The 47836-nt window shown below is 62.3% G+C and carries 43 protein-coding genes and 1 tRNA gene (1 of these 44 only partly in view); 21 read left to right on the forward strand and 23 right to left on the reverse strand.

Translation table 11 applies throughout. The features are described 5' to 3' along the window. Both Q7P63_06380 and nadA read right to left on the reverse strand, forming a co-directional pair. Window positions 1–584, reverse strand: the beginning of a protein-coding gene (locus Q7P63_06380) for an MFS transporter (GenBank protein ID MDP0499712.1). Its footprint begins 640 nt before the window's first position; the window shows 584 of its 1224 coding nt (coding positions 1–584); its start codon is at window positions 582–584; its stop codon lies off the left edge, out of view. After that, a complete protein-coding gene (gene nadA / locus Q7P63_06385) occupies window positions 584–1591 on the reverse strand; it encodes a quinolinate synthase NadA (GenBank protein ID MDP0499713.1) in 1008 nt (335 codons plus the stop codon). The genes Q7P63_06380 and nadA overlap by 1 nt, the downstream gene beginning before the upstream one ends. Window positions 1592–1823: 232 nt before the next feature. Here nadA and Q7P63_06390 point away from each other — a divergent pair, with 232 nt between their 5' ends. From Q7P63_06390 to Q7P63_06400, 3 genes are read left to right on the forward strand one after another with little or no spacing between them, the layout of a single operon-like run. Continuing rightward, complete coding sequence (locus Q7P63_06390) at window positions 1824–2507, forward strand: tail fiber protein (protein MDP0499714.1); 684 nt, start codon at window positions 1824–1826, stop codon at window positions 2505–2507. A 47-nt stretch (window positions 2508–2554) separates the two neighbouring features. After that, complete coding sequence (locus Q7P63_06395) at window positions 2555–3268, forward strand: tail fiber protein (GenBank protein MDP0499715.1); 714 nt, start codon at window positions 2555–2557, stop codon at window positions 3266–3268. Between the two features lie 54 nt (window positions 3269–3322). Continuing rightward, complete coding sequence (locus Q7P63_06400; protein MDP0499716.1) at window positions 3323–4012, forward strand: tail fiber protein; 690 nt, start codon at window positions 3323–3325, stop codon at window positions 4010–4012. Here the strand turns inward: Q7P63_06400 and Q7P63_06405 are convergent, their stop codons facing one another. Continuing rightward, a complete protein-coding gene (locus tag Q7P63_06405) occupies window positions 4013–4957 on the reverse strand; it encodes a class I SAM-dependent methyltransferase (GenBank protein MDP0499717.1) in 945 nt (314 codons plus the stop codon). Window positions 4958–5096: 139 nt separating this feature from the next. Here Q7P63_06405 and Q7P63_06410 point away from each other — a divergent pair, with 139 nt between their 5' ends. Both Q7P63_06410 and Q7P63_06415 read left to right on the forward strand, forming a co-directional pair. Next, window positions 5097–5696 carry a PEP-CTERM sorting domain-containing protein gene (locus Q7P63_06410; GenBank protein MDP0499718.1) on the forward strand — a complete coding sequence of 200 codons (600 nt, stop codon included), beginning with the start codon at window positions 5097–5099 and terminating at the stop codon, window positions 5694–5696. Between the two features lie 239 nt (window positions 5697–5935). Then, window positions 5936–6541 (forward strand): hypothetical protein, encoded by a 606-nt coding sequence (locus tag Q7P63_06415; protein ID MDP0499719.1) that lies wholly within the window; start codon window positions 5936–5938, stop codon window positions 6539–6541. A 64-nt stretch (window positions 6542–6605) separates the two neighbouring features. On the opposite strand, the gene Q7P63_06420 is transcribed toward Q7P63_06415, so the two are convergent. From Q7P63_06420 to Q7P63_06435, 4 genes are all read right to left on the reverse strand, one after another. Continuing rightward, window positions 6606–7550 (reverse strand): prepilin peptidase, encoded by a 945-nt coding sequence (locus Q7P63_06420; protein MDP0499720.1) that lies wholly within the window; start codon window positions 7548–7550, stop codon window positions 6606–6608. Window positions 7551–7556: 6 nt separating this feature from the next. Next, window positions 7557–8498, reverse strand: coding sequence for a shikimate dehydrogenase (locus Q7P63_06425; GenBank protein MDP0499721.1), 942 nt, complete (start codon window positions 8496–8498; stop codon window positions 7557–7559). Next, complete coding sequence (locus tag Q7P63_06430) at window positions 8485–9354, reverse strand: transglutaminase-like domain-containing protein (protein ID MDP0499722.1); 870 nt, start codon at window positions 9352–9354, stop codon at window positions 8485–8487. Before Q7P63_06430 ends, Q7P63_06425 begins: the two co-directional genes overlap by 14 nt. A gap of 383 nt (window positions 9355–9737) precedes the next feature. Further along, window positions 9738–10451: a YggS family pyridoxal phosphate-dependent enzyme gene (locus Q7P63_06435; protein MDP0499723.1), complete on the reverse strand. Its 714-nt coding sequence runs from the start codon at window positions 10449–10451 to the stop codon at window positions 9738–9740. 61 nt (window positions 10452–10512) lie between these two features. On the opposite strand from Q7P63_06435, the gene Q7P63_06440 reads away from it, so the two are divergent. Then, window positions 10513–11472: a LysR family transcriptional regulator gene (locus Q7P63_06440; protein ID MDP0499724.1), complete on the forward strand. Its 960-nt coding sequence runs from the start codon at window positions 10513–10515 to the stop codon at window positions 11470–11472. Between the two features lie 82 nt (window positions 11473–11554). Next, entirely contained in the window at window positions 11555–11941 is a 387-nt protein-coding gene (locus Q7P63_06445) for a DUF3568 family protein (protein MDP0499725.1), read from the forward strand. Window positions 11942–12391: 450 nt separating this feature from the next. Here the strand turns inward: Q7P63_06445 and Q7P63_06450 are convergent, their stop codons facing one another. From Q7P63_06450 to Q7P63_06460, 3 genes are all read right to left on the reverse strand, one after another. After that, entirely contained in the window at window positions 12392–12667 is a 276-nt protein-coding gene (locus Q7P63_06450; GenBank protein MDP0499726.1) for an HU family DNA-binding protein, read from the reverse strand. A gap of 112 nt (window positions 12668–12779) precedes the next feature. Then, the gene (locus Q7P63_06455) at window positions 12780–13022 is read right to left on the reverse strand and encodes a hypothetical protein (GenBank protein MDP0499727.1); all 243 of its coding nucleotides are present in this window, start codon (window positions 13020–13022) and stop codon (window positions 12780–12782) included. Next, entirely contained in the window at window positions 13019–13921 is a 903-nt protein-coding gene (locus Q7P63_06460) for a hypothetical protein (protein MDP0499728.1), read from the reverse strand. The genes Q7P63_06455 and Q7P63_06460 overlap by 4 nt, the downstream gene beginning before the upstream one ends. A gap of 116 nt (window positions 13922–14037) precedes the next feature. Between Q7P63_06460 and Q7P63_06465 the strand changes: the two genes are divergently transcribed. The 3 genes from Q7P63_06465 (at window position 14038) to Q7P63_06475 (ending at window position 16774) form a co-directional block, all read left to right on the forward strand. After that, window positions 14038–15108 (forward strand): 3-deoxy-7-phosphoheptulonate synthase, encoded by a 1071-nt coding sequence (locus Q7P63_06465; protein ID MDP0499729.1) that lies wholly within the window; start codon window positions 14038–14040, stop codon window positions 15106–15108. Between the two features lie 205 nt (window positions 15109–15313). Beyond that, window positions 15314–16300 carry a malate dehydrogenase gene (locus Q7P63_06470; GenBank protein ID MDP0499730.1) on the forward strand — a complete coding sequence of 329 codons (987 nt, stop codon included), beginning with the start codon at window positions 15314–15316 and terminating at the stop codon, window positions 16298–16300. 255 nt (window positions 16301–16555) lie between these two features. Then, on the forward strand, window positions 16556–16774 hold the full coding sequence (locus tag Q7P63_06475; protein ID MDP0499731.1) for a hypothetical protein: 219 nt from the start codon (window positions 16556–16558) through the stop codon (window positions 16772–16774). 137 nt (window positions 16775–16911) lie between these two features. Here the strand turns inward: Q7P63_06475 and rsfS are convergent, their stop codons facing one another. The 4 genes from rsfS to Q7P63_06495 form a co-directional block, all read right to left on the reverse strand. Then, window positions 16912–17301 (reverse strand): ribosome silencing factor, encoded by a 390-nt coding sequence (rsfS, locus tag Q7P63_06480; GenBank protein MDP0499732.1) that lies wholly within the window; start codon window positions 17299–17301, stop codon window positions 16912–16914. Further along, window positions 17288–17905 (reverse strand): nicotinate-nucleotide adenylyltransferase, encoded by a 618-nt coding sequence (gene nadD / locus Q7P63_06485; GenBank protein ID MDP0499733.1) that lies wholly within the window; start codon window positions 17903–17905, stop codon window positions 17288–17290. The genes rsfS and nadD overlap by 14 nt, the downstream gene beginning before the upstream one ends. A 17-nt stretch (window positions 17906–17922) precedes the next feature. Further along, window positions 17923–18195: a translation initiation factor IF-1 gene (gene infA / locus Q7P63_06490; protein MDP0499734.1), complete on the reverse strand. Its 273-nt coding sequence runs from the start codon at window positions 18193–18195 to the stop codon at window positions 17923–17925. Window positions 18196–18301: 106 nt separating this feature from the next. After that, a complete protein-coding gene (locus tag Q7P63_06495) occupies window positions 18302–19291 on the reverse strand; it encodes an LLM class flavin-dependent oxidoreductase (GenBank protein MDP0499735.1) in 990 nt (329 codons plus the stop codon). Between the two features lie 148 nt (window positions 19292–19439). Between Q7P63_06495 and bla the strand changes: the two genes are divergently transcribed. From bla to Q7P63_06530, 7 genes are all read left to right on the forward strand, one after another. Continuing rightward, window positions 19440–20336, forward strand: coding sequence for a class A beta-lactamase (gene bla / locus Q7P63_06500; protein MDP0499736.1), 897 nt, complete (start codon window positions 19440–19442; stop codon window positions 20334–20336). A 28-nt stretch (window positions 20337–20364) separates the two neighbouring features. Next, entirely contained in the window at window positions 20365–20934 is a 570-nt protein-coding gene (locus Q7P63_06505; protein MDP0499737.1) for a nucleoside deaminase, read from the forward strand. Between the two features lie 30 nt (window positions 20935–20964). Next, a complete protein-coding gene (locus Q7P63_06510) occupies window positions 20965–21417 on the forward strand; it encodes a low molecular weight phosphatase family protein (protein MDP0499738.1) in 453 nt (150 codons plus the stop codon). 108 nt (window positions 21418–21525) lie between these two features. Beyond that, window positions 21526–22155, forward strand: a complete 630-nt coding sequence (locus tag Q7P63_06515) for a superoxide dismutase (GenBank protein ID MDP0499739.1) — start codon at window positions 21526–21528, stop codon at window positions 22153–22155. 176 nt (window positions 22156–22331) lie between these two features. After that, complete coding sequence (locus tag Q7P63_06520; GenBank protein MDP0499740.1) at window positions 22332–24974, forward strand: ATP-binding protein; 2643 nt, start codon at window positions 22332–22334, stop codon at window positions 24972–24974. 57 nt (window positions 24975–25031) lie between these two features. Next, window positions 25032–26468 (forward strand): signal recognition particle protein, encoded by a 1437-nt coding sequence (gene ffh, locus Q7P63_06525; protein MDP0499741.1) that lies wholly within the window; start codon window positions 25032–25034, stop codon window positions 26466–26468. 201 nt (window positions 26469–26669) lie between these two features. After that, window positions 26670–27119, forward strand: coding sequence for an RNA-binding protein (locus tag Q7P63_06530; protein ID MDP0499742.1), 450 nt, complete (start codon window positions 26670–26672; stop codon window positions 27117–27119). A 76-nt stretch (window positions 27120–27195) separates the two neighbouring features. On the opposite strand, the gene Q7P63_06535 is transcribed toward Q7P63_06530, so the two are convergent. After that, window positions 27196–28008: a PhzF family phenazine biosynthesis protein gene (locus tag Q7P63_06535; GenBank protein ID MDP0499743.1), complete on the reverse strand. Its 813-nt coding sequence runs from the start codon at window positions 28006–28008 to the stop codon at window positions 27196–27198. A gap of 9 nt (window positions 28009–28017) precedes the next feature. Then, window positions 28018–28731, reverse strand: coding sequence for a methyltransferase (locus Q7P63_06540; protein ID MDP0499744.1), 714 nt, complete (start codon window positions 28729–28731; stop codon window positions 28018–28020). Between the two features lie 305 nt (window positions 28732–29036). On the opposite strand from Q7P63_06540, the gene Q7P63_06545 reads away from it, so the two are divergent. Then, window positions 29037–29112: transfer RNA gene (locus Q7P63_06545), tRNA-Thr, on the forward strand. Between the two features lie 37 nt (window positions 29113–29149). Next, a complete protein-coding gene (locus Q7P63_06550; GenBank protein MDP0499745.1) occupies window positions 29150–29536 on the forward strand; it encodes an Hpt domain-containing protein in 387 nt (128 codons plus the stop codon). An 18-nt stretch (window positions 29537–29554) separates the two neighbouring features. On the opposite strand, the gene Q7P63_06555 is transcribed toward Q7P63_06550, so the two are convergent. Further along, a complete protein-coding gene (locus tag Q7P63_06555) occupies window positions 29555–30817 on the reverse strand; it encodes a Glu/Leu/Phe/Val dehydrogenase (GenBank protein ID MDP0499746.1) in 1263 nt (420 codons plus the stop codon). A 79-nt stretch (window positions 30818–30896) separates the two neighbouring features. Next, on the reverse strand, window positions 30897–31235 hold the full coding sequence (locus Q7P63_06560) for a hypothetical protein (GenBank protein MDP0499747.1): 339 nt from the start codon (window positions 31233–31235) through the stop codon (window positions 30897–30899). Window positions 31236–31392: 157 nt separating this feature from the next. Here Q7P63_06560 and Q7P63_06565 point away from each other — a divergent pair, with 157 nt between their 5' ends. Together Q7P63_06565 and Q7P63_06570 are read left to right on the forward strand one after the other, a co-directional pair. Further along, window positions 31393–32991, forward strand: coding sequence for an alpha-amylase family glycosyl hydrolase (locus Q7P63_06565; GenBank protein MDP0499748.1), 1599 nt, complete (start codon window positions 31393–31395; stop codon window positions 32989–32991). A 48-nt stretch (window positions 32992–33039) separates the two neighbouring features. Next, window positions 33040–34389, forward strand: coding sequence for a PQQ-dependent sugar dehydrogenase (locus tag Q7P63_06570; GenBank protein ID MDP0499749.1), 1350 nt, complete (start codon window positions 33040–33042; stop codon window positions 34387–34389). Window positions 34390–34471: 82 nt separating this feature from the next. Here the strand turns inward: Q7P63_06570 and Q7P63_06575 are convergent, their stop codons facing one another. The 5 genes from Q7P63_06575 to Q7P63_06595 all read right to left on the reverse strand — a co-directional run bounded on the left by Q7P63_06575 (window position 34472) and on the right by Q7P63_06595 (window position 47320). Continuing rightward, complete coding sequence (locus Q7P63_06575) at window positions 34472–36979, reverse strand: ATP-dependent Clp protease ATP-binding subunit (GenBank protein ID MDP0499750.1); 2508 nt, start codon at window positions 36977–36979, stop codon at window positions 34472–34474. Window positions 36980–37000: 21 nt separating this feature from the next. Then, the gene (locus tag Q7P63_06580) at window positions 37001–38092 is read right to left on the reverse strand and encodes a protein arginine kinase (GenBank protein ID MDP0499751.1); all 1092 of its coding nucleotides are present in this window, start codon (window positions 38090–38092) and stop codon (window positions 37001–37003) included. 8 nt (window positions 38093–38100) lie between these two features. Then, window positions 38101–38610 carry a UvrB/UvrC motif-containing protein gene (locus tag Q7P63_06585; GenBank protein MDP0499752.1) on the reverse strand — a complete coding sequence of 170 codons (510 nt, stop codon included), beginning with the start codon at window positions 38608–38610 and terminating at the stop codon, window positions 38101–38103. Window positions 38611–38939: 329 nt separating this feature from the next. Beyond that, window positions 38940–46199, reverse strand: a complete 7260-nt coding sequence (locus Q7P63_06590; GenBank protein ID MDP0499753.1) for a GH92 family glycosyl hydrolase — start codon at window positions 46197–46199, stop codon at window positions 38940–38942. Between the two features lie 404 nt (window positions 46200–46603). Continuing rightward, on the reverse strand, window positions 46604–47320 hold the full coding sequence (locus tag Q7P63_06595; protein ID MDP0499754.1) for a PEP-CTERM sorting domain-containing protein: 717 nt from the start codon (window positions 47318–47320) through the stop codon (window positions 46604–46606). Window positions 47321–47836: the final 516 nt, after the last annotated feature.

The raw sequence follows: 47836 nt of genomic DNA on the forward strand, positions 1-47836 counted from the left end.
AAGGCAAAGGCGCCCGCCCAGGCGACAGCGGCCGAAATCAGCAATACGATGCGATAGTAGTCGAGGTTGGCATCGAGCAGCCAGCCGAAGATAGTGGCGGCCCCCACGCCGGAGAGCGCAAGCATGAGGTTGCTCATCGCGAGGCGCTTGCCCCGCTGGCTGGCCGGGTAATTATCCGACAGCAGCTGCGTGATCAGCGGCACGTTTTGCGCCATGAGGAACTGCGCGCACAGCACCACGATCACATACGTCTGGATCGTCGGCATCATGGCCGAGAGCGCCAAAGCCGCGCCCGTCAACAGCCAGCAAAGCGCCGCGAGCGAAGAGGGCCGCAGCGGCAGGCGCCCGAGCAGGGGCATGATAAAAGGCCCGAACAGCAGCCCGAGCCCCCACCCCGCCGCCACAAAGGGCTTGAGCATTTCGCTGGCGTGAAAGACGCGGATGGCGATGACGAGCGCAAAGGCTTGCTGCACGCTTTCGAGCACGCCTTGGCTCGCCCCGCGCAACATGTCCCAGCGAAACGTCTGCCGGACGATCTCGGGCGCCGGCTCGACCGGCGGCCCCAGCGTCGCCGTCTTGCTCACTAACGCTTACTCCACTCGAGCATGCGCCGGATGGGCAGCTCGGCCCGTTGGCGCACGCTTTCTTCCATCTCGATGCGCGGCTCGAGGTTGAGCAGCGCATCGCGGACTTTTTCGAGCGTGTTCATCTTCATGTAGCGGCAGTTATTGCAAGCACAGGTATCGGTGGGCCCGGCGATGAAGGTCTTGTGCGGGATCTCGCGCTGCAGGCGGTGGATCATGCCCGACTCCGTCACCACGATGATGCGTTCGGCCGGGGTCGCCTTGCAAAACTGGACCATCTTTTCGGTCGAGCACACCTCGTCGGCCAGGTCACGCACGGCTTGGGTGCACTCCGGGTGGGCCACGACGGGGGCGTCGGGGAACTGGCTGCGCACCTTTTCGATCGCGCGAGTGGTAAAGAGCACGTGGGCGTAGCACGAGCCTGGCCACAGGCGCATCTGGCGGCCCGTTTGACGCGAGACCCAGGCGCCGAGGTTCTGGTCGGGCACAAAGAGGATCTCCCGGTCGGCGGGGATTTGCTCGACGATCTTGACCGCGTTGCCGCTGGTGACGATGACGTCGGCGAGGGCCTTCACGGCCGCCGAGCAGTTGATGTAGGCGACGGTGTAGAGGCCTGGGTTGGCGTCCTGATAAGCCTTCAGCTTTTCAGGCGGGCACGAATCGCTCAGCGAGCAACCGGCCTCGGCGTCGGGCAGGATCACGGTGCGCTGTGGGTTCACGATCTTGGCCGTTTCGGCCATGAAGTGGACGCCACAGAAGAGGATCACGTCGGCATCGGCGTTGGCGGCTTCATAAGCCAGCCCGAGCGAGTCGCCCAGGTAGTCGGCAATCCGCTGGATCGGCTCGATCTGGTAATTGTGGGCCAGAATGACCGCGTTGCGCTGACGCTTGAGCTCCAGAATCTCCTCCTGCAGCGGCGACAAGGGCGCCGGCTCCGTAATCGGAGGATAGATCTGCGGCTCATAATTGAGGGTGCCAAGGGCCATGATCCAGACAAGGTAGTCCACCCCCTTACGCGGTGCAAGCCCAGAGAAAAGCCCAAGCACCCGACCTTGGCGAAAAGTTGCGGCTCCCACACGCCATGAGCATTTGCTTGTACTAGATCAAGTTATGATCGCCGTTTAACAGCTGAAAGTGATGTTTAACATAACCGCGTTTAAATTGAATTGCAACGCATACTGCATTCCGATCAGAATCAAGGTCCAAACCTACCCCTTAACCCACAACTCCTCCTTATCTATGGGACCTAATTGTTACATCGGGCAAATCGGCCTCTATGCCGGAGTGCAGTATATTCCAGATGGCTGGATGCCGTGCAACGGACAAGTGCTGCAAATAGCGCAATACCAAGCCCTTTTCGCAGTCATAGGCTTTACCTATGGCCCTCCCGGCTCCACGCAATTCTACCTGCCAGATCTGCGCGGGCGCGCACCCTACCATTTTGTCCCCCGCCCGGGATCTTACCTCAACTTCAATCAGGGTATGACTGTGGGGGTGGAAAGCGTGATGCTGAACATAACGCAACTGCCGCGCCACACCCACGCAGCGGTGGTCAACACGAGCGCATTGACGGCGCAAACCGGGCAGATCTCCGCCAGCGCCACCACTACGAGCAAGCTGTTCGTAAGCGATCAGGATGCCACCCACACGACTGCAGCGGCAGGCGACAGCCTGGGCACCACCGTGGTCAATGGGACTCGTTGCCAGACTTACAACACCAATGCACCCAACGTGGAGCTCAACAGTGCTTCCGTGACCTCGACCACTAACGTCTACCTGCACGACGTGGACGTCCTGGGAACGGTAGCGGTCCAGAATGGAAATGCCGGGGGCAACCCAGTTGCGCCGCACAGCAACATGCAGCCTTCGCTCCCGCTCGTCTTCGCGATCTGCTACGACGGCATATACCCCGCGCGCCCTTAGCCGCCCATCCAGACACAACCACTCTTTTACCTCAAAACTTTTTCATTATGGGACCTGATAGCTATATCGGCAATATTGCCATTTTCGGAGGCCCTTACAACCCCGCCAACTGGGCAACATGCGACGGTACGTTACTGAGCATCGCAGGCAACGAAGCCCTCTACTCGATCATCGGCACCATGTATGGCGGCGATGGACGCACCAACTTTGCGTTACCCGATCTACGCGGGCGAGTCCCCCTGCATCGCGATTCTCGCCCCGGTACCTTTTACAGCTTTCTACAGTCGATGATGGGAGGACAGGAGATCGTCTCTCTAACGATCCCCCAGATGCCCGCCCACACCCACGCCGTCACCTCAACCGTAAGCCCTCTGGTAGCTCAGAGCAGTCTGGCGCTGGTGGGAACCTCCACCACCAGCGTGCTGAACGTGAGCGACCAGAATGCCACTCAGCCTACGGCCACCGCCGGCAGCAGCCTTGGCACCACCGTGTTGCCGGGCTCGCGCTCCAATACGCCCTGCAATACCTACAACAATCTGACGCCCAACGTAGAGCTCAACAGCGCCAGCATTACATCCACCACCAGCGTCACCCTGAAGAACGTCGGGGTCACCGGCACGGTCAACATCGTCAATTCGCTGGCGGGCGGTGATCCGAACCTGCCGGAAGGGCAATCCAGCCCCCACGCCAATATTCAGCCCTGCATGGCGCTCCGGTTCCTCATCTGCACAAATGGGCTTTACCCGGTGCGGCCCTCGTAATCCGCACATATCTACTCAAGAAAATCAGCCTTTTCACTTTTTCTATTTTTCCCTATGGACGACGAAAATTACATTGGCAGCGTAGAGATTTTTGCCGGCAACTACGCTCCTTCCGGTTGGATGTTCTGCGATGGCACTGCGCTGCTGGTCAGCCAATACCAAGCTCTTTTCAGCCTGATCGGCACGACCTACGGCGGCAACGGCCAGCCCTATTTCAACCTCCCGGACCTCCGCGCCAACATCCCCATCCATACAGGGCAAATGCCCGGCTCCGCCATCTACCACCAAATTGGGCAGGCGGTGGGCTCACAGACGGTAGCGATCCAGTCAAACCAGATGCCCATCCACACCCATGCGGCGGTAGTGGCCAGCATGGCGCTCAAGGCCAGCACCTCCCTCGCCTTGAACAGCGCAAGCACCACGAGCAGCCTGCACGTGAGTGATCAAAACGCCACCCAACCTGCGGCAACGGCCGGAGCCAGCCTCGGCACCACCGTCATGAGCGGCGGCCGCACCACCACGGTCTGCGACACCTACAATACCAATGCGCCCAATGTCGCGCTGAACGCGGCTTCTGTCACCTCGCAGACCTCTCTCCCACTACCGGATGTGGGCGTGACCGGAAACCTCGGCATCACGAATGCCGCGACGGGAGGAGGACCCATCGGGCATGACAACATGCAGCCCTTTCTGGCGCTCAACTTCATCATCTGCGTCAACGGCCTCTATCCGCCACGGCCTTGATCAATCTTCCCGCACTCGCCACCCCGGTAGGCGGCCGGTGATATAGTCGAGGTATAGCCGACTGGGAAAGCGGCGGAAATTGGAAAAAACGCACAGGGGATTCGTGATCAGCGACTCCCCTTCTTTCAGTTCCTCTTCACCATAGGCCTTCACCGTGGTGAAGAGGAGCAGCTCTTGCCCGGGGTGATAGCGTCGCTCGACCTCCACCGCTGTCGTGGCAGGGATGTCCTGTGCCATCGAGAGCACGCCCAGTGGCGCGCCACATGGGTGCTCTGGTCCGGCATGGGGATAGCGGTCAGGCCATTCCGGCTCTTTTCCCTGGCTGGAAATTGCCCAGCTCAGCCGGATTTCCTCCGGGATAAAAATACCCCTCGGGGCAAGGAACTGCCGAGCGTGCCGAGTCAACGCCACTTGCGGCTCCCGCGTGAGCGCGCGGGCCATGACTTCGCAGACAATCAGGTCGTAGCCAGCCTCCGGAGCAAATTCCAGCAGGCTGCCTTCGTGCAGCCTCAAGCGGCCTGGCGGAAAATCGAGCGTATCCAGCCACCGCGCCAGCGTCCGGGCCGATTGGGGGTTGATCTCCACCAGGTCGACCTGCTCGAAGGGCAGAGGCCCCCACAGCGCCAGCAACGGCGTCAAAAGCGTTCCGTAGGGACCGGGGCCGACGTAAAGCACACGCAGGCGAGCCTTTCGCGTCAACGCATCGCGAATGGCCGCATGGATGCCGCGGATAAACTTGCGGGTGCGGTGCACGTCGTCGATACAAGCGGCGGCTCCGCTCGGCGAGAGCGCAATGCCCTCCCGGGTTGTAATCTCGGTCGTATCCGGCGGCATTCCTGCCTCACCCGCGAAGTGCGCACGAAGGGCTTCAGCAAATGCAAACGCGTCCAGCCGGTCTTCGAGCATACCTTGGGTAACGTCTTGCAACGATCGCGTAGCCAACATGGTCAGGAGTATGCCAGCAGCCTACGGAGACGCGAGCTCTTTGGCTCATCCACAAATCCATTGACTCTCGAACGTTTTCGCTAGTATAAAGGCCGTGACTTACGTGTCTTGAGTCACCCTCTCCAACCTTCCCTTACCTATGAAGCGTCTCGTCCTTGCCTCGCTGGCCACCTGCGCCGCTATCTCTGCCCAGGCCGCCGTCCTGCTGGAGATCGACATCAGCAATCCCGCCGCCGTTCGCTTTACTGCCACCGGCAACCTTGCTGCCGCCGACTCTGTTTACCCCGCCAGTATCAACGGGGGGATTACGATCGAGAATTTCTTCACCAGCTCGGTCACGATCAATCAGGATTCTCCCGTCGGCGGCACGCTGACGCCCTTCCTCAACGGCAACGCCCTCTACGATCTCTTCGGCTCCTATGAATACGCCGAAAACGTCGAGTTCGGCACCGGCAACGACTTGAGCGTCTATTCTTCCGAGAGTTCCGAAAGCCAGATCTTCAGCACCGAGAGCATCGCCTTCGCGGGCGAAGCAGTCTTCGACTTCTCGGCCTTCATCGAGCTGCTGCCTGCCATCGGCACCACCGGCAACATCTTCCCGGGCTACACCTTCGACGCAGAGCCCGCCGTGGGCCAATGGACCGTGGTAGGCGCCGCCATTCCCGAGCCTTCCACCTACGCAATGGGCGCTGGGCTGCTTGCCTTGGGTGCGGTTGCGTTGCGCCGTCGCAAGGCTTAAGCTCCCCCTCCTCTTCTCTTTCTGGCGCAAGGGCTTGGCTCTCGCGCCTTTTTTGTCGTGTACCCAGCCGGTGTTCCCGAAATGACGAGCGCTTAGGGTGCTCATGCCCCATGCGGCAGCCTTATCGCCCAGCATTTGCGTAGCCTATAACCGACCGGCGAATCGTTTGACCAAACGTCCGTCTTGTCGCATTGTCATGCGGTCAGCCTGAAACCTCACTCACTACAATCGACATGCTTATGGACTCACGTCTCGCCTTCACCTCCCTCGCCCTTTGCGGAGCCGCCGCCGCCGCGCATGCTGCGGTGCTGCTGGAGATCGACATCAGCAACCCGGCCGCCGTCACCTTTACGGCCAACAACAACCTCGCCGCCGCCGATTCGATCTACGATGCCGATATCTCGGGTGGCATCACGATCGAGAACTTCTTCACCAGTTCGGTCACAATCGCCGAAGATACGCCGGTGGGGGGCAATATGACCCCGTTCCTCAATGCCAACGCACTTTACGATCTCTTCGGCTCCTATGAGTATGCCGAGGATGTCGAGTTCGGCGTAGGCAACGACTTGAGCGTCTACTCTTCCGCGACCGGCGAATCGCAGATTTTCAGCGACGAGAGCCCCGCCTTTTCCGGCGTAGCGGTGTTCGATTTCTCGGCCTTCGCAGAGCTGCTGCCTGCCATCGGCACCACAGGCAACATCTTCCCGGGCTACACCTTCGATGCAGAGCCGGCAGTCGGCCAATGGACCGTGGTGGGCACCGTCATCCCCGAGCCTTCCACCTACGCACTGGGTGCGGGCTTACTTGCCTTGGGCGCGGTCGCGTTGCGCCGTCGCAAGGCCTAAGGTTTTTCCAAGCCTTCTCTTTCTGGCGCAAGGGCTCCAACCGCTCTTGCGCTTTTTTGTGCCTTTACCCCAGGATCAACGCCTGCAGCTCGGCGAAAAAGGCGTCCACCGGCTCGCGCAGGAGGATCAGGTAAACAAGTGCGCCGCCGGCCAGCATCGGGCCAAAGGGGATAGGCGAGTTTGCTTCCAGCTCCCACTCGTCAGGGTGCTTGGCCGCAAGCTCGAAGGCCTCGCGGTAGCCTTCTTCGGCTGAAACCGGCACGACGAAGGGCTCTTGAACCGCTCGCTTTGGCAAAACCAGCCGTAGCCCTTGCCAAAGCGCGAGACAGATGAGACCGAGGGTAGCACCGCCGAAGATCGAGAAGAGGCCGCCTTGCCAACCGCAGAAGGCCCCGATCGCGCCCATCAGCTTTACGTCGCCGAAGCCCATGGTTTCCTTCTTGAGCAAGGCACTGCTGAGGATGCCGATCCACAGGATCAAGGCGGAGCAGACCAGGCCGTTGATCAGCGCTTGCAGGCCCGATTGGAAGGCGGCGAAGACAAAAAGATCGCCATCGACGCCCTGGAGCGTGGGCAGGAACATGCTGATCCAAACCCCGAGGATGAACCCGCCGATCGAGGTGGTGTCGGGGATCTCCATCGTATCGAGGTCTACCCCCGCTGCCACGACCATGAGGGAGGCGAACAGCGCATAAGCGGCGGCCGTCGTGGGCTCGTATTGCTGCCACAGGCCGAGAAAGAGCAGCCCCGTGATCAGCTCAACCGCCGGATAACGCACGCTGAAGGGCGCACCGCAGCAGCGGGCCCGTCCACGCAGGAAAATCCAGCCGAGGATCGGGATGTTGTCGTGCCACTTGATCAGTGCACCGCAGCGGCAGTGTGAGCGCCCGCCGAGCGTTTCTCCACGCGGCAGGCGCAAGATCACGACGTTGAGGAAGCTGCCGATGCAGGCCCCAAAGACGAACGCGTAGCACGCCCAGATGAGCGAGAGGGTGGCGAGCGGATCCATCGGGGATCAGGCGAGGCGGGCGGCCAGGGCCAGGGCGACGGCGGAGCGCATCGTGGGCTGCGAGACCTTGCACTGCGTCCAGCGTTCGAGCGAGATCACGCCTTGCGCGACGAGCATGCCGATGCCGTCGGCGTAGGCCCAGCCATTGGCATCGGCTGTGCGGCTCCAGGCGTTGGCGCAGCCGTAGGTGGTGTCGTAAATTTTGGTGCCCTCGCCAAAGCGGTCGAGGCTCATCGGCAGCGGGTCGGCCGGTTTGAGGCCCTGCGTGGTCGCATTGATGATGAGGGGCGCGCTGGGGAGGTCGTCCGGCAGCTCATCGAAGAGGAAGCCCTTCACGCGCGATTCCTGCATCATGACCGGCGGCAAGAGCGTCTTCAACAGGTCGTGCAGGCGCTCATAGCTGCGATTGCCGATCCAGATGCGCGGGCAGCCTTCTTCCAGTGCCTGGACGGCGGCGGCACGGGCAGCACCGCCAGCGCCCATGATCAGGACGTCGCGTGCGCCGAGGGTCGTCTGCAGCTCCTGTTGCACCGCGAGGCTGAGGCCGGGCCCGTCGGAGTTATAGCCGTGGAAGCCGTCGGGGCTGATCGCGATGGTGTTCACCGCGCCCATCTTCTTTGCCATCGGGTCGATCTCCGTCACGAGGTCGACCGCATGGACTTTGTGCGGCACGGTGAGGTTGAGCCCGACGAAGCCGCGCGCGCGAAACAGCGGGAGGGCTTCGGGTAGTTGATCCGCCGCCACCTCGATGCGGAAGTAGCTCCACTGGGCAAACTCGGGGCGCGTTTTCGCCAGCTCGGCCAAGGCGGCGCGGTGCATGGCAGGGCTCAGCGAATGGGCTACGGGATGGCCGATGACGGCGAGCGATGGGCCGGCAAAGGTCCAGCTTTCGAGGTCGGCCAGCGTGTAAAGGCGATCGGGAGGTACCTGGGTTTCAGGACTCGGCATGACGCCGGTAAGTCTCCTGAAAGGTGCGCACAAAGCCAGCGAAAACCTTCGCCATCCGTGGGTTATTGCGCAGCGAGTATTGGTGCACCAGTTGTCGGCAGGCGCGGCAGAGCACTTCCCCCACCGGGGCCGGCCCCATCACTTGCAGCGGGTGGAGCGGCTGGTCCTTGTTCAGCATGCCTTCGACTTCGTCGGGCAGGCGGAAGCGGCCGCGCTCCATCGCGTCGATGTAAAAGGGGATGCCTTCGCGAAAGTGGGCGACGAGGAAATGCGCGGGCAGGCTCACCGGCGCGAGGTCGAGCAGGCAGCGCTCGGCCACCAGCAGGTAGACGACGCTGAGCATGAGGGCCCCACCCTTGCGCCGCATCAGCACCGAGCCGATGAGGTTGTTGTGCGGGTCTTCCGGGTCCTCCACGTTGGCGCGAAAACCGTATTCGTGGAAGAGCACGCGGTTGATCACCTTACAGCGCTCCCAAGGCGTGCTGGGCTGCGGGCTCAGCTCCATGCAGCGTTGCGCAATCGCGTCGAGCTGGCGGCCTACGACGCCCACATCCAGCTCGGGGCGGGCGGCGCGGTTGAGGAGAATCATGCCCGTCTCCAACTCGTAGTGCAGGCTTTCGATAAAGCGCACCACTTCGGCCACCGGGTCGGGGCCTTCGATCTGCGTCAACAGGCGCTGGGCGGCCATCACGCGCTGGTCGTTCTCCTCCCGGATGGCTTTGCGCAAGACGCTGACGCCCACGTCTCCCAGGCGCTTCAACTCTGCCACCAACGCCTCCTGCACGACCGGCGAGGCGTCGTCGAGCAGGGAGATGAGGGCCGCTTCGCGGTCGGCACTGAGGATACGATTTGCCACAACCTCTACTCAACAAAAACGGCCTCCGCCCCGCAACACCAAAGCGCAGGCGGAGTATGCGGATGTCGAACGGCAAAGCGGGGGGATCGCGGAGGGAATCAGGTAGCCCCCTTTGCGCCCCAGCGACGGATAGCAAGATAGATGGGCCAAAAGATCAGAAGCGCCACCGAGACCAGAAAGGCACCGAAGTAAAAATAGAAATGCAAGTGGATCTGGCTCAAATCTTGGGGGAAGTTGACGGTAGGCAGGTCAGCCAGCCCAGATAGTAGCAGACCATAAACGACCACAACACGATTCCCGCCAAAGCGATCCAGCCCAGCACCCTGCCTACGATGACAGCGGTCCGTTTCCAGAAGTCTCGGCTCGGCGCTTCCATGCAGCTGCTAGCCCCGGTGCCCAAAGAGGGCGCTGCCGACGCGGATGAGGGTGCTGCCTTCGGCGATGGCTTCGGCCCAGTCGCCGCTCATGCCCATGGAGAGGACGGGGAGCGGGGTGCCGAAGTCGTGCGCCAGGCGGTCGCGGGTCTCGCGCAAGCGGGCGAAGCAGCGGCGGGCCACGGCCAGGTCGTCGTTGTCGAGCGGAGCGATGGTCATAAGGCCGTCGACCTGCAGGTGCTCGCAGGCAAGGGCGGCTTCGAGCAGCGCCGGCGCTTCGTCGACGGAGACGCCAAATTTCGCCGGATCGTCTCCCGCATTGACTTGCAACAAAACCGAAAAGCGTTTGGCTTCCTCCCCGGCATAGCGATCGAGCTGGCGCAGGAGTTTGGCGCTGTCGACGCTCTGGACCCGGGCGAAGTGGGCGACCGCGAGCTTGGCCTTGTTGGACTGGAGGTGCCCAATCAGCTCCCAGCCCACCGAGGCAGTGGCCTGCTGTTGTTTTTCGAGCGCTTCCTGCACGCGGTTTTCGCCCACCCGGTGGAGACCTGCCGCCGCACACCAGGCGATGACTTCAGGCCCCCAGGTCTTCGTGACGGGCATAAGCTCAACTTCATGCGACGCACGGCCACAACGTTCACAAGCCTCGCTTATCTTGGACCGAAGCGACCCTAATCGGCGCAGGAAATCTGCATTAGCATCCAATTGTTCTTCTGCTAGCATCTTTTTGGATTAGCTATTATTATATTGAAATGTCCTTTTTGCCCCTTTATCAGGTTCTTTTATGCACATCGAGAATTTCAAAATTTTTTCTGATTTAGTCGAGAGTCAGAGTTTCTCGCGAGCTGCCAAACTGAACGGGATTACACAATCGGCCGTCAGCCAGCAGCTCCGCTCGATGGAGAAGCATTTCAAGGTCCTCATCGTTGACCGCAGCCAAAAGCAATTCCGCCTGACCCGCGAGGGCCAAAAGCTGTACGAGAGCGCCAAGGATATCCTCCACCGCTACGAAAAACTGAATAGTGAGCTGCAGGAGATGCGCAAGGTCATCAGTGGCACGATCCACATTTCGACGATCTACAGCATCGGCCTGCATGAGCTGCCGCCTTTCATCACCAAGTTCCTGAAGGAATACCCTTCCGTCAACGTGCGCGTGGAGTATCGACGCTCCAACCTCGTTTACGAAGACATCCTGCACAACTCGGTCGACATGGGCCTCGTCGCCTACCCGATCAAGATGCGCCAGCTGGAGGTGCTGCCCTTCCTGGAAGACAACCTGGTGCTGATCTGCCACCCGAGCCATCCCTTTGCCCAGCTGGAGCAAGTCGACCCGAAGTTGATCGCCGACGAAAAGTTCATCGCGTTCGACCAGGACATCCCGACCCGCAAGGCGACCGACCAGATCTTCAAGGATGCGAAGGTCGAGTCTGAGCCGGTGATGGAGTTCGACAACATCGAGACGGTGAAGCGCGCGGTGGAAATCGAGGCTGGCGTGGCCATCATCCCGCAAGCGACCGTGCGCCAGGAGACGGCGCAGGGGCTGCTGAAGGCGGTGAAGCTGGCCAGCAACCACAAGAATACCACCCGTCCGCTCGCCATCATCCACCGCAAGGGGCGCGTGCTGACGCCGGCGATGAAGAAGTTTATCGCCTGCCTCACCGGCAAGCCCTACGAGATGGACAAGAGCGATCCGGCCGACGATAACGACTTTGGTGACGACGGCGACGGCGAAACTGCGGCCTAGGGCCGACTATTTGCGAGTTTAGGTTGCTTACCATCAAGTCTTTGCTATGGTCCCGGGAATGATGATCCGCTGGAAGCAGTGCATGTTGGCTTTGATCCTGGGTTTGGCCACGCTGGGAGCGACTGGCTGTGCCGTGGTGGCCGTAGGCGCCGCGGCTGGTGCCGGAGCCGGCACCGTCGGCTACATCCGGGGCGAATACGTCGAAAACATCCCGGTGCCCCAGGAGCGCCTGCGCAACGCCATCCAGAGTGTGGCGCGTGAGCAGCGGCTGGCCTTCATCAATGACCGCATTGAGGAGGAGAGCAGCATTCTGGTGATCACCTACCGCGATGAGAACGATGACAAATGGGTCATCGCGATCGAGCCCTTGTCGGAGAATGCAGCCCAGGTGCGCGTACGCGTGGGTCTGTTTGGCGACGAGGGCAAGAGCCGCGCCTTTATCGACCGGGTCAAGCGCTACCTGCTCTAGGCCCGCCCTGCCCCAGCCTGCCTTTGACGCCCCGGGTATTCGCTGGGGCTTTTTTGTGCCTACCGGACGAGAGCGGAAATCGCCTGGAGGAGGTGTTTTGGTTTTAAAATTAAGGGACCGGGCGAAAACCCCAAACGCCCGGTCCCACTTTCTTCCCAACTAGGGATTAATCCGTTATACCCCATTAACTGACTGACTTATCTTGCCAAACCATGCTGTTGGTAATGGTCTGTATAATGAGTTTAAGCACCCGGTATGCCAACGCCAAGCGGGCTCTAAAAATCGGCCTCATTTCGTCAAGTTGCCCAACTTTACCCGGGCCATATCACTTTTAAGCGCGGCTACTGGGCAATTTTGCGCTGCTGCTGACCAAACGGGCACATTTGCCCACAAAAAAGATCCGGCCTCTTTCGAAGCCGGATCTTCCAGATACCAAAAATTGGAAAAGGTCTACAGGACATCCTTCAAGCCGGAGCCCGGCTTGAACTTCACCGCCTTGGAAGCAGCGATTTCGATCTTTTCCTTCGTCTGCGGGTTCATCCCGGTGCGAGCGGCACGCTCAACGACGGAGAAAGTACCAAAACCGACGAGGGTCACGTTTTGATCTTCTTGAAGACCTTGCTTGATACCAGCGATCACAGCGTCAACGGCACGCTCGGCGGAGGCCTTGGAGGTTTCTTCACCCAGTTGCTGACGCACCGCTTCGACTAACTCAGCTTTTTTCATGTTGTTGGAATCCTTTGCTAGTTGGTTAGGAAATAGATAGTCGGGCCAAGGAAAAGCAGGGGGTTAGGCTGTCGTCAACCCATTTCCCGTGGGTAACCGCCCCGGAAGGTGCTTATTTGCTGGATTTTGGAGAAAAATCGTTATCAACCGGGGGAAGTCCCTGCCGGGCACGGATTACTTTGCCCAACAGCTCTTGCAGGGCCTGCGCGGGTGGGATGCCTTCCTCAGTCGCCTGCTGGCTGGCGCGCTTGAGTAATTGCGCGGCCATTACCTCACTTGCTGCGGGCTCTGCGCCCAGCCGCTGGAGGATCTGCGCCACTTCGCGCTGGTAGGCCTCGGGCGGGCGCTCGCTCACCCGTGGGCTCCGTGAAGGTGAATCTCGTCGCCCTGGATCAGTAGCGGCGTGCTGTCGGCCAGCGCCTTGGTCTTGATCATGGCAAAGCCCTGGTAGCCGTCGAGCGTGGCCACGCAGCTGCGCAGCTCGCCCACTTCGGCCTCGGCCTGGGTAATGGTGGCGGGCACGGCGATTTCGCCCGGCAGGTCGACCGCCACGAGGCGGCGCGAGGCTCGGTCGAGCCGCGCCATGCGGTTGACGACTTCCTGCCCGAGGTAGCAGCCTTTTTCGAGCGATACGGCCTCCATCAGGCCACTTTCGCCGGGGGTATCCTCTGGACCGGCTTCCTGGGGCACACGCGGCAGGGCGGCTTCGAGGCGCAGGGTCTCGACTTCCTCGGGGGCGAGCATCTCGTAGTCGTCCATCTCGTCCAGCGCCTGCGCCATCGGGCGGGCCTGGTCGTGGGGGCAGAGCACCTCCAGCCACGGCGTGCGTGCGCGGCGGCCCTGAAAGACGTAGAGGCTGCTCTGGAAGGCAAAGCAGTCGCGCGCGGGAGCACGGATGACCACGTCGGGCAACATGGCGCCATCTGCCGTGGGCACGATGCTCAAGAGTTGCCACTGGTCGGTCGCGTCTTCCAGCTCCACATCGTCGGCCACAATGTGGTGTTCCAGCTTGGCCAAGAGGGCGTGGGCCGGGCTGTAGTAGCTGACGAGCAGGAAGGCTTCGCTCTCCAGCCGCAGGACAAAGCTGTCGGCCTGGATGCGGCCGCGGTGATCGAGCCAGAGGCCGTAGTGGATGCTGCCGCTTTCGCCTCGCAGGTCCTGGCTGCATTGGCTTTGTAGAAAATCGGTCGCATCTTCGCCGGTAACGCGGATGACCGCGGCCGGTTGACTCCAAAAGTATGGAATTTCCGCCATGAGCGTTGCTTGTAACCCTGTCTTGGGCACGGGACAAGCCACGTTTCCGCTTTAAATCTTGCTCGTGGCTGCGTGGAAGTGCCTAATGGTGGTTTTTCACCTCAGCCGATCCTGCCGTGCAAGCCCCGCAACTGTCCGACACCAACGTCACCGATTACAGCGTGCTGCCCGCGCCCGAACTGCTGTGCCGCGAGATCGCTCGCCCCGAGCCGCAGGCCAGTTTTATCGCTCAGGCGCGCGAGGAGATTCACCGCATCATTTTTGGTGACGACCGCCGCCTGCTTGTGGTCATCGGGCCCTGCTCGATCCACGACACCAAGGCGGGCCTCGAGTATGCCCAACTGCTGTCCAAGCTGGCCGAAAAGGTGCAGGACCGCATGAAGCTCGTGATGCGCGTGTATTTTGAAAAGCCGCGCACGACGGTGGGTTGGAAGGGCCTGATCATGGATCCGGACCTCGATGGCACCGCCAACATCCACGATGGCCTGCGCGTCGCTCGGCAATTCCTGCTCGATGTGCTGAACCTGGGCATGCCGACGTCCACCGAGTTCCTCGACCCGATCACGCCGCAGTACATTGCCGACCTCGTCTGCTGGGCCGCCATCGGCGCGCGCACGACGGAGAGCCAGACGCACCGCCAGATGGCGAGCGGCCTCTCGATGCCCCTCGGCTTCAAGAACGGCACCAGCGGCGACGTGAAGGTGGCGATCAACGCGATCAAGGCCGCCAGCCAGCCGCAGACTTTCCTCGGCATCAGCCATCAGGGCCTCGCCAGCGCCGTCAGCACGCGCGGCAACCCCCATTGCCACCTCATCCTGCGCGGTGGCGACCACGGGCCGAATTACGAGGCCTCTTATGTGGCCGATGCCGCCGAGCACCTGCGCAAGGCCGGCCTCACCCCCGCCGTGATGGTCGACTGCAGCCATGGCAACAGCAACAAGGACCACCGCCGCCAGCCGGAAGTGCTGCGCAACGTGCTCGAACAGTCGTTACAGGGCGACAGCGCGGTGATCGGCGCCATGATCGAGAGCAACCTGCTCGACGGCAACCAGCCTTTCCCCCAACCGCTCGACCAACTCATCTACGGTCGCTCCATCACCGATGCCTGCATCGACTGGCAGACGACCGAGCGCATGATCGAAGAGGCCTACGAAGCCCTCGCCCCGCGCTTTGCGGTGGGCGTCTAGGCCGGTGGACTTCCCTTTCCATCAGCGCCGCATCCTCGGATCGCGGCGCTTTTTTTGTGGCCCTGCCCCACGATGAGACCATGAATTGCGGCTGGCATTACGGAAAAGCTCGCGAGCGTCTTTCCTGCCCTACAGGCTTGCCATGTGCCGCTCAGTGCATTAGCGCTGCTTGAGCAATTCAAAACAGAAAATCAGCCTCTTTAATATGAAAGCACCCATCCGCGTCGCCGTGACGGGAGCCGCCGGCCAAATTGGTTACGCGCTGCTCTTCCGCATTGCATCCGGTGCCCTCTTCGGCCCCGACCAACCTGTCGCCCTCAACCTGATTGAGATCGAGCCTGCCATGAAGGCGCTGGAAGGCGTCGTCATGGAGCTGGACGACTGCGCGTTCCCCCTGCTGAAGGAAGTGCGCACAGCCTCCGACCTCAACGCCGGTTTCAAGGACGTCAACTGGGCCTTGCTCGTGGGTTCGATGCCGCGCAAGGCGGGCATGGAGCGGGCCGACTTGTTGGCCAAGAACGGCAGCATCTTCACCGGCCAGGGTAAGGCGATCGAGAAGAACGCCGCCAGCGACGTCCGCACCGTTGTCGTCGGCAACCCCTGCAACACCAATTGCCTGATTGCGATGAACAGCGCCCCCAGCATCCCCAAGGATCGCTGGTTTGCGATGACTCGCCTGGACGAAAACCGCGCCAAGAGCCAGCTAGCCAAGAAGGCCGGCGTGGACGTGACGGAAGTCAGCAACCTCTGCGTGTGGGGCAACCACTCGCCGACGATGTTCCCCGACTTCTACAACGCCAAGATCGGCGGCACTGCGGCCAACGAAGTCATCACCGATGAAGCCTGGCTCAAGGACACCTTCGTGCCCACGGTCGGCAAGCGCGGCGCAGCCATCATCGAAGCCCGCGGCGCCTCCTCCGCCGCTTCGGCCGCCAACGCCCTGATCGACACGGTGCGCAGCCTCTACTTCCCCACCCCGGAAGGCGACTTCCACAGCGTGTGCGTGCACTCCAATGGCGAGTACGGCATGGAGAAGGGCCTCATCACCTCGTTCCCGATCCGCAGCAATGGCGAAAACTGGGAAATCGTGGAAGGCCTCGACCTCAACGAATACAGCCGCGCCCAGATCCAGAAGAGCATCGACGAGCTCAAGGGAGAGCGCGATACGGTCAAGAGCCTCGGCATCATCTAGGCCCGGCCCCCTACCCGCCCACTCTTTACGCCTCCGGCCTCCCGCCGGGGGCTTTTTTGCGCCTATTAACCCACTTAATGTGCACATGCCCAAGGAGATAGAACGCGATTGCATTCTTCCCGAAGCAAGCCGAAGCTTTACTGCACAATGCACTATGCAAACCGCTAGGACCTTAGAAAAACCGCAATTTTACGGGGTTTTGCGCAATAGGAACAGCGTGTGCGAAGAGAAGGTCGAAACTCAAACATCATTGCTATGAAACAATACCTCGCAAAGTTCTCGATCTTCCTGCTTCTGGCTGCTCCCTTCGGTTTGATGGTGGGCTGCGAAGACCACGACGACCCGATTGAAGAAACGGGTGACGCCCTCGAAGACGCGGGCAACGACATCCAGGACGCCGCCGAAGACGCGGGTGACAACATGGAAGATGCCGCCGAAGATACTGGCGACGCCGTCCGTGACGCCACCAACTAAGAAAGCCTAGTCCATTGACTTTCGAAGGCCGGGGCCACGCGCTCCGGCCTTTTTGCGTACCCCCGCCCTGCAGAGATAAAAAAACTCTCCATGCGGCGGGCGCAGGAGAGTGGGAAAGGATGGACCCGCAGGCAGGCTCAGGAGCGCGGGGCGGGCGGATTCAACTCCGGCTCCACGACCTTGGCATCGCGCCAGAGCGTCTCCAGCTGGTAATACTTGCGGGTATCTTCGGTGAAGAGGTGCACGATGAAGTCGAAAGCATCCACGACCACCCAGCCGCTCTTGGTGCTGCGGTCGACGCCGAGGATCTCGATCTTCATGTCGTCGAGCGTCTTCTCGACCTCGATCGCCAAGGCGCGCAGGTGCGGCTCGGCCGCCCCGGTCGCGATGATGAAATAATCGGCGATACTCGAAAGGGCACCCATGTGCAGCACGCGGATATTCTCCGCCTTCTTGTCGTCCAGGGCCCGGCAGCAGGCCATAACTTGTTCGCGAATGGAAGGGTTCGCCACCTTAGGTTCGGTCATGTCGATCAATATCTACGTATAGGGCGTGTTCTCGCAGGTAGAGTCCTACGCCAGGGGGGAGCATGAAGTCAATGGATTTACCGGCGGCCGCCCGTTCGCGGATTTCGGTGGAAGACACACCGATCGGGTGTGCCTGCTCGATGCGATGGTGGCGCAGGCCGGGAATGGCAGGGGGCGTCAGGTCGTAACCGGGACGGGCCAGCACGGCAAATTCCACCAGCGCGGCCACGTGCTCGATCCGGCTCCAGCGTGGCAAGGCCTGAAACTGATCGGCCCCGATGATCCAGAAAAAACGGGCGTCCGGATGTTCGGTTATCAGCTTCTCCAGCGTGCGCCAGGTGTAGCTCGGAGGCGGCAGTTCGAGCTCGCCAGCCCAGAGGCGGAAGCGAGGCTCCGGCGCGAGCGCGCAACGTAACATTGCAACGCGGTCGACATCGCTGGCCAGCGGATTTGCGGCCTTGTGCGGGCTGCGCGCGGCAGGGATGTACCAGATTTCATCGAGCCCGAGCGCCTCCAAGGCGTCGAGACCGATGAACATATGCCCGAGATGGACGGGGTCAAAACTCCCGCCCAACAGGCCGATCTTGCGGGGATGTGTGGACATCGCCCGTAGAATGATCCCTAGCGGCGCTTGGGCCCGAAGGAGCGCTGCGGGTTGCTGCGCGGGCGGCTCGCGTTACGCAGGCGGTAAACGATGCGCGCCTTGTCGATGTCCTGAGGGGTCATTTCCATCTTCACCGTATCACCTACGGTGATCTTGATGAAGTGCTTGCGTAATTTTCCGGAGATGTTGGCCAGCACTTGGTGGCCATTCGACAATTCAACCCGGAACATGGTTCCCGGCAGGACGGCCACTACGCGGCCTTCGACTTCGACGACATTAGGATCGGTCATATATTGGGTTTAGGCAGTATTGCGTAAAAAGATAACCCGTAGCATAGCCGTCCGACCAAGGCAAGCCTATTGCAGGTGGGTCCAGCAAATCGATGATATGTAAAATTTACGCCTCGGCCCGCGCCAGCGACGCGATGCGCTCGAACGATTCGAGGCGCTGCGCGTGGTCGTAGATGTCGGAGACGACGATCAGCTCGTCGGCCTGCGTCTCGGCCACGAGCGCGTCGAGCCCGGCCTGGACCGTCTCGGTCGAGCCGATGATCGAGCGGGCGAGCATTTGCTGGGCGTGCGCCTTTTCCAGGGGCGACCAATAGCGCTCGATGTCGTCGATGGGCGGTTGGCTGAGCCCGTGCGCCCCACGGATGAGGTTGACGAACGACATTTGTTGCGTGGTGGCGAGGCGGCGGGCCTCCGCATCGGTCTCGGCCGCGACGATGTTGACCCCGACCATCGCATACGGCTGCCGCAACTGGCGCGAGGGCTTGAAGGTGGAGCGGTAGATCTCGAGCGCGGGCAGCAGCTGTTGGGGCGCGAAATGTGATGCGAAGGCGTAGGGCAAGCCCATCTCGGCCGCGAGCGCGGCGCCGTAGGTGCTGGAGCCGAGGATCCAGATCGGCACCTCCGTCCCGGCGGCAGGCACCGCCTGCACACGCTGGTGGGCGGCGCCGCGCATGAAGTAGCCTTGGAGCTCGGCAATGTCTTGCGGGAAGCTGTCGACCGAGCCTTGGGAGCGGCGCAGGGCTCGGAGCGTCAATTGATCGGTGCCCGGAGCGCGGCCCAGCCCGAGATCGACCCGACCGGGGTAGAGTTGCGCAAGGGTGCCGAACTGTTCGGCGATGATCAGCGGGGCGTGGTTGGGCAGCATGATACCTCCGGCGCCGACCCGGATAGTCTCGGTGCCTGCTGCGATGTGCGAGAGCACAATGGAGGTGGCGGCACTGGCGATGCCGGGGAAGTTGTGGTGCTCGGCGACCCAGATGCGTTCGTAGCCCCAGGCTTCGGCGTGGTGGGCCAGGTCGCGAGCGTTGTCGATGGCGCCGCGCGCGTCGGTGGATTGCGTTACGCGGACCAGATCGAGGATGGAAAGTTTGGGCATATCGGAAAAAACGGCAAAGTAGACCGACTGTTCTGGCTTGTAAAATCAAAGCTTCAAAATGCGGCCCGCCAGGCGCTTTGCCGGCAACACACCATTGCCCTCCGTCCATGCTAGACAGGCGATCAAACAAGCGATTGGCTGACGGGCGATGTCCCCTCTCACCACGTTTCGTCGTTCTCTCCATCCACTTTTCCTGGTCGGCGCGATCGCGCTGGCCATGGCTCCACGCCTGTTTGCGGCCGAGCCTCCACCAGCTGCCATCGAACGCCTGCAGGTGATCGAGCGCAGCGTCGAGGGTCGCCTCGGCGTTGCGGTGCTCGACACCGGCACAGGCGAGGCCTGGGGCTACCGGGCCGATGAGCGTTTCCCGCTCTGCAGCACCTTCAAGACGCTGGCCTGTGCGGCGGTGCTGCAAAAAGTGGATGCCGGGAAGGAAAAGCTGGACCGCCGGATCCGCTTCGAGCCCAGCGAACTCGTCTCGTGGTCTCCCGTCACGGAAAAGCGGGCGGGTGGCAACGGCATGCGGCTGCTGAAGCTCTGCGAAGCTACCATGACGCAAAGCGACAACACGGCAGCCAACCTGATCCTCAAGACCCTGGACGGGCCGGAGGGATTGACGGCGTTCGTGCGGACCCTGGGCGACGAACAGACCCGCCTCGACCGCTGGGAAACGGATCTCGGGGAATGTAAACCCGGCGACCCTCGCGACACGACCACCCCGACCGCCGTGGTGGCCGATGTGCAAAAGCTGGCCTTGGGCGACGTGCTTTCGGAAAAGTCGCGCGCGCAACTGGTCGAGTGGCTGCTCGCCAACCAGACGGGCAACGACACCATCCGCGCCGGCGTGCCGACCGGCTGGAAGGTGGGCGACAAGACAGGCGCAGGCGGTTTCGGCACCCGCAACGACGTGGGCATCATCTGGCCGCCGAAGGGCGCGCCCATCGTGCTGGCCGTCTACCTGACGGAGACCGAAGTGCCCTTTGCCGAGCGCAATGCCGTGATCGCCGACGTGACCCGCGTCATCGTCCAGGCGCTGGGCCGATAGCGCATTTGCGCTCGCCAAGCGGCAGCGCATGGGCAGGCTGCTGCGGATGGCCGAGTTGCCCTGCCCTTTCGAAAAGAAGTTCCCCAGCGAGCTGCTGCGCGACGACCGCTACTTCATGACGCTCGCCTACAACGAGTGCATCAAGGCGTGGCGGGCCGACGAGGTGCCGGTGGGCGCGGTGATCGAATACGGCGGCGAGGTGATCGCGCGGGCGCACAATCGCGTCGACGGGCTCAAAGACCCGACCGCCCACGCCGAGATCCTCGCCATCACCCAGGCCGCCAACATGATCGGCGACTGGCGGCTCAACGATTGCACGCTCTATGTGACAAAGGAGCCCTGCCCCATGTGCAGCGGCGCGACGCTGATGAGCCGGCTGGGGCGCGTCGTCTATGCCATCCGCGACCCCAAGATGGGTTGCCTGGGCGGCGCAACCAATCTGAACGAGATCGGCTCGCTGAACCACCACTTCGAGCTGACCGCCGGCGTGATGGAGCCCGAATGCCTGGAGCTGTTTCAGGCCTACTTCAAGCTGAAGCGCATGAAGCAGATGGCAGCGGGCGAGGAGCCGGAGCAGCCGGAAGACCTGGCGCGTTGACCTTGGGCCGACTTTGGGCTACTGCATCTTATGCAAACGCTGCTCTTTCTTTGCACCGGCAATTACTACCGCAGCCGCCTGGCGGAGGAACTTTTCAACCACTATGCGGTGGAGAAGAACCTCGATTGGCGGGCCGACAGCGCGGGCCTCAGCCATGACTTCGAGGGCCTGAAGGCCGTCAACCTGCACAAGATGTCGACCCGCACGGTCGCCTACCTGCAAGAGCGCGGCCTGCCAATCCAGGGCCGCGAGCGCCTGCCGCGCGAGATCACGCCGCAAGACCTCGAAAAGGCCGCCCGCATCATCGCGCTGGACGACGACGAGCACCCGCCGCTGGTGGCCTTGCGCCCCTGGCTGGAGGAGACCGAAATCGAGTATTGGGATGTGCGCGACCTTGACCGCGAGACCGCCGAGGTGGCCACCGCCGCCATCGACCAGAAGGTGCAGGCGCTGGTGGAAGAACTGGGCGCCGCCAAGAGCTGATTTTAACGCCCGGAGAAGGGTGCAAAATGCCTTAGAGATTTGACGCGCCGGGGAAACTGCGCCTTATTGCGGTTTTTCGCAGTTACAAAACCTCAATCTCAAGCTCTTATGGCATATACACTTCCGAAGCTCGACTACGCATACGACGCCCTGGAGCCGCATATCGATGCGCGCACCATGGAGATCCACCACACCAAGCACCACAATACTTACGTGACCAAGCTCAATGGCGCGCTCGAAGGTGCCAACGTGTCGGCCGACAAGTCGATCGAGGAGCTGATCAAAGGTATCAAGAGCCTGCCGGACAGCATCCAGACGGCGGTCCGCAACAACGGTGGCGGCCACGCCAACCATAGCCTCTTCTGGAAGGTGATCGGCCCGAAGGCCGGTGGCGCTCCCAAGGGTGAAGTCGCCAAGAAGATCGACGCCGCTTTCGGCAGCTTCGACGCCTTCAAGGAAAAGTTCGCCGCCGCTGGCGCCAACCGCTTCGGCTCCGGCTGGGCTTGGCTCGTGGTGAAGCCCGACGGCAGCGTCGCCGTGTGCGATACCGCCAATCAGGACAACCCGCTGATGGGCGAAGCCCTCGTCGGCTGCTCCGGTACCCCGATCCTCGGCCTCGACGTGTGGGAACACGCCTACTACCTCAACTACCAGAACAAGCGCCCCGACTACATCGCCGCGTTCTGGAATGTGGTGAACTGGGACGAAGTCGAAAAGCGCTACCAAGCCGCCAAGTAGTCTGCGTCGCAACCCGACCGACTTTACGCCGCCTCTCCACCGAGGCGGCTTTTTTGTTGTTCGCCCCCAGCTTCCGACCGTTCAACGGCTTTTCGGGGCGCCGCCAAAGAGCTGGGTTGAGTCCCGGCGCGCACGGTCGATCTTAAAGGTGCGGAGGTATGCCCCCGCCCATTGCCATGTCCCGAGCTTGTGAAGAATTTTGCGCCTTGCCGACCAAGGCGACCGACCTCGAGCCGCACAAGGTCGAAACGACCATGCGGAAGGTATACCTGCAGGGCGACTGCCTCCTGCGGCGCTTCATCGCGTTTCACTTTTTCCTCTCGTTGTGGTTGGCCACCTTCCACGGCTCGTGGGCGGTAACGTTGCCGGTGGCGACGTTTGCCACCGCGCTCTTCATGGGCTCTACGGTGCTCTTGCCGGGGCACTGGATCACCCGGCAGCTGGCGGGGGTCAGCTTTCAGACTTTTGTGGCGCTCCATATCTACCAGCTGCAGGGGATGCCGGAGATGCATTACTTTTTCTTCGCGTCCATCGCCCTGCAGCTCGTTTACCAGGACTGCAAGGCGTTCTGGGGCGGCGTGGCGTTTATCTTCACGTATTTTCTGGCCGCCGCCCTCCTGCAAAACCAGGGCTACCCGATCTATTTTGCGGAAACGACCCCCGTCACCGCGCTGGAGCTGGTGTTTCACTTTGGCACGATGCTGATCACGGCTGCGATCAGCAGCTACTGGGCGCGGCTTTTCCGTCAGCGCACGCTGGAGGCTGCCGCGATGCAGGACTCGCTCACCGCACTCAACCAGCAGTTGCGCGACGAATTGGAGTTCCGCCGCAACGCTCAGGCCGAGATCGTCTCCGCCAAGCAGGCCGCCGAGTCTGCCAATCTGGCCAAGAGCGAATTCCTGGCCAACATGAGCCACGAGATCCGCACGCCCATGAACAGCATGCTGGGCACGGCGGAGCTGCTGCTCGACAGCGGCCTGCCCGACCACCAGCGCCGCATGGTGCGCACGATCCTCAACTCCAGCGAAAACCTGCTGCGGCTGATCAACGACATCCTCGACTTTTCGCGCATCGAGGCCAACCAGATCGAGCTGGAGCTGCGGCCCTTTTCCCTGCGTGAGCTGCTGGAGCAGATCGTGATCTCCAGCCGCCCCCTCGGCGACAAGAAGGGCCTCAAGATCGACCTCACCATCGCCCCCAATGTGGCGCCAGCCTACTGCGGCGATTCGTTCCGTATCCGGCAGGTGGTGCTCAATCTGATCCACAACGCGATCAAATTTACCGAGCGCGGCATGATCGACGTGCAGCTGAGCGCGAGCGACGACCGCACGCTCTGCCTGGCCGTGCGCGATACGGGCATCGGCATCACGCCCGAAGCGCAGGCAAAGATCTTCAGCAAATTTACGCAGGCCGATGCCTCCACCCAGCGCCGGTATGGCGGCAGCGGCCTCGGCCTTGCCATCAGCAAGCGTCTGGTCGACTTGATGGGCGGCGACATCCGGGTGGAGAGCGTGGTGGGCCTGGGCAGCAAGTTCCTCGTCGAGCTGCCCCTGCCGGAGGCCGACGCTTCCCATATCGAGGGTGATGCCGCCCCGGAGCTGGCCCTCTGCGCCTTTCCTCGTGCCCGCATCCTCGTGGTGGAAGACTATGCGCCCAATTTTGAGGTGATCGAGATGATGCTCCAGTCGCTGCAGGTGACGGCCGAGCTGGCCTGCAACGGCGAGGAAGCGATCGAAAAGCTGCTGCGCGACGGCGAAGGAGACCCTTACGACGTCGTCCTGATGGATTTGCACATGCCGATCATGGACGGCCTCTCCGCCACCAAGGAGCTACGCCTGCGCGGCTACACCGGCCCCATCATCGCCCTTACTGCCAGCGCCCAAAACGAGGAGATGCAGCGCGCCGTCTCTGCCGGCATGCAGGCTTTCCTGACCAAGCCGATCCGCCGAGCCGCGCTCGTCGAGTGCCTTTCGAAATGGCTCGATGCGACCCCGCTGCAGCTTTCTCAGGATGGGCTGGAGACCTCGTCATCGCCCGACGACTCGGCCGAGCAAGCCGATGCAGACGCACGAGAGCTCCTCGTCAGCCAAATGAACACCGCCTGGAGCGAGAGCGATTGGCCGATGCCGTCCGCCCGCATTCGCCGCTGGATCTTCGGGTTTATCGTCGCGATCCGGCACAACGTCGCGGACTTACAGGCTATCATGCACGAAAAGGATCGCGCCGCCTTGAACCACGAGGCCCACAAGCTGGCCGGCGCCACCGGCTACCTCTATGCCGAGACGATGACGGCAACGGCCAAGGCGCTCGAAAACCGCGCCAAAGACAGCGACTTCCGGGCACTCCAGAACCTGGTGGATGATTTGCAGGCGCAGGCCAAGCTGCTGTGTGAGGCGCTGCAGTCGACCGATTTTCAATACCACCTCGCAGGCCTGCTGCCTCTCCGGATGGCATGGCTGGGCGAATGGAGCGAAGCCGCACCGTGGCAGCAACAATTGCAGTCGCTGGGCTGGGAGCTCGAACCGTGGCAGGCCACGATGCCTCCGGCCTCGACGCTCGTGATCGCGCATCAGGCCCAGTTGGAGCAGGCAAAGGAAGCCTTGGCGGCAGAGCAGCCGTGGCACTTGCTCCTGTGGCCTTCCGCTACCGTGGCAGGGGAAGATGAGGAGAGCCCGGATTGGCCCGATGCGTGGCACTTGACCGTCTTTACGCATCACCCGACGGATCTGGCCGCACTGCGTTCGCAGATCGAGAAGGCCTGGAAGGACCATCCCCTGCCCTCGTTCGAAGAAACTGCCGCCGCCGTGGAAGGGAAATAAACGGTAACGCCGGTTTTTTGATTTTCTCCCGCCGCCGACCCGTGCTTAATGGGCGGCATGCTGGAGACTTTGACCGATCGGCTGGGCACCGCCCTGCGCAACCTGCAGGGTAAAGGGAAGCTGACCGAAGAAAATATGGCCGAGAGCCTGCAGGAGGTCCGCAAGGCCCTGCTGGCTGCCGACGTGCACTTCCGCGTGGCGCGCGACTTCATCACACGCGTCAGCGAGGCAAGCGTAGGCCAGGAGGTGACCAAATCCGTCAACCCGGGCCAGATGATCGTGAAGGTCATCCACGACGAGCTGATCCAGCTGCTCGGCGAAGGCGCGACCGAGCTGAGCAGCAAGAAGCCGCTGCGTGTGATGATGCTGGGCCTGCAGGGCTCGGGCAAGACCACCTTTACCGGCAAACTAGCGCTGCACCTGCGCAAGAAGGGTTACAAGCCGGCCCTGATCGCTTGCGACGTCTATCGCCCGGCTGCGATCGACCAGCTCCAGACGATCGCGAAGGACAACGATTTCCTCTTTTACTGCGAGCGTGATACCAAGGACGTGCCCGCCATCGGCAAGCGCGGCTGGGATTGGGCCAAGGAGCAGGGGGCCGACGCCATCCTCTTTGACACGGCAGGCCGCCTGCAGATCGACACGGCGCTGATCGATGAGGTAAAGCAGCTGCGCGAGCGCGTGCAGCCCGACGAGTCCCTGCTCGTCGCCGACGCTGCCCTCGGCCAGGAAGCCGTCAACGTCGCCAAGACTTTCCACGAGGCCGTGCCGCTCAATGGCATCGTGCTGACCAAGCTGGACGGTGACACCCGCGGTGGCGCCGCGCTGAGCATGAAGGCGATCACCAATGTGCCGATCAAGTTCCTCGGCACAGGTGAAAAGGTGACCGACCTGGAGGTGTTTCACCCCGACCGCCTCGCCCAGCGTATCCTGGGCATGGGCGACGTCGTCTCGCTCGTCGAACGCGCCCAGGAGGCCGTGGACGAGAAGGAGGCCATGCGCATGGCCGAAAAGCTCCAGCGCGCCGACTTCAATTTCGAAGACTTCCTCAGCCAGATGAAGGCGATGCAGCGCATGGGCCCGCTGGGCAGCATCGTAAAGATGCTCCCGGGCATGAGCGGCGTCGAAATCGGTGAGAAGGAAGAAAAGAAGCTCAAGCACACGGAGGCCCTCATCCTCTCCATGACCCTGCAGGAGCGCCGCAACCCCAGCATCCTCAACGGCAGCCGCCGCGCGCGCATCGCCAAAGGGGCCGGCATGGAGGTCCGCGACCTGAACGCTCTCATCAAGCAGTTCCAGCAGATGAAAAAGATGATGAAGATGATGCAGGGCCCCAAGATGGAGCAGATGATGAAGAAAATGGAAAAGCTGCAGGGCAAGATGCCGGGCGGCAAGGGTGGCTTGCCCGGTGGAGGCTTCCCCGGAGGCGGTTTTCCGGGCGGCGGACTGCCCGGCGGAGGTGGCAAAGGCCCCTTCGGCGGCATGAAGTTCTAATTTTTGACCATTAGGGCTCAACTTCTATAAGAATATGCTCGCCAGAGGCGGGCAAAGTCTCTTTATTTACGCCCCATCGTTTGAACCGTAGGCACGTCGGAACTTGGTGAATTGTCGGTCGAGAGTTGCTCTGAAGATGATTTTTATCCGATTCCCGGAGACCCGTTTTGAGTGATCGGATCAGCGAAAGAATTACTTCAGATGAGCAATACTAAACTGTACGTTGGCAACCTGTCTTTTGACACGGACGAACAAACCCTGCGCGAAACTTTCGAGCAGTTCGGCGAAGTTACGGATGTTTTTGTGGTGATGGACCGCGAAACCGGCCGCCCGCGCGGCTTTGCGTTTGTAACCATGGCTTCCGCTGATGAAGCCGCTAACGCGATCGAGCAAATGAACGGTCGCGAACTCGACGGCCGCGCCCTGGCCGTGAACGAAGCCCGCCCGAAGGAAGAGCGTGGCGGCGGCGGCGGTGGCCGTAGCTTCGGTGGTGGCGGCGGCGGTCGTGGCTTCGGCGGCGGCGGCGGTGGTCGCGGCGGCTTCGGTGGCGGCGGCGGTGGCCGCGGTGGTTACGGCGGCGGTGGCCGCGGTGGCGACCGTGGTGGCCGTGGTGGCTACGGCGGCGGTGGCCGCGGTGGCGATCGCTACTAGTCCTACCCCCCAAAGAGACTTTCGAATCTCTCGCCCGGCAGTAATGCCGGGCTTTTTTGTGTCCGCGCCTGCTGCCCTATCGCAGGATGTCGTCGGGCCGGAGCGCGATGTCGCCTTGCGCATAGAGGCGAGAATGCCCGGCAATCGCCACGCGGTCCTCTTCCAGGCGGCAAAAGAGCTCGCCACCTCGCTGGCTGACCTGCAGCGCGGTCAACTCGGTCTTGCCCAGCTTCTGCGCCCAATAAGGGGTCAACAGGCAATGCGCGCTACCGCAGACAGGATCCTCGTCGACCCCAAAGGCCGGGGCGAAGAAGCGCGAGACGAAGTCGGTCCGCTCGCCCGGGGCCGTCAGGATCAACCCACGGTAGGGCAGCGCCGTCAACTCCGCCATCACCGGGACGGCGGCGCGCACGGCAGCTTCGTTTTCCAGCTCGATCAGCAAGTCGGGCTGGCCGAGCGATTTGACGGCCACGGCCCGCCCCGTCTCGCCCAAGCGGGAGAGAAAGGTAGGCCCGACCTCTTCCCAGCCGGTGTAGGCCGGGAAGTTCAACTCGGTCCGGCCTTCATCGTCGACCTTCGCCTCCAGTTTGCCACTGCGGGTGTCGAAGATGAAGCGCTTCGTCTCGGGTTGCCGACCACGCAGCACGTGCACGGCCGCCAGCGTAGCGTGGCCGCAGAGGTCGACTTCCTTGGCCGGGGTGAACCAGCGCAGGTGGTAGCGGTTGCCCGCGCCCACGAAGAAAGTCGTCTCCGAGAGGTTGTGCTGAGCGGCGATGGCCTGCAGCGTGCGGTCGGGCAGCCACATTTCGAGCGGGCAGACGGCGGCCGGGTTGCCGCCAAACAGCTCGCGCGTGAAGGCGTTGACGAAGTAAACCGGGTAGCGGTACATGGCGTCCAGTTAAGCGTTTTCGCGCCGCAGGACGAGCATCTGGTTGGCCCCGCGCAGGAATTCGTAGTCGACGGGGCGCAGCTCGCTGGCAATACCCTGCCCCTCCAAGGCCTCCCGAAGCGCGTCGAGATGCGGGTATGGCTCGGAATTCATCTGGATCACGGGGTAGATCCGCGCTTCGATCCGGGCCACGCGGGCCAGCTCTTGCGCGGCGGCGAGGTGGAAGGCGTAGTCGAATTCCTCGAAGTGCCCGTAGAGGAAGAGGAAGTGCCCGCAGAGCACGTAGTCGAAGGCGCCGGTCTCCAGCCCGGTGAAGGGCAGGCCGTCGGCAAGGTAGCGGCCCATGCCCTGCCCGGCCGGGAAGTCGGCCAAAAAGCGGTCGCGCGCATCGGCACGGCGCTGGATGGCCGCCTGTAGCGTTTGGTCAGCCGCAGCCTGGAAGTGGGCGCGGCTCAGCTTGAGGCGGTCGATACAGCGCTCGTAATCTTCCTGGATGCGCAGGCGCAGTGCCCGCCCGTTCATCGCATAGGCCGGGTCGAGGGCCCGAGCCCGGTAACCGAGCTCATGGGCCTCGGCGGTAAAACTGGCGCTACCGGCAGCGACGTCGAGGAAGCTGTAGTGCGGCAGGATGCCGTCGAGCGCAAAATACCGGCGGTATTCGCCGAGCGTGCGGCCAAAAACGGCACAGGATTGAAGATCGTAGGTGGGTGCAGAAATACTCATGGTGGTGGAAAAGCTTGAAGATCAAAAATTTAAAAACAAAAAAGCCGACCGCGTTCTTTTTGCGATCGGCTCCAACCAAGGGGACAGGCTCAACTAGCGCCTCGTCACCATCGGAGAGCCGCTTTCCACCACCAGAAGGCCTGGCAAGTTGTGTAGCTGAAGTGCTGCATTGTTTATGTTTACCATCCTTATCGCTAACCGCATTATGCGCAAGCGAAAAGGATTGCCAGCGATAAAAAAATGCTCTTATCCTTACATTTGCCTTGTCAACCACACCCCACCCCCACACTATCCTATCTTTCTGCGCCAGCCTAGCTCAGTTGGTAGAGCAGCTCATTCGTAATGAGCAGGTCGTCGGTTCGAGTCCGATGGCTGGCTCCATTTTTTTCTCGGGGACCAGGTGTGAGGCTCTTCTTCCATGACCTCCCTGCCCGATCTGGAACATCTCAACCTCGTGGCCTTTCTCCAAGGTGCCGGCCTGGAGAATTTTGAAGAGGACGCCGTTTATCTCAACGATATCGTGGACGTCTTCCTCACGACGATGCCGCCCGCGATCGACGAGCTGGATGACGCCATTCAGCAGGCCAACCTGACCGAGATCAAGCGCATCGGCCACTCCCTCAAGGGTGCCATGCCGACCTTCGGCGCGCTGCGGCTGGGGCAGCTCTGCGAGATGCTCGACGATGCCGCCAAGCACCAGGACCTCCGAGCCGTCACGCGCCTGCTGCCGCAGATCCGCATCGAGTTCGAAGGAGTGCTGGGCGACATGGTGCGCCTGCGCGAGTATTCGCAGAAGCTGTTGTAGGCCCCGTGGGCCGCCGCTTTAAGGAAAGATGCCGCGCACGGCCTTGGCCTGCGCCACGCGGTGGATGCCGAGGCTGAGGGCGGCCATGCGGCGACTCACCCCCAGGCGTTCGCGTTGCGCTTCGACTTCGTAGCGGGCACGTTCGAGGATCTCGTAAAGGCGACGCAGCACTTCTTCGCGCTCCCAATAGAGGCTGGAGAGGTCTTGCACCCACTCGAAGTAAGAGACGATGACGCCGCCGCTGTTGCAGAGGATGTCGGGAATGACTTGCACGTCGTCGCGCGCTTCGAGAATCGCGTCGGCCTCCACTGTGGTTGGTCCGTTCGCGGCTTCGGCGAGGAAGCGGCAGCGCAGGCGAGAAGCGTTTTCCGCGTTTACCACCTGCTCGCGGGCCGCCGGGACGAGCACCGTGCAGTCGAGCTCAAGCAGGGACGCATTGTCGATCACATCGCCCCCCTGGTAGCCCGCCAACGTGGGGTTGACCTCCAGGTAGCGGATGGCTTCATGCACGTCGACGCCCCTGGCGTTGTAAATACCGCCCGAAACGTCGGAAATTGCGATCACCTTGCAGCCGTAATCCACCAGCCCGAGCGCCGCGTAGGTACCCACGTTGCCAAAGCCCTGGATCGCGACCGTCGCTTGGCCCGGCCGGACGCCATAGGCTTCCAGATAACGCTTTACGAGATACGCGACACCTCGACCGGTCGCTTCCACGCGGCCTTGACTGCCGCCGATTTCGACGGGCTTGCCGGTGACGATGGCCGGGGTCGAGACGCCTACGATGTTGGAGTAGGTGTCCATCATCCAGGCCATGATCTGCGGATTGGTGCCCATATCGGGTGCCATGATGTCGGTATTGGGTCCGACAAAGGGGATCATCTCCTGCATGAACCGGCGGGCCACGCGCTCTTTTTCCGCCAGGCTGAGAGTTGTGGGGTCGACCGCCACGCCGCCTTTCGCCCCACCGTAGGGCAGGCCGGCGAGCGCGGTCTTCCAGCTCATCCACATGGCGAGCGCGCCGACCTCACCCAGCGTCACTTCCTGGTGGAAGCGCAAGCCGCCCTTGGTCGGCCCTTTGGAGAGGTGGTGCTGCACGCGGTAGCCTTCGAGCATCTGGACGCTGCCGTCGTCGCGTTTGAAGGGGAAAGCGACGGCAACGCAGCGCTTGGGGAACTTGGTGCGGTTGCGGACGTTGTCGTCGAGCTGCAGGATATCGGCGGCCAAGTCGAACTGCTGGCACGCCATGTCGAAAACGGGGGATTGATAGAGTTTCGATTCCATGGGGCTTGGGTAACGTGTACGACGGTATCGGATACACGGCTCTACCTCAACGTTTTCCGGCGCAAATCGACACCCGGGATCAATCGGGCACCACGAGCCGGATGAGGCGGACTTCTCCGGTCGAGCGCTTACGGACCTTGGCGGTACGCTCGACCATTTCGGACTGGACGGCGCCTGGCTCGGTGGCTTCAGCCGAGCCGTCGAGAATGGGCCGTGGGTCGTTGTAGATCTCCAGGATCTCCAGATCGGTTTCGAGCGTGAAGGTGGGCTGTGGGGCCGCCGGCTCGGCGTCGGCCGCTTCTGCCTCCGCTTCCTTCCGCCCTTGGTGTGCCCCCCAGACGTAACCGAGCGCAAGGGTCACAAGAGCCCAGGCGACAACGGTCAGCATCCAATACCAATCCAAGGGGGGCATATCCATAAAACTACTTCTACACGGAAAAGAGGTCGCCCGCAAGCCGGGGTTGCAGCGGGCTCGTTATCGAAGCGTGTAAAACCGTTTTACACGGCTGGAAAAACGGCATATATATTAGGTGGCTTCCAGCCCACTCCCCTATTCAGCCCAAAGAGGTCCGGTCATGATGATGATGCCTGCCCAAGCTCCCTCCGTATTTGCTCCCGGCGGGGCGTCGGTCGCTTCGCGCCGTAACCACGCTCCCACGCCGGTTTCGACTCCCCAGGGCATTGCCCTCAAACGTCACCCGCTCGTTTACGAAATCCGCGCCAGCCAGCTGCTGCAGCGATGCCAGCAGGAGGCGGGCAATGACGCCACGCTTGCGGATACACCCGATGCGCTGCTCGACCGTTGGCACAAGCTCGGCTTCCAGGCCATCTGGATCATGGGCGTATGGCAGCGCGGCGTCAGCAGTGTGGAAGTCAGCCGCACCCACCCGGATTTTACCTGCCACTACGAGGAAGACCTCCCCGGCTGGCAGCCGGAAGATGTCTGCGGCTCGCCCTATGCCATCCAGCGTGGGCGCGTGGCCGCCGAGCTGGGGGGCGCCGATGCCCTGCAGGCCTTGCGGCACAAGCTGGCCAAGCGCGGGATCGCCCTGATCCTCGACTTCGTCCTCAACCACACCGCGCTGGATCACCCGTGGGTCGAGAGCCATCCGGAGTATTTTATCCGCGGGACGGAAGGCGACCTGAAGGCCGAGCCCGACCGGTTCGTGCGCTTGGGTGACCATGTGTTTGCCCATGGGCGCGACCCGTATTTCCCGGCCTGGAAGGACACGCTGCAGCTCGACTTCCGCATGCAGGCGGTGCGCGACAACGCCTTGAAGCAACTGCAGCGGGTGGCCGACCTCTGCGACGGCGTGCGCTGCGACTTGGCGATGCTCGCCATCAGCGATACCTTCAAGGCCATCTGGGGCGGAGATTACGAGCCCCTGCCCGCCCCTTACGAGGAGTTCTGGGCCTGGGCGATCGACCGCGTGCACCAGAAGCACCCGCGCTTCACCTTCATGGCGGAGGCGTATTGGGGCATGGAGGCCCATCTGCAGGCCCTGGGGTTCGACTTCACCTACCGCAAGCAGTTTTACGACTTGATTGTGGCCCGCAAGGTGGAGGGGCTGCGGGGCTCCCTGACCGACCGTCGGCTGGCGGGCAATTCCGTCTTCTTCATCGAAAACCACGACGAGCCGCGGGCCGCGCGCGCCATCCCAGTGTCGCAACTGCGCCGCGCCGCTGCAACTATGGTGGCCACGCTCCCGGGGATGCGCCTGATTCACGATGGGCAGATGGAGGCCCTGAAACATCACCACTCGCTCCACTTGAGCCGACGGGCCGACGAGGTGCCCGACGACGAGGAACTGGCGTTTTATGAGCGCCTCTTGCTGATGCTGCAGGACAGCTCGGTCGGCCAAGGCGAGTGGCAGCTGCTGGAGACGCAGGCGGCCTGGCAAGGGAACCACTCGCACTGGCGCGTGCAGGCCTACCTATGGCGTGCCGGCGATGGGCGGATGGACCTGGTGGTGGCCAACTTGTCCGAGCACTCGGAGGAGGGCCGCGTGATGGTGCCCAACTGCGGCGTCTGCGGGAGGCTCTGGCAGTTACGCGACCGGCTTTCGCCGGAGGTCTACCTGCGCTCGGGCAGCGAGATGTTCAAACAGGGGCTCTACGTGCGCCTGCAGCCTTACACGGTGCAGATTTTTGAACTGCGGCTGGCCAAGGACTGAGCGGCGTTGCGACGCCCTCCCCTGCCCGGCCGCCAACCCAAACTCATCATGAAGCCTCACCCGTCTCTGTTCGCCTTATCGCTCTTGGGAGGCATCGCCGCCGCTCCCAGCCTCTTCAGCCACCAGATCATACAAGTCGGGAACGGGTTTGCCAGCCCGACCGACATCCAGGCCACCCCCGGCAGCGGCCTTTTAATCGTGGAGCGGCCCGGTCGGGTAATGCTCCTGAACCCCACCACGGAGCAAACCGTCGAGACGCCCGTGCTCAACATCCAGAATCTGGTGGACAGCGACGGTGAGGGTGGACTGCTCGGCCTGGCCCTGCACCCCAACTTTGCCGAAAACCATCAATTCTTCGTCAATTATACCCGCACCGTCCAAGGGCAGCTGCAAACGGTCGTCGCGCGCTACGAACTGCTCCCGGACCGCTGGGAAGCCGATCCGCAGTCGGGCGATGTGATTTTTGTCGCCGACCAGCCCTACTCCAATCACAACGCGGGCCAGCTCCAGTTTGGGCCCAAGGACGGCTACCTCTACCTGGCCTTGGGAGACGGCGGCAGCGGGGGCGACCCGGACAACCGGGCGCAGGACCCCTCCAGCCTCTTCGGCAAAATGCTGCGGATCGACGTGGACGGCGACGACTTCCCGGCCAACGACGAGCGCGACTACGCTATTCCCGCGGACAACCCGTTTGTGGGCAACAACGAGGTGCGGGACGAAATCTGGGCGCTGGGCCTGCGCAACCCGTGGCGCTACAGCTTCGACCCCGTCACCGGCGACCTCTTTATCGCCGATGTGGGCCAGGATGCCTTTGAAGAAATCAACCACCAGCCCGACGGCGTGGGCGGGTTGAACTACGGCTGGCCCCGCTACGAGGGCGATGCCATCTATCGCGAGAGTGCCACCCTGACAGTGGGCACCGAGACGGTGCCGGTCGCCACATACGGCCACGAGTTCGGCTCGTCGATCACAGGCGGCTACCCTTACCGCCCCGAGCATCCGTCGATCTATGCAGGCGACTACATCTATACGGACTTCACCTCGGGCCGCATCTGGCGTCTGAGCTGGGGGAGCGAGGGCTGGGAGAGCACTCAACTGCGCGACACAAATTATGGCATCACCACGATGGGTGCAGGCGCGGATGGCTCGATCTACTTTGCCAGCTTTGGCAGCGGCACGATCTTCAAGCTGTTGCTGGAAGACCCGACGCTGGACTTGGTGACGACCGAAACCGGCGTCTCGCTGGCCGCCACGGCCAGTGAAGACGTGGCGGTGCGAGTGGAGCAGAGCACCGACCTGCAGGCGTGGTCGATCTGGTTTTCGCTCGACCCCGACGGCAGCCGCACCGAGCCGTTGTCGAACGACGCGCCCCGCTTCTTCCGGCTGGTGACGGAGTAGCCGAGCGCCTCCATTTGAGATAAAAAACGGGCCTCATTCCACTGTGGAATGAGGCCCGTTTGGTTAAAGGTTCAGTCTGCCCTTACTTTTCGTTGGGGCTACCGGCTTCCTCCGCCGGCTCGCGCTGGACGAAGGCCAGCGAGCGGCCCGATTCGGTCAGCTTGACCGTGAGCGGTTCGCCTTCCTTGATCTCGCCGCGCAGGACGGCTTCGGCCAAGGGGTCTTCGAGGAACTGCTCGACGGAGCGGCGGAGCGGGCGCGCGCCATACTTCTCGTCGTAGCCTTGCTCGATGAGGAAGTCCTTGGCGGGCATTTCCACTTCGAGGTCGATACCACGGTCGCGCAGGCGACGGGTGATACCCTTGAGCTCGATGTCGATGATTTGGCGCAGGTGGCTGCGGTTGAGCTGGCGGAACACGATGATCGAGTTGATCCGGTTCAGGAACTCCGGCTTGAAGACGCGCTTGGCCTCGTCGAGGATCTTTGAACGGGTCGAATCCCACGAGAAGTCCACGTCGTCGGTGCCGAAGCCCAGACCCGTGCCCTTTTGCAGGATGTGTGCGCCCACATTGGAGGTCATGATGATGATCGTGTTACGGAAGTCGACCGTGCGACCGAGCGAGTCGGTCAGGCGGCCTTCTTCGAGCACCTGGAGCAGCAACTGCACGACGTCCGGGTGGGCCTTCTCGATTTCATCGAAGAGGACCACGCTGTAGGGCTTGCGGCGCACGGCCTCGGTCAGCTGACCACCTTCCTCGTAACCCACGTAACCGGGGGGCGAGCCGATGAGGCGGCTGACGGAGAACTTCTCCATGTACTCGGACATGTCGATCTGGACGATCGATTCCTTGTCGCCAAAAATCAGCTCCGCGAGGGTCTTGGCCAGGTGCGTCTTACCGACACCGGTCGGGCCCATGAAGAGGAACGAACCGATCGGGCGGCGAGGGTCCTTCAAATCGGCGCGACTGCGGCGCAGCGCCTTGGCGATGGCGATGGTCGCTTCGTCCTGACCGATGACGGCCCCTTGCAGCTCCTTCTCGAGGTTGAGCAGGCGCTCGGATTCCTTCTGCTCCATGCGGTTGAGCGGGATACCCGTCCAATCGCTGACCACTTGCAGCATGTCGTCTTCGTCGACCGTGATCACGGACTCGGCGCGGTTGCGCTTCCAGTCTTCGATCATGTCTTCGCGCTTCTGACGCAGTTGCTTCTCCTGATCGCGGAAGCGGGCGGCATCCTCAAACTGTTGCTTGCTGATGGCCTCTTCCTTCTTGGTGCAGATTTCGTCGATCTGGTTGCCCAGCTCTTCGATCTCCGGCGGGCGGTTGAGCGAATTGATGCGTGCGCGGGCGCCAGCTTCGTCGAGCACGTCGATCGCCTTGTCCGGCAGGTAGCGGGAGGTGATGTAGCGTTCGGAGAGCTTGACCGCGCTTTCGAGGGCGAGCGGGGTGAACGACACCTTGTGGTGCTCCTCGTACTTCGGCGCGATGCCCTTGAGGATTTCGAGGGAGTCGGCTTCGTTGGGAGCATCGACCATCACGCTTTGGAAGCGGCGGTCGAGCGCGCTGTCCTTCTCGATATACTTGCGGTATTCGGCCAGCGTGGTGGCGCCGATGCACTGCAGCTCGCCCCGGCTGAGGGCGGGCTTGAAGATGTTGGAGGCGTCCATGGCACCTTCGGCGGCACCAGCACCCACAATGGTGTGCAGTTCGTCGATGAAGATGATGACGTTCTTGGCGCGGCGAATCTCGTCCATCACGGCCTTGATGCGCTCCTCGAACTGACCACGGTACTTCGTGCCCGCGACCATCAGGGCGAGGTCGAGGGTGATGAGGCGCTTGTCGGCCAGAATCTCCGGCACGAGGCCGTTGGCGATTTCCAGCGCGAGGCCTTCGACGATGGCCGTCTTGCCCACGCCGGCTTCCCCGATCAGCACCGGGTTGTTCTTGCTGCGGCGGCAGAGGATCTGGATGACGCGGCGGATTTCCTTCTTCCGGCCAATGACCGGGTCGAGGTCTCCGTTGCGCGCCAGCTCGGTCAGGTCACGACCGAAGGCTTTGAGCGCGGGCGTCTTGACGTCCTTCTTGTCCTCGGGCGCACCGGTCGGGCTGGCACCGGCCCCGGCGGGTTCACCGCCTTCACCGGCAAAATTGGGATCCAGTTCGGAAAGGATTTCCTCCCGGCAGCGCTCCACGTCCACATCGAGGCTCTTGAGCACGCGTGCGGCCACGCCCTCCCCTTCGCGCAGCAGGCCGAGCAGGATGTGCTCGGTGCCGACGTAGGAGTGGTTGAGCGCCTTCGCTTCGCGCCCGGCGAGGGCCAACACCTTCTTCACGCGGGGCGTGTAGGGGATGTTGCCGCTCGGCTTGGCGGCCGGACCTTTGCCGACCTGCTTTTCCACGGCGCTGCGCACCGTCTCCAGGTCGAGGCCCATCTTCTGGAGCACATTGACGGCGACGCCTTGGCCCAGATTGATCAGACCCAGCAGCAAGTGCTCGGTCCCCACGTAGTTGTGGTGAAAACGGTCTGCCTCCTTGCGTGCCAGGGCGAGGACTTGCTGTGCCCGTGGCGTAAAGTTGTTCATCGGTTCCATTGCCATGGCGAAGATCGGGGTTTACCCGGCTGGGTATGATAGGTTTTTATAATTTAGAGTCGGTGCGTGTGCAAACTCTTCCCGCATTCTGGTAGCGCGTTGTTTATCGCGCTCGCGCGGTTCGATTTCGCCTTGAGCGGTCAGTTGCACGTGGCCTGGCTGAGCTTCGATAAAGAGCCGGTCCACTTGGGTGCGGTAGTCGTCGGGCAGCAGCCCGAGGTCGACTGCCAGCCGCAGGAGGCTCAGCAAATTCATGGCTTCTTCTGAGCTTAAAAGATGCCCATTCTGCAAAATGCCGTAGGCCCGGCCAATTTTGTCGAAAAGTCGGGCCGGTTTTTTCTCCAGGATCACCTGGCGGGCATTTTGTTCCTGCTCGATGATCGCGTGGAGGATGCTCGAAAGGCGCTTGATGATGTCCTGCTCGCTCTCCCCCAGCGTTTGCTGGTTGGAGATCTGGAAGATGGAGCCGGTGGCCTCCGAGCCTTCGCCGAAGAGCCCGCGCACGGCCATGCCGAGCTGGTTCACCATACGCACGACTTTCTCCATATACTCCTGCATCACCAGGCCCGGCAGGTGCAGCATCGCGCTGGCGCGCAAGCCGGTGCCGAGGTTTGTAGGGCAAGCAGTTAGGTACCCGAGCTGGTCGTTGAAGGCGTAGTCGAGCTTGTCTTCGAGCGCGGAGTCGAGGGCGTTGATCTCGCTCCAGGTGGTGTCGAGGTTGAAGCCGGTGCGCACGAGTTGCAGGCGCAGGTGGTCTTCCTCGTTGACCATGACGGAGATCTTCTGGTCGTCGCTCACGGCGACCCCGGCGGCGTGCTCGGACTGGCTGAGCTCGCGGCTGATGAGGTGGCGCTCGACGAGGGCCTGGCGCTCCAGCGGGGAAAGCTTGAGCATTTCGAGCAGGTGCCCGTCCTTGAAGTCGCCCACCTCCCGCATGGCGTCGAAGCAGGTGTGCAAAACCTGCTCGCGCTGGGACGAAGTGGCACGCCCCGGGAAGGGCACTGACACAATGTTACGCGCCAGGCGGATCCGTGTGCTCAGGACAATAGGCTCCGCCGGGAGCCCACCCGAGGTCAGCTCCGCTTTGGCGGCGATGAGGGGAGTGATCTGCATGTGATCGCTTACGATGAGGCCGTTTCGGCCTCGAGCTGTTTCTTAAGTTCGTTGATTTCGTCGCGAATTTCAGCCGCTTTCTCGTAGTTTTCTTCTGCGATGGCTTCGGCCATGGCGTCTTCGCGCTCTTTCAACTGCCGTTTGATGTCGACCCGCTGTCGCGCACGCTCAGGAGTCTTGCCCCGGTGCACCACATCTTTGTGCATGTTGCGCAGCATCGGCTGCAGCAAGTCCGAGAACGTGCTGTAGCAATGCGGGCAGCCGAAACGGCCCGTCTTCTTGAAGTCGGCGGGGGTAAAACCACACTCCTCGCACCGCAGAGCCTCCTGGCGGGCACCGAGGGCCGCCGGCGGCTTCATCAGAAAGTCTGCCAGCGAGAAGCCTTCCGGATCGGTGACCCCTTGCTTGAACGGACAGTCCTCGCAAAGGTCGACCTGGTGCATCTTGTTGTCGACGATCTGGGTGAGATGGATGGTAGCCGGTTTTTGACAGTGTTTGCACTGCTCAGGTTTGGCCATACAGACAGCTTACGCCTACTTCACGGTTTTTCCAGCCAAATCCCCCACTGGGCAAAGTTGTTGAGCTTCGCGGGATTCGGAAGCCGCCAGCGCTAAGCTGGAGAGCGTTGAAGGCATTCGCAGACTTCCTGGCGAGAGAAGGCCACATTTTTCCAGAAGAACGTCTGCGCCTCGAAATCGGCGTTTTCCTCCCACCTGCCTGGCAATAAAAGAACAACCGCTCTCCCCTCGGGAAGAACGGTTGTCGAAAATAGAACGCTGCCCGGGCGGGGCTGAGGCGAGTGCCGGCAGGCGCCCGCCACGGGCAACGTGAGCTGACTGGAAGGGTTTTACTCTTCGGTCGGCAGCGCGTCGGAAACGTCGGGCGACCACATGAAGAAGCCGGCGCCGGAGGTGTCGACCTCGGGTTGGACTTCGACTTCTTCGACCGGCTCCCAGCTTTCGAGGTCTTCGCTGTAGTAGAGCTGGAGCTTGAGGCTGATCTTGCCGTCTTCGCCGATCGCGATCACCGGCTTGCCGCCAGCGAGGCCCACGATGGTGGAGGAGGTATAGAGGCCCAACTGGTTTTGCAGCTCCTGGCTCTGGCGAATGGCATCGAGCAGGCTACCTTGCAGGTCGGAGTTATACATGCGCGGGTCGAGGCCGTTGGCGTATTCCACTCCGTCGTCGAAGAGGTCGCCGTCGGTATCGGCGAGCATCGGGTCGGTGCCGATCCTTTGCTCCTGCAGGTTGGTCAGGCCGTCGCCGTCGACGTCGTCTTCCGCACCGTATTCGAGGGTGCCGAAGTAGGCCATTTCCCAGGCGTCTTCGAGGCCGTCGCCGTCGGTATCGACGACATTGGAGGCGATGGCGAAGTCGCCCTGGTAGTCCAGTCGCGCCCACACCACGTTGTTTTCGATGTCGATACCCCAGGTGCCGACGGCGTCGTCGGCCTTGGCAGCACGGTAGACGGGCTGGGTGGCGAATTCGCCGAGGGTGGCGCTGGCGGCGTTGATCCAGTCACCGGCGTCTTCGTCGCTCGTATCGGCATCGAGGAAGGCCACAATGCTCAGCTGCTGCTCCTGCGAGGGCGACAGGGTGCTGTCGTCGTAGGCGAGCGAGAGCGTGTAGGCGTCGGCACGGTTACGCGTCGGGTGATTGCGCATGCCGTTGATGCTCGCGATGTCGGAGATCAGCTGCACACCTTCGGCATCGTACCACTGGCTTTGCTGGACCCAGCCCACCGTGATGTTGCGGTAGAGGCCGAAGGTCTTGTTTTCTGCCGTGTAGTAGGTGGCGTCGCTGTTGATGCCGTCGGCGATGGCGAGGCCGGTGCCGACGAAGCCTTCCGCATCCGGGGCAACGTCGGTGATGTTGGCGGAGTTGTAGTTGGCTTCGGCCGCGACGTTGAACTGGCCGCCGTTGCGCGAGTAGGCGTAGGTGTCCCAGACCGTCCACTCGGTGAAGGTGCCGTTCGGGTTCTGCGGCGCCATCCAGTTGTGCATCGTCACAAACGGGCCGTTGATTTCGATGATCTGGAAGGCGATCGGTTCGCCCGGGGTCTGCGTGCTGTCCACGAGGTGGTTGAGGCGCTGGTTTTCAACCGGGGCGCGCTGCAGGCCGTAGAACTTCTCCGAAGCGGAGCCACAGGTAATGTAGAAGAACTCGGAGCGCGAGTCGTTGTCGATATCCACGGCCATGGAGCGGTCGTAGATGTGGTTGTGGCCCGCGAGCCAGCCGTCGATGTGGTATTCGGCACAGGCTTCGATGAATGGCCCCGGGCCGGTGGAGATGTACTCCGTCATGGCCGGGTGGAGGCTGGTCGCGAAGACGCCCGTGTGCGAATACGGGAAGATGTGGGCATCCGGGTGTTCGGCGCGGATCTCGGCCAGCTTGGCGCGCAGCCATTCGCTGTAATTCGTATCGGTGCCGCCATCCCACTCGTCGAGGGCGATGAGGAAGGTATTGGCGCCGGTATCGAGGACAAACGAGTAGTTGCGGTAGTTGGGGGCTGCGCCGCTGCCACCGGGCACGTCGGTCGGGTCGATCAGCGGTTCCTGGCCTTCGAAGAGCCAGGGGAAGGCCTTTTGCCACACCCAAGCTTGGTCGCTGGTGAGGCTGCTGGCGTTCGAGTCGTGGTTGCCGCGCACCGGGTAGTATTCGATGCCGGCGTCGCGCAGCGGGTTGACCATGGTCTGCTTGAGCAAGTTGAGCTGCGAGAGCTTGCTGTCGCCCGAGGAGTTACCGTCGGTCACGTCACCCACTTCGATCACCAGCTCGGGAGCGAGCTCGATGATCTTGGCGGCAACGCTGCTGGCTTCCACCACCGGCACGCCGTTGGTGCTGCCTTGCGTGTCGGGGATGACGCCAAAGCGGAGACGTTCGCCGAGGGTCGGGAGGGGTGCGCGGGCCAGCTCGAAGCCTTCGTCGACGTGGACGATGTATTCGAACTCCACCGTGCCGTCCATACCGTCGGTGACGGAGATGACGAAGCGGTTTTCGCCGATGTCGCCCATGCCGGGTTGGCCGGAGATGCTGCCGTCGGCGTTAACCACGAGCCAGGCGGGGCCGCTCACCTTGGAGAAGGCCAGGGCGTCGCCGTTCGGGTCGGTCACGTATTGGGCGAGGCTGCCGGTGTAGTCGCTGCCGGCATGGCCGTCGACTTCGGCGGTCACGGATTCGCTGACCGGCTCCGGCGCGTTCTCCGAGTAGACCAGCGCACCCACCTTGAGGTTGAAGCCGAGGTCGGAGCTGTTGCCCGAACGGTTGTGGACTTCAGCGGCGAGCACGTTTGCGCCCTCTACGAGGTAGCGGCTGGAGACCACGAAGTTGTAGAACGTCGTCTCGGCCGAGCCGTCGACCGTGTTGGCCGACCAATCGAGGTAGTCGACCTCGCCGGCGGGCATGTTGTCACGCACGATCTCGTGGCCGTTGAGGTAGAGGATCACCCCATCGTCGCGCACCACATCGACATTCAGGCCCACCACGTTTTGCACCGAATCGACGGTGAAATGATGGCGGAAGTAAGTCGTCGGATACTTGTTATTGGAATCCGGGCCGTAGCCGATCGTGGTCGTGTTGTGGCTGTCGCCATAACCGAGCTTGGACGGGCCTTCGCTCCACGAGCTGTCGTCGAACGAGGGAGCGCGCCAGGCGGTGCCTTGGTCGCTGCCGTTGTCGAGGAACTTCCAGATGTCGCCCGACTCGATGAGCTTGGCTACATAGGTCGTTTCTGAAGCGGTCGGCTGGGCCGAGACCGTGTCGGAGGTGTCGACCACGTCGTCGCCCTTCAGGCCCACGATCTGGAACTCGTAATCGTTCAGGATCGGGAGATGCGAGTTGGTGTAGGAAGTCGCTGTCGGGGCGAGGCCGGAGACGAGCGTCAGCCACTGATCGCTGCCCTTGATGCGGTAGCGGATGGCGAGGGATTCGACGTCGTTGCTCAGCTCACCGCCCCAGGAGAGGGCGACGTGGCCGCTGTCGTTGACGCCGCCGACGAGCACGATGTTGTTCGTCGGGTCGGTCGATTGCCCTTGGGCGAGGATCTTGGCGTTGGCCAGTTGCACCGAATCGACGTCCACCCCGGCACCGACTCGCAGGCCGACGCGGTTGAAGACGAAAGTGGTGGGCGACTGGTCGGAGCCAGTAAAGGCGCTGAGCAGCACGCCGTCTTCTTCGCGGACGAGGGCCGCGTAGTAGTCGATCGTGTCTTGCTCGGTGCGCGAGAGGGTCAGCACCACACGATAGGCACCGTCGGCCAGTTCCGGCGTCGGCATGCGGTAAGTCGTGAGCGTGCGGCCTTCGCTGGATGCGTAGAACGGCTGTTGCACGGACTGGTCGCGGCCGAGGATGACGCTGGCGCTGTTATTGACCGCGTCGTTGGTCGCGAGGTAGCCGGGCATGATCTGGCCGTTTTGCTCGGTGCCGAAGAAGAGGCCCCAGGCCAGCAGGTCTGCATCGCTGGTTTCGGCAGTGATGCCGGTCAGCGTGAGCGAGGTACTGAAGGTGATCGTGGCGCCGGGCTGGTCGAGCTGCACCGTTTCGAAAGCGGCTTGCACGGCGGTGTCGGCGGCGGCATCGGCCCCTTCGCCCCAGGCGGGAGCGTTGGAGTTGGCACCCGTCAGCTCGCCGGAGCCCTTGGCCATCGTCCAGCCGGAGATGGCGGAGGCGTCATCGCTCTCCACGGCGGCGAAGTCGGAGCCGGTGCCCCATACGTTAGGGAAGGCACCCATCACGAGTTCGACGGTTGCGCCGCCGGTGATGTCGGCGTGGTGAATCGCCGGCACGTTCAGCGCCACACCGTTGAGCAGGGCAGACTGGATGAAGAGGTTATCGCCACCGGCGTTCTCGGCCTTGATCGTGAAGGTCTTGCCGTCGGCGACATTGAACTGCACCTCGGGCACGCGCGCGCCGTGCAGGTAGTAGACGTCCTGCGTGGCCATCGGGAAGAAGCCGGCGGTGGTGAAGAAATAGAGCGAGGCCATGGCGCCGGAGTCTTCGTCACCGGGGTAGCCGCTCTCGCTGTAGCGATTGCGGAGCTGGGAGGCCCAGTAGGAAGTCAGGTAAGGGCGACCGGCGTAGTTGAAGAGGAAGGTGGTCTGGAAGCCGGGCTCGTTGGTGTAGTCGACGTAGGCGCCGTTGTTTTGCCCCATCGCATACTCGATGCGCTGGATGAAGCGGGCGCGCCCACCCATCAGCTCGACAAGTTCGTCGCGGTGGTGCGGCACGTTAAACGAGTAATTCCAGCTGGTGCCTTGGTAATAGCCCGCCGAGGAGGTCGGGGCATCGCCGAGGAAGCTGCCGCTGCGACTGCGGCCCTTGATGAAGCCCTTGAAGCCGCCGCTGGTGGCGGAGGCGTCCCATACGTTGCGCCAGTTGCCGGAACGCTCGAACAGCTCGGCGGCCTCTTCGGTGTGCCCGAGAGACTCGGCAATCGTGGCGGCGGCATAGTCGCCGTGGGCAAAGCCAAGCGTGGAGGAGGCGGAGGCGAGGCGGAAGTCGTAGCCGTTGGCGTCGCCATCGGTCGAGACATAGCCGAGGTCGCGGTAGTCGGGCGTGCGGCGGTTGGCGTTGAACTGCAACAGCGGCCACACCTTTTCCCAGTCGATGCCGGGGATGTCTTTGACGAAGGCGTCGAGGATCACGCGGTCCACTTCGTCCCCACCCTGCCCGACCTGATAATCCTTGCCCATGATAAAGGCAGTCTCGGCACGGCCGTTACGCTGGAAGCGTTCGGCAAAGGAGTTGACGTTGCCGGCGACGGCTTCGGGCTCGACGATGGCGAGCAGCGGGAAGAGCGTCTGCCAGGTGTCCCACAGGGTGTAGTGGTCGTCCCAAAACGCGGCGTCTTCCGGCCAGCCTGCGGGGTCGCCCGTGCGGTTGCGGGGCTGGATGAGGCTGTGGTAGAGCGCGGTGTAGAACTTGCGGGCTTCGGCAATGCTGATCTGCGGCGTCTCGATGGCGCCGAGGGCCTCGTTCCAGCGGGCCTTGGCGGCTGCTTCGAGCGCTTCGCTATCCCAGGCCGGGATTTCGTTTTCGAGGTATTGGCGGGCGCGTTCGACAGAGTTGAACGAAACCGCGACCTTGAGGCGCACGGTCTGCGTTTCGTTGGTGTCGAAGCGCAACCAAGCGCCCAGCGGCTGGCGCGAGTCGATGGAGGCGCTTAGCGTGCCGTCATTGGACGTGCTGCCGACCCAGGTGCCACCGGAGACCGGCGTAGCATCGACTTGAGCGTAGAAGTAGACGTTGTATTGCGCCGGGTTCCAGTTGCCGTCGAAGGTACCGCCGCCGCTGATCGTACCGTGCTTGAGGTCGATCTCGACCGAGCCGTTGATCATCGCGTCGGAGCGGCCGAGCTTACGGGCCACGTCGAAGTTCACGCGCGCATCGTCGGAGGCGGGGAACTCGAATTCGTAGATCGCAGCGTTGGCGGTCGGCACGACCTTTACATCCGTGTCCCACTTCGTGAGGTTGGCGCGGAAGGCATATGGGCGCGCCTCAACATCGGTCGTCAGCGAGCCATGCTCGTCTTCGACGATAGAGTGGCCGAGGCGGGGCGAGATGAGGAAGTTGCCATAGGAGAGCGTCGACGAGCCCGAGCCGGAGGCATGGAGCTGCGAGAAGCCGACGACAGGGCTGCCAGCGGCATAGCCCGAAGCGGCGGAGGCGACGGTGTCGGGGCTCGGGTAAATCGATGACAGGGGCAGCACCGGGCCGGGCACGGTGGAGCCGGCACCCGTCACGCCGATGAACGTGTCGACGAGGTCAGCCGGTTCCGTGTCGGGATCAACCATCGGGTCGGGCAACTCGTCGGACAGCGTGAGCCCCGGGTTCTGGAAGAGCTGCAGGGCCTGAGGTTCGGTGATCAGGCCTTCATAGAGCTGGACATCGTCCACGTCGCCCGCCAGATCGTCCAGCACGGAGCCGGCGCGCAGAAAAGCGCCGATGGCAAAGTAGCGGATCGGATTGGTCGTGATCGCGACAGGGACGTCGTTGATGCCCGCCAGCTCGCCGTCGATGTAAACGAGGCGCACATTCTCCTGGTAGACGGCCACCACGTGGTGCCATTCCCCGTCGGACACGTTTACGCCGGTATTGATCTCGCCTTCGTTGCTGCCGCTACCGCCGTTGCGGTGGCGCACGCGCAGGCCGAGGCCGCCCGTCTCGCGGGTGGCGACCGAGAAGCCCGTGTTATACGTGGCGGAGTCGGTCGAGGCCGTCGTCATGCCCAGCACCGCCTGGGTGTTGGCGGCGGCTTGCGTCGGCGTCTGGCGCACCCAGAAGGTGACGCTGAAGGGGCGGAAGGTGCTGTAGTCGCCCAGAATCGCCAATTGGCTGCCCGCATCGAGGTCGGCCAGCAGGTAATCGTCGGAGCCGCCCAGCTGCACATAGCCGCCGGCTGCACCAGCGGAGCCCATGAAGGCGACGGCATCGCCCTGCACGGTGAGCGGAGCCACGCCCTGCGCGTCGGCAGCGTCGCCGTCGAACTTGAAGTGGTGCTTCAGCTTGGCTGCGCCTGCCGGGTCGGGGTATTGGTTGAAGCTCAGGTTGTCGATCGCATGACGGCCATTGGAGCCGTAGGTTTGCGAAGTCAGGTCAAACGTGAGCCGGTAGTCTTCACCCAGCTTGCCCATGAAATTAGGGGAAACCTTGATCACGGAGGTGTCGGTCGAGGCATTGTCGAGCGTCACCGACTGGCTCCACACCACGTTGTTCCGGGAGTCGGTCAGGACGAGATCCCAGGTCGTGACGCCGGCGGTCTCGGCGGTGTGCGCGAAATCAAAAGAGTTCAGGACGACCGCAAAGCCAGCCTCGGCCCGAAAGTCGATGGTGTGGAAATCCACATCCAATTGGCCGACGCGGGGAGTGTTGCCCTCGTTGTCCCAGGCACCTTCCCCCACCGTGAGGTTCTCCAGGTTGGCGAACCAGGAGCTGGTGTGGACGTCCCACTGGGAATCCCAGGAAAGCGCGATATTGGGCGTGGTGCCGTTGTTCACCACATAGCCGTTGCCATCGGCTGTTACATTGGAGGCAAAATTGGAGGGTATTCCAGTATTGCTCCCCCCTATTTGGCCAAAGCCAACGATGGTGGCCTGACTAGTGCTAGCCATACCGGCCAACACGCCAAGGGTTAAGAAAGTTGATGTAGGTCTCATACAAGCAAAATTTTCGACCGAGCATGCGTCTTCATACCCGGCATTAGCAAAAACGATAGTTCCAAGTCGTAACTACTGACTTCGGCTCACTCCACTGAAGGGCGAGCACCCGCAGTCGTAGGCCTTATCTACAAATTGACATCGGAGGAGGCGAGAGTGCCCCCACCCATCCCAGATAGAAATGTCGTTACAATTTCGCTACATTTGTAGCGATCACACGAAGCCCCTGTAACCTGCCCGGCAGATGTGTTCCTACGCCGGACAGCTGGCTGAAAATGCAAACAGACCGCGCGCTGGCGGTTTCGCCTGCCATCGCGCGATCGACAAAAACTATGCCGGCGAAACCGGGTAACCAATCTCTAGCGCTGGCGGCGGCGGATCAGCGGCACCAAGGCACCCAGACCGGCGATCAGCGCAATGGTGGACGGCTCGGGCACGACCACCGCAAACTCGTTGAAGCTCAGGTTGTCGATGCCGTGGCGGCCGTTGGCGGCACCGTAGGTCGTGGAGGTGCGGTCAAACGTCAGCGTGTAGCTTTCCCCATCGACGCCAGTGAAGTTGGGACTGATCGTTAGCACCGAGGTGGCGGTATTGGCGTTGTCGAGCATCACCGACTGGCTCCACACCACCTGGCTGGAAGAGTCGGTCAAGATCAGGTCCCAAGCCGTCACGCCAGAAGTTTCTGCGGTGTGCCCGAAGTCGAAGGAATTGAGCACCACGGCATAACCGGCGGAGGCACCAAAGGTAATGGTGTGGAAGTCGGTGTCCAGCTGGGCGATACGCTGCGTATTGCCCTCATTGTCCCACGCGCCGCCGCCCACCGTCTGACTCTCGAGGCTGGCAAACCAGGAGCTGGTGTGGATGTCCCACTCCGCATCCCAGAGCAGGGAGACATTGGGCGTGGCGCCATTGGAGACGACAAAACCATTGCCATCGGCCGAGGCATAGGAGCCGAAATTGGACGAGATCGCGGTGTTGCTGCCACCGATCTGGCCAAAGCCGAGGATCGTGGCGCTGCAGGCGCTGGCAGAGGCCGCCAGGAGAGCTGCGGCGAGAACGAAGGAACGAGCTTTCATGAATGTACGTAGTCCGAGAGTGTATCCAAGATTCCATGACAGAATTGTCTGTCACAGGTATCGGATAGAGAGTCCCGCCACCATACACGTCAACCAGCAAGGCGGACTTCACAGACTCTTTGCCACACTGTAACAAGTCTGTAATCTGGCCTCGAATTTCGAGCGTCCGCGAAGCATTCCATCCTGCATTCAGGCCTCAAGATGTCGGTTGTTGATCCCTCCCACGGGATCCGCCCCCGGAAATGGGGACGCATTCTTAACCGGGGAGGATCGACACCTTAAGCACAACGTGAATCGCAAGTAATAGCTAGCTATTATTATCACCCGATAGCTGAGCACTGTCGCGGATGAATCATCTGACGCCTCCCCTGCGAGACCTAGCACCCTGCTGAAAAAGTCCTTTTCCGGGGCAGCGGCATAGATAAGCTGTGGGTATGCGCGGTAAGGTGTCGAGACAGTTGGATGCGGTGGCGTTGATCAACCTGGAGTCGTTGATTCCGGCGAAGCATCCGATCC

This window comes from Verrucomicrobiota bacterium JB022, assembly GCA_030673845.1.
Lineage (GTDB): Bacteria > Verrucomicrobiota > Verrucomicrobiia > Opitutales > Oceanipulchritudinaceae > WOUP01.

Bases quoted from the DNA above. Each gene is read 5' to 3' on its own strand.
- Q7P63_06390 (MDP0499714.1), top strand. From the start codon at position 1,824: ATGGGACCTAATTGTTACATCGGGCAAATCGGCCTCTATGCCGGAGTG.
- Q7P63_06395 (MDP0499715.1), top strand. From the start codon at position 2,555: ATGGGACCTGATAGCTATATCGGCAATATTGCCATTTTCGGAGGCCCT.
- Q7P63_06400 (MDP0499716.1), top strand. From the start codon at position 3,323: ATGGACGACGAAAATTACATTGGCAGCGTAGAGATTTTTGCCGGCAAC.
- Q7P63_06405 (MDP0499717.1), bottom strand. From the start codon at position 4,957: ATGTTGGCTACGCGATCGTTGCAAGACGTTACCCAAGGTATGCTCGAA.
- Q7P63_06410 (MDP0499718.1), top strand. From the start codon at position 5,097: ATGAAGCGTCTCGTCCTTGCCTCGCTGGCCACCTGCGCCGCTATCTCT.
- Q7P63_06415 (MDP0499719.1), top strand. From the start codon at position 5,936: ATGGACTCACGTCTCGCCTTCACCTCCCTCGCCCTTTGCGGAGCCGCC.
- Q7P63_06420 (MDP0499720.1), bottom strand. From the start codon at position 7,550: ATGGATCCGCTCGCCACCCTCTCGCTCATCTGGGCGTGCTACGCGTTC.
- Q7P63_06425 (MDP0499721.1), bottom strand. From the start codon at position 8,498: ATGCCGAGTCCTGAAACCCAGGTACCTCCCGATCGCCTTTACACGCTG.
- Q7P63_06435 (MDP0499723.1), bottom strand. From the start codon at position 10,451: ATGCTAGCAGAAGAACAATTGGATGCTAATGCAGATTTCCTGCGCCGA.
- Q7P63_06440 (MDP0499724.1), top strand. From the start codon at position 10,513: ATGCACATCGAGAATTTCAAAATTTTTTCTGATTTAGTCGAGAGTCAG.
- Q7P63_06445 (MDP0499725.1), top strand. From the start codon at position 11,555: ATGTTGGCTTTGATCCTGGGTTTGGCCACGCTGGGAGCGACTGGCTGT.
- Q7P63_06450 (MDP0499726.1), bottom strand. From the start codon at position 12,667: ATGAAAAAAGCTGAGTTAGTCGAAGCGGTGCGTCAGCAACTGGGTGAA.
- Q7P63_06460 (MDP0499728.1), bottom strand. From the start codon at position 13,921: ATGGCGGAAATTCCATACTTTTGGAGTCAACCGGCCGCGGTCATCCGC.
- Q7P63_06470 (MDP0499730.1), top strand. From the start codon at position 15,314: ATGAAAGCACCCATCCGCGTCGCCGTGACGGGAGCCGCCGGCCAAATT.
- Q7P63_06475 (MDP0499731.1), top strand. From the start codon at position 16,556: ATGAAACAATACCTCGCAAAGTTCTCGATCTTCCTGCTTCTGGCTGCT.
- rsfS (MDP0499732.1), bottom strand. From the start codon at position 17,301: ATGACCGAACCTAAGGTGGCGAACCCTTCCATTCGCGAACAAGTTATG.
- nadD (MDP0499733.1), bottom strand. From the start codon at position 17,905: ATGTCCACACATCCCCGCAAGATCGGCCTGTTGGGCGGGAGTTTTGAC.
- infA (MDP0499734.1), bottom strand. From the start codon at position 18,195: ATGACCGATCCTAATGTCGTCGAAGTCGAAGGCCGCGTAGTGGCCGTC.
- Q7P63_06495 (MDP0499735.1), bottom strand. From the start codon at position 19,291: ATGCCCAAACTTTCCATCCTCGATCTGGTCCGCGTAACGCAATCCACC.
- bla (MDP0499736.1), top strand. From the start codon at position 19,440: ATGTCCCCTCTCACCACGTTTCGTCGTTCTCTCCATCCACTTTTCCTG.
- Q7P63_06505 (MDP0499737.1), top strand. From the start codon at position 20,365: ATGGGCAGGCTGCTGCGGATGGCCGAGTTGCCCTGCCCTTTCGAAAAG.
- Q7P63_06510 (MDP0499738.1), top strand. From the start codon at position 20,965: ATGCAAACGCTGCTCTTTCTTTGCACCGGCAATTACTACCGCAGCCGC.
- Q7P63_06515 (MDP0499739.1), top strand. From the start codon at position 21,526: ATGGCATATACACTTCCGAAGCTCGACTACGCATACGACGCCCTGGAG.
- Q7P63_06520 (MDP0499740.1), top strand. From the start codon at position 22,332: ATGTCCCGAGCTTGTGAAGAATTTTGCGCCTTGCCGACCAAGGCGACC.
- ffh (MDP0499741.1), top strand. From the start codon at position 25,032: ATGCTGGAGACTTTGACCGATCGGCTGGGCACCGCCCTGCGCAACCTG.
- Q7P63_06530 (MDP0499742.1), top strand. From the start codon at position 26,670: ATGAGCAATACTAAACTGTACGTTGGCAACCTGTCTTTTGACACGGAC.
- Q7P63_06535 (MDP0499743.1), bottom strand. From the start codon at position 28,008: ATGTACCGCTACCCGGTTTACTTCGTCAACGCCTTCACGCGCGAGCTG.
- Q7P63_06540 (MDP0499744.1), bottom strand. From the start codon at position 28,731: ATGAGTATTTCTGCACCCACCTACGATCTTCAATCCTGTGCCGTTTTT.
- Q7P63_06550 (MDP0499745.1), top strand. From the start codon at position 29,150: ATGACCTCCCTGCCCGATCTGGAACATCTCAACCTCGTGGCCTTTCTC.
- Q7P63_06555 (MDP0499746.1), bottom strand. From the start codon at position 30,817: ATGGAATCGAAACTCTATCAATCCCCCGTTTTCGACATGGCGTGCCAG.
- Q7P63_06560 (MDP0499747.1), bottom strand. From the start codon at position 31,235: ATGGATATGCCCCCCTTGGATTGGTATTGGATGCTGACCGTTGTCGCC.
- Q7P63_06565 (MDP0499748.1), top strand. From the start codon at position 31,393: ATGATGATGATGCCTGCCCAAGCTCCCTCCGTATTTGCTCCCGGCGGG.
- Q7P63_06570 (MDP0499749.1), top strand. From the start codon at position 33,040: ATGAAGCCTCACCCGTCTCTGTTCGCCTTATCGCTCTTGGGAGGCATC.
- Q7P63_06575 (MDP0499750.1), bottom strand. From the start codon at position 36,979: ATGGAACCGATGAACAACTTTACGCCACGGGCACAGCAAGTCCTCGCC.
- Q7P63_06580 (MDP0499751.1), bottom strand. From the start codon at position 38,092: ATGCAGATCACTCCCCTCATCGCCGCCAAAGCGGAGCTGACCTCGGGT.
- Q7P63_06585 (MDP0499752.1), bottom strand. From the start codon at position 38,610: ATGGCCAAACCTGAGCAGTGCAAACACTGTCAAAAACCGGCTACCATC.
- Q7P63_06590 (MDP0499753.1), bottom strand. From the start codon at position 46,199: ATGGCTAGCACTAGTCAGGCCACCATCGTTGGCTTTGGCCAAATAGGG.
- Q7P63_06595 (MDP0499754.1), bottom strand. From the start codon at position 47,320: ATGAAAGCTCGTTCCTTCGTTCTCGCCGCAGCTCTCCTGGCGGCCTCT.